Consider the following 56,863-nt stretch of genomic DNA (forward strand, 5'->3'; position numbering starts at 1 on the left):
AGAATTTGCTTGGGGAGTCGAAGCGTCTGGAGGCGTCGTTGCATACGCATCTGCAGCCGTTGGCCGAGCATCCGCGGGTGGCGGAGGTTCGTAGTGGGCTCGGTGCGGTCGCTGCGGTGCAGTTGGCTGATCCGGCGGAGGCGTTGCCGTTCGTGAAGACGTTGCGTGAGCACGGTATTTCGGGTCGCGCGGCGGGTCAGGGTGCGATGCAGATTTCGCCGACGTTCGTCATGACCGACGATCAGGTCGCGGAGATGGCAGCAGGGATCCTCGCAGCTCTCGGATGAGTTCAGTTGCGGCGCCGGAAGAGTTTCTCGATTCGGCGCCGCACAGCGTTGGGTGCAGGTTCGAGTTCCAGAACCTCTTGTTCCGACTGCTTGGCGTAGGCCTGGGTGTACCGCTCGTGCAGTACCGAGCGAATTTCGTCCGGAGAGTAGGCCCGACGCTGGCGTTCGCCGCGCGCAACGAGAACCCCGGTGGCGGCAACGCCCATTGCACCGGCGAGGCCGACCAGTTTCCAAACGTGCGAGGCGCGCAGAGGAGTAGGGAGTTTCATCCCTCTACGCTAGAGGCATGGACCGACGATTGCTTTCGCAGGTGAGTCTCGAGGAGGCCGCCGCGGCGACCCGCACGGGCGACATCTGGATCTTCCGCGGAGAGTCGACGGCGGACCGGGCCATCCAGACGCTGACCAACAGCCCGGTCAACCACGTCGGAATGTCGGTCGTGATCGACGACCTTCCGCCGCTGATGTGGCATGCGGAACTCGGTCACTCGCTGCAGGACATGTGGACCGGACGCTTCCAGCGTGGTGTCCAACTGCACGATCTGCGATCGGCGGTTCAGGTCTGGGGCGCCAAGTACGGGCAGCGTGGATGGTTGCGCCAGCTCGACCACGAAGTCACCCGGGAGCAGGAAGACGCTCTGCTCAAGACGATCGCACGGCTGGACGGTACGCCGTTCCCGTCGACGGCGAAGCTTGCCTCACGCTGGTTCGGAGGCCGAATCCCGAAGCTGCGCAAGAAGTCCGACGTGTCCGCAGTGGCCGTCGAGAGCGCCTATTGCGCCGAAGTGGTTGCCAAGACCTATGAGGCGATGGGTCTGCTTGTCGGTAACCGTCGTATCAACTGGTTCGATCCGGGCAAGTTCTGGAGTGGAGATCAGTTGCCCCTCGCGCCGGGAGTTGCGCTCGGTGACGAGATCTCGGTGTCACTCAGCGCACGTGACCTCGAGGCCGGACGCAATCCCGCCGGGTACTCACAAGGTTCGTGACGGCTCGGCGACGACGCGGCCGCCGACTTCGAGCCACCCTTCCGGAGAGAAGGTGGTGTGAAGCACCGATCCGCGTCCCTGGGTGATGAGCAGTGATTTCCTCAACCGGTCCGTGATGCGCAGCGCTGCAGATCCGGTCGCCTCGTCCTCGGCGATTCCCATCACCGGTGCGAACATGCGTGCGCGGATGGCAGCTTCGAGCTTGTCCTGCCATGCCCACAGATACGAATGATCCGCCTCGTAGTCGGACGGATCTGCGTCGATGACGTCGTCGACCGTGTCCATCGGATAGATCGCGAATTCCGGTGCCCATTCGGCACGCGCGCGTACCCACGTCAAAGCGCCGGATTGGCGGACGTCGACACTGCCGGCAGGAACGTCGAGGGCGCTCACGCGACGGCCCTGTTCGCCCAGCCACCACGTGGCACCGACGGTCGGGTGTCCGGCGAAGGGGAGTTCTGCTGCCGGAGTGAAGATCTGGACCCGCGCACGTGAGGCGCCGTCATCCGGAACGTCGATGAAGATGGTCTCGCTGTAGTCGAGTTCCTTCGCGACGGCTTGTCGATCCGATTCTGCAACCGTGGACGCGTCGACGATTCCCAACGGATTCCCGTGCTTGCCGTTCTCGTCCGTGAAGACCCGGACCACACTCACCTCGATACCCATCGGTCCACCCTAGCGCGCGAAAAGCCCTCCCCACCTTCACGGTGGGGAGGGCTCGTCGAACTGCACTCAGGTCCGAGTGATCAGACCTGTGCGGCAGAGAGGATCTCGTTGGCTTCGACAGCCTGTGCGACGCCCGCGACGATGGAACCGGCGCGGATCGCTTCGAAGATGACCTCGCGGTCGACACCTTCCTGGCGGAGGGTGTTCTCGTGAGCTTCGAGGCAGTGGTTGCAGCCGTTGATCGCGGACACTGCAAGCGACCACAATTCGAAGTCGGCCTTGTCGACGCCCGGGTTGCCGATGATGTTCATCCGCAGGCCGGCACGAAGGTCGTCGTACTTACCGTCGAGGTAGCCCTTGGTGCGGTAGAAGACGTTGTTCATGCCCATGATCGACGCTGCGCCGAGAGCGGCGTTGTATGCCTCTGCCGACAGGTTGTCGGCAGCCTCGGAAGCAATCTCCTTGAGCGTGGACGCAGACTTGGTGGCTGCGGCCGTTGCGAGGAGCGTTCCCCACAACTGCTGCTCGTTCAGGACCGTCGTGCGCGCAATGGAACTCAGGTTGAGCTTGAGGTCCTTCGCGTACTCGGGAAGCGAGTTCTTGAGGTTCTCGACGCTCATACTCAGACGCTCGCAGTCAGAAGCTCGCCGGCGTTGATGGTCGGGTCGCCCTTCTTCCAGTTGCATGCGCACAGCTCGTCGCTCTGGAGAGCGTCGAGGACGCGGAGAACCTCGTCGACGTTACGGCCGACGGAACCGGCTGTGACGGAGACGAACTGGATCTCGTTGTTGGGGTCGACGATGAACGTCGCGCGGTCTGCAACGCCGTCGGCGTTGAGGACGCCGGTGGCCTCGGCAAGCTCACGCTTGAGGTCCGAGAGCATCGGGAAGGGGAGGGTCTTGAGCTCTTCGTGCTGTGCACGCCACTGGAAGTGCACGAACTCGTTGTCGACGGAAGCGCCGAGAACCTGAGCGTCACGGTCTGCGAACTCTTCGTTGAGCTTGCCGAATGCAGCAATCTCGGTGGGGCACACGAAGGTGAAGTCCTTGGGCCAGAAGAAGACGATGCGCCACTTGCCTGCGTAGTCGTCACTGGTGACGGTGGTGAAGTAGTCATCGGGCTGCTGGGCATCGACCTTGGACAGGTCGCCGCCGATGACAGCCGTGAGGTTGTAAGCGGGGAACTGGTCGCCGATTGTGAGCAGAGCCATGTGTCTCATTCTCCTACGTGTCTCGTGAACAGGAATTTCTTGCGCACACGATCCGGCTGTTCGGACTGTGACGGCCGAACGTGCTGGATCGAGAGGGTTTGTCACCGTCAGCGGGTCGGACGGTTTCGACTGGAGTGTCGAGGTTGTGACCGGCGCTTTTTGGTATGAGTCCATTCTGCATCAAACCGTTCAAAAGGTAAAGGTGATGGGTGGCACTACACTGATAGGCATGTCTGATCAGACTTATCAACCTTCCTTGTCACAGCTGCGTGCCTTTGTGTCGGTGGCCGAGTACCGGCACTTCGGTACTGCCGCAGCACGTTCCGGTGTGAGCCAACCCACACTGTCGCAGGCGCTGGCGGCTCTCGAGGCGGGACTAGGGGTCAAGCTGATCGAACGTAGTACGCGCCGCGTGCTCGTGACCGCGGACGGACAGCGCTTGCTCGGTCAGGCGAAGCAAATCCTCGAGGCTGCCGACGGTTTCGTCGCGAGCGCGGCCGGCTCCGGCGACTCTCTGACCGGACCGCTACGCATCGGGTTGATCCCGACCGTTGCGCCGTACATTCTTCCGGGGTTGTTGCCGGAGCTGCGCGAGAAGCTGCCGTCGTTGGCGCCGCAAATAGTCGAGGATCAAACGGCGCGCTTGCTTGATGCCCTGCGATCGGGAGCGCTCGACGTCGCGGTGTTGGCGCTTCCTGCCGGAACACCTGGCCTGGTGGAAGTTCCTGTGTACGAAGAGGATTTTGTTATGGTCGTGCCGAACGATCATTCCTTGGCTGGACGTGTCGATCTCACAGCGGACGTGCTCGACGCACTGCCGTTGCTCTTGCTCGACGACGGCCACTGCCTGCGCGACCAGACGTTGGATCTGTGCCGTTCGGTAGACGCCCATCCGCTTGCCGGCGACACGCGGGCTACCTCTCTCGCGACAGTCGTGCAATGTGTGGCCGGGGGACTCGGGGTGACTTTGGTCCCGGAATCGGCTGTTGCCGTGGAGGTTCGACGCGGGGACTTGTCGACGGCGCATTTCGCCTCGCCGGCTCCAGGTCGCACGATCGGCGTCGTGTTCCGCTCGTCGAGTGGCCGAGCAGAAGGATTCCGTCAGCTGGCCGAGCTGGTCCGTTCGGTCAGCCCGACGGTTCCTCGATGACGTAACTCGTTCGACGTCGACGTGAAAGCTAGTCGAGAGAGGCTTCTTTCACGGCAATGACGGCTCCGGGATTGAGAATTCCCAGCGGGTCGAGCGCATCCTTGACCTTGCGATTGAGGGCCATGACGTCTTCGCCCAACTGTGACGGCAGCCAGTCGCGCTTGAGTCGACCGACCCCGTGTTCGCCGGTGATCGTGCCGCCGAGCGCGATGGCGAGATCCATCACCCGTCCGAATGCGATCTGTGCGCGTTCGGACATGTCCGGGTCTGCGGGGTCGAAGACGATGAGCGGGTGTGTGTTTCCGTCTCCGGCGTGCGCCACCGTGCAGATCAGGACGTCGAGGTCGTCGGCGATGGCTTCGACCCCGGTTACCAGCTGGGGGAGTGCGCGCATGGGAACGCCCACGTCTTCGAGAAGCAGACTTCCCATCGCGAGCACTGCCGGGAACACTGCCCGCCGTGCCGCCGCAAAAGCGTCACCTTCGGCCTGGTCATCGGTGGCGAATACTTCGGTGGCTCCGTTGTTTTCGCACGCCTGAACAATCGTCTCGATTTCCAGCACGCCGGCCGCGCCGGGTGCGTCGGACTGCGCGAGCAGCAGTGCGTGAGCCTTGCGGTTCAGACCCATGCGTACCGAATCCTCGACGGCATTGATGCTGGCATGATCCATGAACTCGAGCATCGCCGGACGCATGTTGCTGGTGATCGCCAAGACCGCGTCCGCAGCTTCTTGTACCGAGTCGAACGATGCGACGACGGTTGATGCGGGCGGCTGCGCGGGAATCAAACGCAACGTGATTTCCGTGATGATGCCGAGAGTTCCCTCACTGCCCACGAACAGTTTGGTGAGGGAGAGTCCGGCGACGTCCTTGAGAAGGGGACCTCCGAGGCTGACCGCTGTCCCGTCTGCCAGCACGACCCGGAGTCCGAGAACGTAGTCGGTGGTAACTCCGTACTTGACGCAGCAGAGTCCGCCGGCGTTGGTGGCTGCATTGCCGCCGATGGAACAGATCTCGAAGGACGACGGGTCAGGTGGGTACCAGAGTCCGTGCTCTGCGGCGGCTTTCTTGACCTCCGCATTCATCAAGCCGGGCTGAGTAACCGCCACACGGGCGACCGGGTCGATCGTGATCTGTCGCATTCGCTCGGTGCTGACCACTATGCAACCGTCGACGGCGCTGGATCCACCGGAAAGGCCCGAGCCGGCACCTCTGGGAACCACCGGTACGCGGTTGGCGGTTGCCCAGCGCATCACTGTTTGGATGTCTTCGGTGCACGTTGCGCGAACCACGGCAGCGGGATGGCCGGCGGTCGGGTCGGCGGCCCAGTCCTGGCGGTAGCCCGCGGTCACATCCGGATCCAGCAGGACGGCTCCCTCGGGGAGTGCCGCTACCAGTTCGTCCAAGGCGTGCGAATTTTCGACCGTCATCACTCCATCATGCGTCCGGCAGCGCCGCTGAGGTCCTGACTTGGTCAGATTTGGGCGCGGCACCGTTGCCCTGGCCCCTACCGGGCCGCATCTTCTGGCCAGCCGGGGTAGTTGGGGAGGACGAGGGGTGGGGCGAAGTCGGTGCTCATCCGGAGTCGATTCCCGTCGTGACGCGATTTGAACCAGTCAGAGCAAGTCTCCTGTTGCACACGGTCGCTGGTGGAGCTGGTGAATTTGTCGACGATCCAGCCGCCGAAGACGTCCCCTTCCGGTGCATTGCGGGGCCCTTCGAATCGAGGGTAGGGGGTAGCCGTAGAAGCGGTGTTGTGCATCCAGATCTCGTAACTACTGCTCGGGAGTCGCGACGAATCCGGTTTGCGGCCGTCGTAATCGGTATCGTAGGCGTCGGAGCAGGCGTAAGCGACGACGGTCGAATCGCCAGGGTATCCGGCGGGAATTGTTTGAATACTCAAGATCCGGTTGATGCTGGTACCTCGGTAGACGCGTGGTGGTGTGTCTGCGGGTTCTCCGTAGCGGCGATCGCTCGAGACCGTTCCACGAGTGTTCGCAGTGATTCTCGAGAACCCGTGGTAGGCGTCGCTGCGATCGCCACCACTGTCAACGATGTAGTCGGATTCTATGAATGCTCGGATTATGGTGGCCTCTTCGCTGAAGAGGTCGATGCCGGGGTCTGCGAGCCATTGGTTGTGATAGTCGGTCATGTAGCTCGGTAGTACATAGACGTTTGACGCGGCGGGCGTGGTTGTGGCGCTGACGTTTTCGGTTGAGTTGGGTGCCGCGCAACCCGCGATACATGATCCCATGCTGAATGCCAGTGCAAGAGCGGTTGCGGCGCGGTGGTTTCGCCTTGTAAACGCAGGAAATCTATCCGACATCGTCGAGTCCGTCTCTCATGTTGGTCATGAACGTATCGCGATTGAATCCCCGAAACGTCAAATAGTCCTGCAGCGTGCTGTCGAATTTGCCGTTTAGACCCAGGGTCTCCAGATCGACTGGTCTGAGGGATTCGCTCGGATCGCCATTGACTCGAAAACCGTTCAGTTGCTCGAAGTCTTTTCTTCCGTAGGCGTTGTCGAGTGCCTGAACCAATCGGTAATCGAGAAGGGTCGTCGAAGCCGAACTCTGGTCTGTGAAGTTGAGTTGTGCCGGAGGAACTTCGACCGGGGAGCCCAGGACGTGATCTTTGAGTTCGACTCCCAGCATGCTGACTGCAACGCTGGTCGGTGGTCCGAAGCCTGGGATCATGGCGGCACCGCCGGAAATCAGCCAACCGAGTTCGTCGTATGTTTTCCCACGTCTGCTGATGATGTCCTGTTGCGTCGCCGCAGCGTCACCGGTTCGGTTGAAGGCTTCTTCCTCCAGAGCGCCGTCCATCAGTGCTTGGACGCGTCCCGCATATATTGCATATTGCGAAGAACCCGCGGCGATGTCTCCGCTCATGCTGGTTTCGACGAAGGTCCCTTGGAGTTGGCCCGCGGCTCCGAGCATGTTCGCATTGAAACTTGCGGCTGCGTGGGGGTCGCTGTCGATGATCGCGATCACCGATTTTGCATTGGCGAATCTGTCGTCGTAGGCATCGAGATTTTCGAAACCGAGGGTACCGGTTTGATCGGGTTCCAATCCGACGAGATTCCCGATGTACGGGGTCACCGCGGAACCGATGGATTGCGTCAACGCGGGATTCACTTCTCCGACGGATCTGTTGTCCAGGCCTGCGATGTCGAGGTAGGCACCTTTGTTGCCGGCGAGATTGTGGGCGAGTGCAAGGGCAGAGGCGCCGGCCCGTTCGGCAACAGCTGGGTTGGAGTTGGTGGCGTCGGGTCCGATCCAATCGGTGAGGCCGCTGACGGCTCGTCCGTCATCGTTCCATTCGCGGGTGAACAGATTGACCACGTCGTCCTGATGAGCAGAGGTGGTGAGGAAGTCGGCGTTCGAAGGTATGTCCCGAGTGGCAATGTCGAGGGCTTTGGTGAGGCTGGAGTCGAGCTCATCGTTGCTGACGGGCTGGCCGTCGTCGTCGAAGACCAATCGAATCGGGGCGCTCGATGAAGTTTGCGATTGGAGAGGGGCGAGATCTGCGCTGCGATCGAGCAGTGCAGAACTCAAAGCGCTGCCGGATTGTGTCGCCGGGTCTGCATTTCGAAGTATGTCCGTGAGGGCATTCGAATCGTCGAAATGGTTGACGTTCACGGTGGTGGAGTACCCGCCGGGTTGGAGTTGCGAGCTGTACGCGGGGTCGCTGAAGATTTTGCGGACGTCTGGCGGAAGGTTGTCGAGGCTGCCCACGTTGCCGTTGCCGTTGCCGTCGGTGACGTTGGGATTGGAGACGGTGAACATGCCCGAGGCGAGGGCGCTGGGGATTCGCGCGTCGGCGGGGACATTCGCATCGGGGAAGTTGACCGTGCGGAATCCTTCGGCTCCTGCACCGATATTCTTCAGCTCGTCGAGGTTGGTATCGGCGTAGAACTCACGTAGGTAGGCGAGTTGTTCCGGGTCGACGACCACGGGCCCGCCGGCAGCAAGTTGCGCTTGTTGTTCCGGAGTGAAAGTCGTCGCGGCGATCAACCGTTGCTTGGCCGCCTCGCTCTCGGGTGTTGCGCCCGGGGACTGCGCGAGAATGTCGGAGTCGTGGGCTCCCTGACCATCGAACCGAACGTGATGTGAAGGGGTGGTCGACGCTGCATCGGGGATCCCGAAATCGGCCTTGCGGTCGATGAGCGAGGTGCCTGCGGCGGTGATCTCCGTGAGGATTCTGGCGGCGCTCGCGTCAGTCTCGTCGACGTCCGTGAGTGCCGTGCCGATGCGCCACGAGTGATATTCGAGGCGGGCTTCTACCTCGCGCGGATCTGTGCTCGCCAGAGTTGCGGGCGTCGCGGTGACGGAACCGTCGTCAGAGACGGTGAAACCGTCGGCGCTCGCGTAGTCGACGCGGCTGACCAGTGTTTCGCGGGCGTACCGGAGGTTTGCCGATTGCGCTGCGACACAGCGCCCGGCGTCTCCGACTATCGCGACGGCGTCTCGCCCGAAGGCATGCTGCTGCGTTGCCGAATCCCACGCTGCGGTCGCCGCGCTGCCGCTCCAATCGCTGGTTGCGGTGTCCATGATTCGGTGCGCGATGTCGACGTTGCTGTCGAATACGTCATGTCCGCGGCCCAGGGAGCCGGCATAGTTGTCGAGGGCGTCCAGATCCCAGGATCGGATCTGCGAGATCGACAGTGTCATCGCACGTCTCCCGAATCCTCGATCCGTGCGCCGTTGGCGATGTCGACCCGGGCGAACTCTCGTGCGGAGTTTTCCAGTTTCGTGCGGGTAGCAGTGATCCCCGCTCCGATTGCGCGGCCGAGTTCGTCGACGGTGACGACGTTGTCGGCTATGGCTGCAGCGAACGCCGACCCGGCGGCTCCGGCCGATGCGGCGGTAGCGGCTTCCGAAGCCGAGAATCCACCGAGTTCCTCGGCAGATGCCGTCAGCCCCTCCGCAGCACTTGCCAATTCGGCTGGATCAGCTGAAAAAGTATCCACACCCATGAACGAATCCCCCCGAATTCATCTGCGAGATCACAGTGAATCGAGGATAGAGCATGCCAGATGACCCGACCTCGAGGGCTGCGTCATCGTCCTCGCGGTCGAAGGGGTTGTGTGAAAGCCCTAGCGGCCCTTCTGCTTTCCGGAGAACCGGCCACCCGAACTCTTGGTCCCACCGGACTTGCCGCTGCCTGATTTGCCGCCCGCCTTGGCCTTACCGGAACCGGCGTTGCGTCCGGATATGTTCTTTGCGGTGCCGGCGCCCTTAGCTTTCTGCCCGTTCTTGGCAGCTTCTGCGCGACGCTCGCGGGCCGCGATCTTGGCCTTGACGGAGCCCTTGATCTTCTCCGCCGGCTCACCGTTTCGGCCGCGGGAACTCTGCGCCGTTCGGCCCCGCACGATGCCGATAAGTTCCTCGACCAGATCTGTGGTCTTGGACTCCATCCATGCCAAAGCCACAGGAGCCTCGGGCGCAGCGTCCACCGGACGGAAGGTCAGGTCCTTGCGATGGTGGAACCGCGCCAGCGAATGGGGAACCACGACAACTCCGACGCCGGCGGCCACCAACTCGATGGCGTCGGCGATGGTCGCGGGTCGCTCGGCGGCGGTCTTTCCGGGACGGGTCGGCCAGTCGAGTCTGTCGTCGAGAGGATCGAGCACTATCTCGTCGGCCAGATCGTCGACGGAAATCTGATCGACAGTAGTGAACACGTGATCTTTCGGTACCACCACCACCGGGGTTTCCGCATACAGCGAGATGGCGCTGATGCCGGTCCGGTCGATCGGCAGGCGAACCAACCCTGCATCTGCTTCACCTGCGCGAAGTGCAGCTTCGAGTTCGAGAACCGGGAACTGAACAAGTTCCAGACGCACCTCGGGGAGCCGCTCGTGCCACACCCGGACCCACTTGGTGGGCGTCACCCCCGGGGCGTACGCGAGTCGAAAAATTGCCTGACTATCCGCGTCTGTCACCAGGCAAGGCTACCGCCTTGGTAAAAGCACCCGTATCGGCTGGTTACTCTTGTTGCATGACGTCGAACAAAACTCCCCAGACGATGAAGCCGACGACGGCTGCCAAGAAGCTGGGTGTGTACCTGGAAGCAACACCTGCGCAGTTCCAGGAAGGCGACGTGACTCGTGACGAGCTGACTGCTCTGCAGACCGATCCGCCGGAGTGGCTGCTGGAGCTGCGACGCACCGGACCGCACCCTCGCCCGGTCATCGCCGCCAAGCTGGGTGTATCGATCGCCGGCCTGGCCCGCGGCGGCGTCGAAGAAGCACTCACCACGGATCAGATCGCCGCACTCCTCGAAGAGAAGCCCGATTGGCTCGAAAAGGAACGCGCTGTTCAGGCCGACGTGCGGGCCGAAAACGTTCGCATCAAGGAAAAGCGCGCTGCGCGTCGTAACCAGCCGCGGAAGGCTCGAAGGGGCTGACGCCCCCTGTGCGCCTTTCCGGTAGCGATGACTACCAGAAAGGCGCACAGGCGCTAGCCTTCTACGACGCTCAGTTCGTCGAACACGATTTCACCCGCGGCATCCGATTCCGGGATGTCGACGACGGCAAGCAGCGCCCATCCGTGATCGCCCTCCGGATCCTCGAGCACCTGCCGCACCCGCCAGAACTCTCCGTCCTCAGTGACCTGGAAGAGCGCCGGACCGCGCGCCGACGGCCCGGTTCCGATGGTTGCGTACTCCTCGAAGTACGGCAGCAGTTGCTCTTCCCACTCGGCGGCCTCGATACCGTCCTCGAGGTTTTCCAGCTCGTTCCACTGTCGACGCGACGCGAGATCGATGCGTCGGAACATCGCATTGCGCACCATGACGCGGAATGCGCGCGGGTTCGCCGAGATGGGACGGGGAATGTCGGCGCCGAACGCAACCTCTTCCGTGTCTGCCTCGGCTCCGGGGTCGGTGAGTGACTCCCACTCGTCGAGCAGGCTCGAGTCGACCTGACGGATCAGCTCGCCCAACCACTCGATGATGTCTTCGAGTTCCTCGGTGCGCGCTTCGGTCGGGACGGTTTGCCTCAGCGCGCGGTAGGCGTCGGCGAGGTAGCGCAGGACGAGGCCCTCGGACCGGGTAAGTCCGTAATGGCTGATCAATTCGGCAAACGTCATGGCGCGTTCGATCATGTCGCGCACCACGGACTTGGGGGAGAGGGCGAACTCGGTTATCCACGGGTGGCCACCCCGGTACATTTCGAAAGCCGGGAACAGCAAGTCCGACAACGGTTTCGGCCAGGTGACCTCTTCGAGAAGCTCCATGCGCTCCTCGTACTCGATGCCGTCCGCCTTCATCTGCGCCACCGCTTCGCCGCGTGCGAAGTGCTGCTGCGCCATCAGAACCTGACGCGGATCGTCGAGCGTCGACTCGATGATCGAGACGACATCGAGTGCGTAACTGTCGGATTCGACGTCGAGCAGTTCGAATGCCGCCAAGGCGAACGGTGAGAGTGGCTGGTTCAAGGCGAAGTCGCGTTGCAGGTCCATGGTCAACCGAGCCATGCGGCCGTACTCGTCGGGTTCGTCGAGGCGTTCCACGATGCCGGCGCTGAGCAATCCGCGATACAGCGAGATCGCTTTGAGGATGTGCTTGCGTTGCGCCGGACGCGATTCGTGGTTGTCCTCCAACAGATGCCGCATCGCGTCGAAGCAGTTGCCCGGGCGGGCAATGACATTGAGCAGCATCGAGTTGCTGACCGAGAATCGCGATACCAACGGTTCGGGCGATGCCGCGACCAAGCGGTCGAACGTCGCTTCGCTCCAGGACACAAACCCCTCGGGAGCCTTCTTGCGTTGAATCTTCTTGATCTTCTTCGGATCGTCGCCGGCCTTGGCGACTGCACGCAGATTCTCCACTTCGTGTTCCGGTGCCTGGACGACAACGGTGCCCATCGTGTCGTAGCCTGCACGACCCGCGCGGCCGGCGATCTGATGGAACTCGCGGGCCTTCAGATGCCGTGTGCGGACGCCGTCGTACTTGGCGAGACCGGTCAGCAGCACTGTGCGGATCGGGACGTTGATTCCGACGCCCAGAGTGTCGGTACCGCAGATCACCTTGAGAAGCCCGTCCTGCGCGAGAACTTCGATGAGCCGTCGGTACTTGGGCAACATGCCCGCATGGTGAACGCCGATGCCGTGCCGGACCAGGCGCGAGAGTGTCTTTCCGAACCCCGTGGTGAAGCGGAAACCGCCCAGCGCTTCGGCGATCGCTTCCTTCTCGGCCTTGGAACAGAAGTTGACGCTCGTCAGTGCCTGGGCGCGCTCGAGCGCGGCCGCCTGCGTGAAATGCACGATGTAGACGGGGGACTGGTTGGTGGTCACCAGATCTTCGATGGTTTCGCCGACCGGCGTGGTCGCGTAGGAGAACATCAAAGGCACAGGGCGTTCCGTGCCGGAGACGACGGTGGTGGGCTTCCCGGTGCGACGCGTCAGATCCTCGGAGAAGAAGTCGACCTCACCGAGAGTTGCCGACATCAAGAGGAACTGCGCGTGCGGCAACTCTATGAGCGGAACCTGCCACGCCCAACCTCGATCGGGTTCGGAGTAGAAATGGAACTCGTCCATCACGACTTGGCCGATATCGGAGTTCGGGCCCTCTCGCAGTGCGAGATTCGCGACGATCTCTGCCGTCGCACAAATGATCGGCGCCGACGAGTTCACGGCGGCGTCGCCGGTCATCATGCCGACGTTCTCGGCACCGAAGACCTCACACAGCGCAAAGAACTTCTCACTCACCAAGGCCTTGATCGGCGCTGTGTAATAGGTGCGCTTGCCGAGCGACATCGCATAGAAATGCGCGCCGATCGCTACCATCGATTTACCGGACCCGGTCGGCGTCGCAAGGATCACGTTTGCACCCGAGACCAACTCCATGACGGCCTCTTCCTGGGCAGGATAGAGCGTCAAACCTCGTTCGAGGGTCCACGAAGAGAAGGCGTCGAAAACGGAATCAGGATCCGCGTTGTCGGGGAGAAGTTCCGTCAGCAGCACTCGTACAGGCTAGCCGCAACCGCGGATCAGGTTGCGCTTCGCTCGTCCGAGCCCATGGCGTCGAGCACTGCCATGCGGGTGGACGACGTTCCGGTGATGGTGTTCTCGCCGACGCCGGAGATCAGCATGTGACGCCAGCGGGCCTCGTCGAAGACGAGTGGTGCGGTGCTGGAAAGAAAATCTTCGACGATCTGCAGGAAACGCATCGGATCGTCGCGGAACGGGAAGTGGCCCGAGCCGCGGAAGATTTCGAGACGTGAGTTCGGCATCGCTGCGTGCGCGAGGTGAGCGTGGGAGACGGGAATGACGGAGTCGTCGTCGCCCCAGATCAGTTGAACCGGCAGATTCTCGGTCAGATAACAGCGGTCGAGCATCGTGACGACCTGCCCGCGCCAGTCCACGACTGCCCGCAGCGTACGAAGGTAAGCCTCGTAGGCAGTGGGGTCGGGGAGATCAGCGAGCACTCGAATCAGGTCTGGCGTGTCGTGCAGCATGGTGCCGGGGCGCAGATTCGAACCGTGGACGACACCGGCAAGGTTTCCGGCCATCCGGACGAGCGGCATCGCGCCAGGTATCCGGAGCAGTTTGACGACCTCGTTGACCACCGGAACGGACATGAGCCGCAGCAGCGGGTGGACGTCCTTGGTGACGCCACCGGCTGAGACCAGCACGAGGCGATCGACCATGTGAGGGAACTGATACGAGAACTGCATCGCGACGCCGCCGCCGAGCGAATGCCCGATGACGGTGACGTGCTCGATGCCGAGCGTCGACAGAAGATCACGCATGCCGTTGGCATACGCGGCTACCGAGTAATCTGCGCGCGGCTTGTCGGAGCGGCCGTGACCCAACAGGTCAGGTGCGATGACGGTGTACTTCTTGGCGAGGTGGGGAATGATCTCGGTCCACGTCGACGAGTTGTCGCCGATTCCGTGCAGGAGCAGTACCGCCGGACCCTCGCCGGCTATCCGAAATGCGCGTCGGTAGCCGTGAATCGTCCGGAACATCATCCGCGGTTCCTCGTCGGGGACCGGTCGGAGCTGACGGTTCCGTGGTCTGCTCATGTCGCCTCCTGGCTCGGCGTGTGACCACGTTGACTGTCTGCTCCAGTTGTTGAGCCGTCAACGAAAATCACACAGAGTTTGAGGCTATCCGACGGATGTGTCCTGAACAACAGCCCAGGTAACGGAGGGGTTGCGGAATGCGCACAATGTCGAATTATGCGCCCCGCCCGTCACATTTTCGTCAGTTGTCGCCTCGATCGAGGTCTCCAGCTGAGCCGAAGTCGTCATTTCCTGCCTGTTCGGCCAGGAACTTTTCGAACTCTGCGCCGATCTCGTCACCGCTGGGAAGGTCGGCCTCGCCGGCCAGAAGGGACGACTGTTGTTCCTGAGCGGCGACAAAAGTGTCGTATTGACGCTCCAAAGCGTGGACTACAGTCTGAACTTCTTCGTTCCCGGCTATGTGCTCGTTAACCTGTTCCCGAACGCGCGCCGCGGCCTCACCCAGTGCAACCAAGGGCAATTCCAGATCCGAAACCTCGGAAACGTTTTCGAGCAAAGTCTCTGCGGCGCCCGGGTAGTCCGTTTGCGCGAGGTAGTGGGGGACATGCACCGAAAAGCCCATCGCCTCGTGCCCGTGCTGAGACATACGAAGCTCGAGGAGTGACGATGCGCTGCCGGGAACCTGCAGTTCACCTGACCAACGCTGATGGTCCTGGATCAGGTCCTTGTTGGTCGAATGTGCTGTCACACCCAGCGGTCGGGTGTGCGGGATTGCCATCGGAATCGCGTTGAGCCCGATGGTTCGACGCACTCCCAGCTGTTCGGACAACAGACGAACGGCTGTGGTGAACCGCTCCCACTTGAGGTCCGGTTCCATCCCTGCGAGCAGCAGGAACGGCGTGCCGGCCGTATCGCGCAGTGCGTACAGATTGAGCGCCGGAGCGTCGTAATCGGAGAAATGATCGGCCTTGAACGTCATCGTTGGTCGACGTGAGCGGTAGTCGATCAGCTCGTCGACAGCAAACGACGCGACAAGCTCGGTTTCCAGGCTTTCGCGCAGATGCGTCGTCGCCAACTTCACGGCGTGACCGGCGTCGGAGTAACCCTCGAGTCCGTGAATCAGGATCGGTCCCTGGCCGTCGGCAGCCGCCAACTGGGGCGCCGGAAATTCCAGCTCGTACATCCTCGACTGTTCGTCCATCGCAGTCCCCTTCGCTCTTCGGTCTTGATCTCAAGTGTCCACTATCGGCGCACGCTCGACAGCATCGGAGTCAGGTGCCCGACAGCACTGGATCAGACGTTCATCGGTAAGAACACCGAGTCGGTGACCGATCATTCCCGATCCGACGAGACGGACGTTCGCCGAGAGCGAAGCCGAGCGGTATCTTTCGACACTTGGCCTGGGCGTTCGCTAGATGTCGGGTGCGCGGCTTCGGACATGGCAGAGTGGAAGACAAGGTCGGCACGGCCGATTTGTCCGAAATGCATTGGTCGATTGTCGGGATCGGTCGAGGTCGAGTGCGGAGGCTTACATGCGGGTGTGTCCACGATCGTCCAGGCGAGTGGCCGCATGCTCCCTTGCTGCGGTGGCCGCCGTTGCACTACTCGCGGGCTGCTCCGGGTCGGTCCAAGGTGCACCCGTTCCGGACTCCGCGCCGGCGACTGCCGGTGCGACCGACAGCGGCTCGGCGGCACCGAGTACGACGGCTGCACCCAAATCCTCGACGCCGAAATCCACCTCTCCGAAAACGGCGGCACCGTTGTCCGAACTGCTGCTGACTCCCGAGGAATTTCCCGAGCCCTTCGGCGCCGTTGTGCTGCCCCCGCAGGCCGTTCCGATGGCAGCGCCGGATCTAGTCGGCGTCCCACGCGGTGCCACCGTCGATCCATCCGAATGTGAGCCACCGGAACAGGATTACGGTCCGAACGGGACCGTGATGGCGGTCGGGACCGACAATGCGACGAGGGCAACGATTTCGGTCGAACTCACGAAGGTCGACGCACCACTGGACGAGTTGGAAGCGCAAACTCGCCAGTGCCCGTCCATGACTGTCACTGCGAACGGCGTCACCACTACAGTGACGACGGAAATTCTTCCGCCGTCGCCGATCGATGCCGACAAGACGATGTCACTTCGCCGCACCGTCGTGTCCCCCAAAGCCGCAGCCGGCGATCAGACGATGCTGACATTGATCGCGCAGGTCGGCGACGTACGGGTAGCAACAACACTGATGACGTTCGGTTCTGCGACGCCCTCGACGGCACCTCTGGATCAAGCGTTCACCGCAGCCGTACAGAAGGTCAAAGCAGGCAAGTGATTTCGCAGCACACGGGTCCGACACAGAGCGGACCTTTTCGGTGCGGCGCGATAATTCGTCCCCAACTGACTCGATAATCCACAGACGAATTCGACGTCGCTGTTTTCCCTGGTCGAGCGGATGGCGGCATCGGGGCGATCGGCGAGGGTCTGTGCATGACCACATCACCTCTTCCAGGAGAATTCGAATTCTCCGACGACGACCTGGCCCTTTTCGGACGCGTTGAACGTGTTTCCGATCCAGGCGAATTGATCGCGGCAATACCCGCCCTCCTGGGATTCCATCCGTCCAACTCCGTCGTTGCGCTGTCTCTGATGGGCGCTTCCGCCTCGACGCTCGGCCCGGTAATGCGACACGACTACTTTCCAAGCGTCAAAGGAAAGCCTGCGAGGCAGATGAGCGCGGCGCTGCGCCAGTTCGCCGCCGTGTGTGACGGGGAAGGAGCGCGTGCGGTCGTTCTCGTGGTGATCGCCGATTGCTCGACAGCTGAAACTCTCATCGACGAAACCATCGAGCTGGCCGAGGTATTCGAAGACATGCTCGGCGGAACCTGCGTCGAGCTGGCTGACGTATTGTGCACGGCCGCAATAGAATCTGGCCAGCCGTGGACGAGCGTCACGCGTTCGATTCACTGCGGCACCCTGCCAGACCCGGCATCTTCGTCGGTCGCGGCGGCGCAGGTGTTGGGCGGGAGGGTCATTCGCCGTTCGCGTGAGGAACTGGTCCGGTGGGTACACGGTGCCGCTCGTAATCACGACGCGATTGCCCGACTGATCGCGAGCCGCCGAGAATCGGGTGAGTACAGCGGGGGATCAGGCCGTGATGCAGCAGTTCAGCGCCGGGTCGATCTGGTGTTGGAACATGTCCGCCGTGTGGAGGCGGGCACTTACTACCCTGACCTGCAGGAATGCGCCGATCTGGTGGTCGCTTTGACGGACGTTCACGTGCGCGACGTGGTGTTGGGTCTGGCGATCACGTCGGTTGCCGCACATGCCGAGCAATTGTGGCTCGTACTTACCCATGAAGTACCGTCTCCCGAACGAGCTTGGCCGGCAACACTTCTCGGGTTCTTTGCATACGTGCGCGGCGACGGGCCCCTGGCAGGTGTTGCGCTGTCGGCCGCACTGTCGGCCGATTCGGAACATACCTTGGCCGGATTGCTGGATTTATCGCTGCAATCCGGTGTGCACCCCGATGGGATCCGTGACCTTGCGGCCGTCGGATTGTCCATCGGGGAATCGCTCGGAATTGCCGGTTTGCCGCCGGCACTGCCGAGTGGAAGCTAGCGAGCAGCGTGTGAGCGGTCGCCCAGATCCTGGAGGAACTGCCATGCATCGGCGACTATGACGTCGAGATCGGTACGCGTGGGCGTCCAACCCAACTCGGCAATCGCCTTGTCGCTCGATGCGATCAGTACGGCCGGATCACCCAGCCGTCGTGACGCGTCTTCGACGTTGATCGGCAGGCCGGTGACCCGCGCACAGGCAGCGATCACCTCGCGCACGCTGAAGCCGGCACCACTTCCGAGGTTGTAGATACGGTGCTCGCCGGGAACCGAGGATTCGAGCGCCAGCAGATGCGCTTCGGCGAGGTCAAGCACGTGTATGTAGTCGCGTACCGCGGTGCCGTCCGGCGTGGGCCAGTCGGTTCCGAATACCGAGATCTTGTCTCGCTGCTCGAGTGCGACCTGAAGGACGAGCGGAATCAGGTGGGTTTCGATCACCCGGTTCTCGCCGGCGGACTTGTACGCACCCGCGACGTTGAAGTAGCGCAAGCTGGTAGCGCCGAGGCCGTGGGCGATCGAGTACGAGGTGATCGCATGATCGATCGCGAGCTTGGTCGCGCCGTACGGATTCGTAGGGCGGGTCGGAGCGGTTTCCACGATGGGGGACTGCTCCGGCTCGCCGTACGTTGCGGCGGTGGAAGAGAACACGAGCCGGGGAGTGCCGGAGACACGAATCGCCTCGAGCAGCTCGATGGTCGTGACGACGTTTCCGCGCCAGTACTTTTCGGGGTGCAGCACGGATTCGCCGACCAGCGACTGCGCAGCGAAGTGAAGTACGCCGTCGAAAACCGGAGAACCCGCATTGCCGAGGATGTCGGCGGCCAGCGCCCCCACATCCCCTTCGATGAACTCGGCACCGGCAGGCACCGCGTCGGCATTTCCGGTGGAGAGGTCGTCGATGACGACAACTTCGTGTCCACGCTCGAGCAACACAGTGCTGCACACACTGCCGACGTAACCGGCGCCGCCGGTGACCAGGAGTTTCATCTAGTTCCTCAGACCTGCTTGACCTGAACGGCGTGAGCCATTTCCTCGGACAGGTCGAACCCGCTGTGACCCGGCACGATGATGGTCACCGAGCCCGGACGGGTTTCGACCGTCACCCTGGCGTCGGGAACGACGCCGGCGTCACGCAGCTGCGCGATCACCTCGGGATCGGACTGCACGTGCTCGGCGAGTCGCCGAACGACCACAGCTGTCTGTGCGCCGTGCGGAATATCGGTCAGGCGCACCAACGTTTCGGTGGTGGCAACCGGGCCGTCGAGTCCCAACTGGTCCAAGCCCGGAATCGGGTTGCCGTATGGCGACGTCGTGGGGTTGTTCAGAACGACGACGAGCCGACGCTCGACCTCCTCGCTCATCACGTGCTCCCAACGGCATGCCTCGGCATGTACGTCTTCCCATTTGAGACCGATGACGTCCACCAGTAGGCGCTCTGCCAACCGGTGCTTACGCATGACAGAGATCGCGAGATCGCGACCCTTGTCGGTGAGTTCCAGATGTCGATCGCCGGCGACCATCAGCAAGCCGTCGCGCTCCATACGCGCAACTGTCTGGCTGACGGTGGGTCCGCTCTGTTCGAGCCGTTCGGCGATCCGCGCCCGGAGTGGGACTACGCCCTCTTCTTCCAAGTCGTAGATCGTCCGGAGATACATCTCCGTGGTGTCGACTAGATCCTTCACACTCAACCCCTTCGTCAGTTGATCATTCTACCGTTCAGTTCGTGGTTCCGGTGCCGCCTCCACTGCGGCGAGTCCAGCGCGTGTCCGAATTGGATTCGTGTCACTCGATCTCTGTCTCCGAAGCGGGCCGCGAGTGTGGTGTGCGGCACGAAACGAGAAGGAAGTAGCGTGATCCCATGACCGCGTCGATCAGATCTGACGGGGACCCCGCGGCGTCTCGAGCGAATCGAGTCGTGGTGTGGAGTCCGGAGTACCTGAGCTATCGGTGGAGCGCCGATCACCCGATGAATCCCACTCGCCTCGATCTCACGATGGCACTCTCGCGAAGCCTCGGACTTCTCGAGGGCATCGAATTTCTCGAACCGAGCGCCGCGTCCGATGCCGACCTCCTCAGAATCCACACACCGGCATATCTTGCAGCGGTCAAAGACGCGGGTAACTCTGCGAACAACGGTGTGAGCGGCCAGGATGTTCCCCACGGGCTCGGTACCGAGGACAACCCGGTCTTCCCGCACATGCACGAAGCCAGTGCGATCCTCGCCGGCGGCTCGCTGGCCGCAGCGCAGGAAATCGCTTCGGGACGTACGAGGCGCGCGGTCAGCATCGGCGGCGGCATGCACCATGCGATGGCGGATTGGGCCTCTGGATTCTGCGTCTACAACGATGCGGCGGTTGCGATTTCGTGGCTGCTCGACAACGGCTACGACCGCATCGCCTACATCGACGTCGACGCTCACCACGGCGACGGAGTGCAACATGCGTTCCTCGGGGATCCGCGGGTGCTCACGGTCTCGCTGCATCAGCACCCGGCAACCTTGTGGCCGAACACCGGATGGTCGAGCGAGGTCGGCGACGGGGCCGCCGAAGGTACGGCGGTGAACATCCCGGTGCTTCCCGGGACCGTCGACGCGTTGTGGCTGCGCGCATTTCACGCCGTCGTCCCGGGAGCCATTGCAGCCTTCCGCCCGCAGATCATCATCAGCCAGTGCGGAGTCGACTCGCACCGCGAGGACCCGCTCGCGGACCTCGCTCTGACCGTCGACGGCCAGCGAGCAGCGTTCCTGGCAATGCGCGATCTCGCCGACCGCTACTCCGAGGGCCGGTGGCTGGCAGTCGGCGGCGGCGGATACGGACTGGTTCGCGTCGTGCCGAGGGCATGGACTCACCTGATCGCTGCCGCGCTCGATCGCGAGGTCGACGTCGACACAGCTGTGCCTGACGAGTGGAAGGAATCGACGAAGCTGCGAGCGCCGAGCGTCGACCTCCCGCCGACCATGGGCGACGGCGGAGATGTCGCATACACCCCGTGGGACGGCCCGGGTGGTACACCGGAGACAGGTGTCGCCTCGGTAGATCGTGCACTCACCCGAATCGACTCGGCGATCATCGCCACACGCCGCGCTTCGTTCCCGCTACTCGGACTCGACCCGGAGGATCCCCGTGACTGAACAGTCCGATACCGATGCCGGCGGCGCGAGCGACCAGGCGCCGAACACCGACCCCGCTCACACCTATCCCCATTCGTGGGTAGTCGATGTTCTCGCCTCCGACGGCGGCGCGGTGGCGTTGCGACCCATCGTTCCCGAGGACGCGGACAAGCTCGTCGAATTCCACGGCAAACTCTCCGAGCGGACCCGGTACCTGCGCTACTTCGGCCCGTACCCCACGATGTCGGCGCGCGACGTGAAGAATTTCACGACGGTCGACCACCACAACCGCGTCGCCTTCGTGATGATGCTCGGCGACGAGATCATCGCGGTGGGTCGCTACGAACGACTCCTCGACGTCGGTGACGGAAAGTCTGCCGAGGTCGCCTTCGTCGTCGCCGACGCACACCAGGGGCGCGGCCTCGGCCCGATCCTGCTCGAATACCTGGCAGCAGCAGCGGCCGAGAACGGCCTGACGATGTTCGTCGCCGAGGTCCTGTCCGAGAACCGCAACATGGTGACGGTGTTCCGTGAGGCGGGGTATCAGGTGAGCCGCTCGTTCGACGGTGGCGTGCTGCGCCTCGAATTCGCGATCGACCCGACGGAAGCGCTTGTTTCAGTACGTAATTCGCGTGAGCGGGCAGCTGAGGCCCGCAGCATGGGAAACGTGCTGAGTCCACGATCGGTGGCAGTGATCGGCGCATCAGCGGACCCCGCCAAGGTGGGTAACGCGGTGTTGACCAACCTGCTGCGCGGCGGATTCACCGGACCGGTCTACCCCGTCAACGCGGAGCATCGTTCGGTTCACGGGGTGCGGGCGTACCCAACTGTTCGCGACATTCCTGACGACGTCGATCTCGCCGTCGTGGCTGTACCTGCAGAATCGATCAATTCGGTACTCGACGACTGCCTCGACAAGGGCGTCAAAGCGCTGGTGGTGGTCTCGTCGGGCTTCAGCGAGAGCGGTCCGGACGGACGCTCGTCCGAACGCAAACTGGTCCATGCAGCACGCGCTCACGGAATGCGCCTCATCGGTCCGAATGCGCTGGGTGTCGCGAACAACGACCCCGCGATCTCGTTGAATGCGACTCTCGCGCCGGTCTTGCCGGTGGCAGGCAACGTGGGTTTCTTCTGTCAGTCCGGCGCGCTCGGTATCGCCATTCTCGACGAAGCCGCGCGCAGCCGAATCGGGTTGTCCGCCTTCGTTTCTGCCGGCAACCGTGCGGACGTCTCGGGCAACGACCTTCTGCAGTACTGGGATTCCGACCAGTCCACCGAAGTGGTCCTTCTCTACCTGGAGAGCTTCGGCAACCCGCGAAAGTTCTCCCGGATCGCCCGCAGAGTTGCGCGGAAGAAGCCGATCGTCGCGGTCAAGAGCGGTCGGCACGCGGTTCCGCCGGTTCTCGCCGCCACCGGAGTCGAGATCGACGATTCGATCGTCCGCGCCCTCTTCGAACAGGCGGGCGTCATCCAGGTCGGCTCCATTTCACAATTGTTCGACTGTGCCTTGCTCTTCGGATATCAGCCGTTGCCGGCGGGTCCGCGGCTTGCTGTCATCGGCAACTCGACCGCGCTCGGTGTCCTTGCAGCGGACGCCGCCCGCAGTGAAGGTTTGCAGGTCAGCGACCCGGTCGACCTTGGCGCCCAGGCGAGTCCGGAACTGTTCGCCGCTGCCGTGCGCGACGCGTTGGCGTCGTTCGACGTCGATGCCGTCATCGCCGTCTTCGTTCCTCCGGTTGCCATTCCGGTCGAGCCGTTCGCGAAAGCACTCAAAGACGCCGTCGCCGGCTCGGACAAGCCGATTCTCACGACGTTCCTCGCAGCCGAGGGTGTGCCGGACGTCCTGGCGGTCCGCGACGAAGTCGGAAACCCGACCCGCGGTTCGGTGCCGTCCTACCCGGGGCCGGAGCGCGCCGCACTGGCGTTGGCGAGGGCCTGGCGTTACGCGGAGTGGCGCAGCAAGCCTGCGTCGAAGGTTGTTCGCCCCGCGGGAATCGACTCCGAACGAGCCCAGAAGATGGTGGCCGCCTGGCTTGAAAACTCGCCTGGCCGTTGGCTTTCGGACGTCGAAGCAGCAGCTCTTCTCGAGTGCTACGGGGTTGCAGTCGTCGAATTCCGTTCGGTCCTGAGCGAAGACGAAGCTGTAGAGGCAGCGGATGCTGTCGGCTACCCGGTCGCGGTCAAGGCAACCGGCGAAATGTGGCGCCACCGACCGGATCTGGGCGGCGTCAGGCTGGATCTGAGTGGGCCGGAATCGGTGCGCCTCGCTTACCGAGATCTTGCGGCCGCGTCGGGTGAACCGCTGCTGCACGTGCAGAAAATGGCAACCAAGGGCATCGGGTGTGTGGTTGGTGTCCAAGACGACCCGTCGTTCGGTTCGCTGATCTCGTTCGGTCTCGCCGGTGTGATCTCCGATCTCCTCGGGGACCGTGCCTATCGCGTACTGCCGCTCACGGAAGACGCTGCTACGGAGTTGATCGACGCACCCAAGGCAGCGCCGCTGCTCTCCGGATATCGAAATGCCGTTCCGGTCAACAAGGGTGCCTTGGTCGATCTGGTCCAGCGGATCTCGGCGCTGGCCGACGACATTCCGGAAGTCCGCGAACTGGCCTGTGAGCCGGTACTTGCTTCGGCTACCGGCGCGGAGATCACCGATTCGCGAGTACGCATCGGGCCAGAGCCGAGCGCAATCGACCTGGGGCCCAGGCGTCTGCGGTAGGTACAACGAACAACACCGGCCACCGCACATTCCCGAGGGGGAGGGAATAAGCGGTGGCCGGTGCTTTGTGCGGTGCGTCAGCGCGAGTGGTGTGGCGCGCTGACGCACGTGCTGTGTTGTTTGATCAGCTCGCGTAGGAACGCAGTTTCTCGGCGCGATCGCCGACGCGGAGCTTGCCCATGACCTCACGCTCGATCTGACGAACCCGCTCACGCGAGAGGCCGAAGAGCTTGCCGATCTGATCGAGGGTGCGAGGCTGGCCGTCGTCGAGACCGTAGCGAAGTCGGATGACCTGCTGCTCGCGCTCGTCGAGCGTCCCGAGCACGCTGCGCACATCGCTGTGCAGCAGACCGGCGATGACGGCGTTCTCCGCCGAAGTCGCCTCGGAATCTTCGATGAAGTCGCCCAAGGGAGCTTCTTCGTCGTTGCCGACTGGCATGTCCAGGCTTACCGGGTCGCGGCTGTGGTCGAGCAGGTCCGCGATCTTGTGGGCGGGAATGCCCGACTCTTCGGCCAACTCGTCGTCCGTCGCTTCGCGCCCGAGCTGCTGGTGCAGTTCACGCTTGATGCGGGCGAGCTTGTTGACCTGCTCCACGAGGTGGACTGGGAGCCGGATGGTGCGGCTCTGATCAGCCATTCCGCGGGTGATCGCCTGACGGATCCACCAGGTGGCGTACGTCGAGAACTTGAAGCCCTTGGCGTAGTCGAACTTCTCCATGGCACGGATGAGTCCGAGGTTGCCTTCTTGAATGAGATCGAGGAGCGGCATTCCACGGCCGGTGTAGCGCTTGGCCAGCGACACGACGAGTCGCAGGTTCGCTTCCAGGAGGTGGCTACGCGCCGACTGTCCCTCGCGAACGATCGTTGCGAGATCCCTCTTCTTAGCGACTGTCAGGCGCTTTCCCGTGGCAAGGACGTGGCTGGCGTACAGCCCCGCTTCGATTCGCTTCGCCAGTTCGACCTCGTCTGCTGCTGTCAGCAGTGCAGTACGACCGATCCCGTTCAGGTAGACGCGGACCAGGTCTGCGGCCGGGCTCTGGGCGTCCAGATCTGCGGCGCTCGGACGAATGCGAGTAGTGGTGCTGGGGCTTGTCATGACTTGCCTCCCTATCGGCGGTCTCTCACACAGTTCAACGTGTGAGAGTTCCGGGAAAGTTCCCGCGCCGATTTCCGCTAAAACGCCGTGACCTGCAGTTATTTCCCAGTCGTCCTGAGAAGTTGCTGAGAACACAAAAATCTGCAACTCACCGGGAACTCAGTTCGTGACGGGAAGCACCAACCCGTGCCGGACAAGCGAGACCAGCAATGTGACGACGGCCTCACGTAGCTGGTCCGGGTCTTCGCCGTTCGCCGCGGCGAGAAGTTCGACCAGTTCGTCGACCACCAGTCCGTCCGCTCGGAGCCCGGCCAGCAGCGCAGCACCGAGCTCGTCGATCTCGTGCTGCCAGTGCGGTCCGTTGCCGCGGTGCACACGCGTGACCACTTGCTGCCATCCCTCGTCGCCGGGGAGGTAGACGCGTTCGAGAGCCGTGTCCGGATCGAGGACGAATCGCTCCTCGAGGACGTCGTGTTCACGCAACCAGGCAAGACGGTCGAAGTAAGCGAGCGCCTCGGCCCCGAGCGGGTCCGAGAAGCCGTGCATGAGGTCCTCGGCCATCAGGTCGGTGGGGGAGTCGGTGCGGCGAAGGAACACGAAACCGAAGCCGACGCCCTCGACATCGGCTTCTTCGAGGTGATCCAGCCAGGCGTTTGCTCTCGATGCCGATTCCGGATCTCGCGGATCCTGCCCGCCGTCCTTGAGCCACGTGCCGACGTACAGAGCTGGGTCCGCCACGTCGCGCTGCACCACCCAGGCGTCGACGCCGTGCGCCGGCAGCCACGACGCGATCCGCGAACGCCAGTCCTGTCCTTCGATGTGCACCCACGAGGCCAACAGTGCTGCCGTGCCGCCGGGGTTCAGATAGTCGATCGAGCGCGAGATCATCAATTCGCTCGCACCGTCGAGATCGAGGCCGGAATCGCGGTACGTGTGATGGACGCGTGCCTCGCCGACGACAAACGGGGGATTGGCGACCACCTGGTCGAAGGTTCGACCCTCGACGGGTTCGAACCAGGACCCTTGAAGCAGTTCGACGTCCAGTCCGTTGAGCGCCATGGTTGCGGCCGTGAGGTCGACGGCGCGTTGATTGATGTCGGTTGCGGTGACCGAATCGGCGTATGTGTTCGCGTGCAGGGCTTGGATGCCGCATCCCGTACCGAGGTCGAGCACGCTGCCGACCTTCGCGGTGGGCGTGGCCTGCAGCAAGGACAGTGACGCATGTCCGACTCCCAGCACGTGATCGGCCGTGGCCTTCTTGGGACGGATTCCGCCGTCGAGATCCGAGATCACCCAACGGTCGCCGTCGCCGACGTCGATGGGGCGAAGATCGACCGCGGCCCGCACGAGCGGATTCTCGCTGTCGAAGTTTTCACCTTCGAGCAGGCCGGCGTCGACGCACTGCGCAATTGTCAGCGGAGTCAACGCCGCGGCGACGTCGCCTGCCGGGCAATCATCGGCGAGAAGGAACAGTCTGATGAGAACGCCCAGGTCCCCGAGTTCTCGGGTGGCGCGGCGCACGGGTACCGGCTCACTTCGGCCGAGAGCGGCGTGAACTTCGGGACCCAATGCCTCGAGCATGGTTCCCGTGTCGAATCGATTGCGAAGCAGGGCCTCACGCAGCGCAGGGGTGATGGACAGGAGCGTTTCGCTTCTCACCCCGTCATTCTCGCAGGCGGAACTTGTCAGCCTTCGATGGTGTGGTGCGTCGCGGATTCGATCTCGCCTGCGGGCTTCTTTCGTCCGTCGTATCGGCTCGGTTCGTCCTTGGTGCGCGGTGGTCGGTCGTTGGCGATCAGGACGGCGATCCAGGGAAGCGGAATGGATGCACCGATGATGAGCATCGAGATCCAGGCGTTGGCCCAGATGCCGTACGCGATCGCCGCGAGGATCAACGCCGGGAACCGGAAGGACATGATGATCATGTACTTGCGCACTCGGGCTTTGTGCTGTTCTTCGACGGACTTCTGCGCTTCGGTGATCAGTACGGGATTATCGGGAGTCCCGGCCTCGTCGGACCTGCCGAACGCGCCATTTCGTGCCATGACTCCACTGTTCCACTCTCGGCCGACAATTGCACACGACCCGTGGGTCGCACCGCTGTGACGGAGACGGCATTATTGGAGGGGTGAGCACTCAAACCAAGGAACGTCCCGACGTCTCCACCGACGAAACGACCGACGACGACACCCCGAAGTTCTTCCACTACGTGAAGAAGAACAAGATCGCCGAGAGCGCCGTCATGGGAACCCATGTCGTCGCGCTGTGCGGCGAGGTGTTTCCCGTGACGAAGTCCGCCAAGCCGGGATCACCGGTGTGCCCGGACTGCAAGAAGATTTACGAAGGGCTCCGCAAGGGCGACTGACCTCGGGTCACGCGCGCGGGAGTACTTCCGGAGCTCGGCGGATCGACAGCCTCGACGCAGTCGGCCGCCGGGCTCTTCGCGTCTGCCTGCGGTTCATCGCAGGGATCTTGGTCGGCGCACGAGTTCTGGCGCGACTCTGTTTGTCTGCTGCGGGGCCGCCCGTACGAGGGGACCGTGGCCGGATCCGCTTTGTCGCCCGAGATGCGGATCGGGCTGGTGGCCAGGTGCCAGGTCAGGTTGGTGACCGGACCGGTCTCGTCGTCGGTGTTCTGAGCCGCAAGCCACTCTCGCATCTGCTCCATCCGAGTGGCACGAGCCGGCCAGAACTCCTGAACCGTCGCGTTGAACTCGGCGCCGAGGACGACGGCGAAACCGAGGAAGAACGTGAAGAGCAGAAATGCGATCGGCGTTGCCAGTGCGCCGTACGTGTAGCCGGTGCTGGTGACAAATCCCAGGTACCAGCGCAATCCGGTACTGGCGGCCATGAAGAACACACCGGCGACCAGCGCGCCCGCGAGCAGCCGATGCCACGGCAGCGACTTCGGTAGAGCGACTTTGTAGAGCGTCGTGAGGCCGATGATCACCAGTAGACCGACAGCGGGGTAGTAGAACGTGTCGACCAGATTCGATCCGACCACGTACCAGGAGGCCGGCAGTGCTCGCCCGACGAGCGTCGGCCCGAGAGCTACCAGCGGCAGGATGAACACAGCCATCACCAGGAACATCACGTAGAGCAGCAGGGCGAAGATGCGCTGCCAGATGGGATTGCGTGCATCCTGCTGACCGTGTGCTTCCACGATCGAGTCGACGAACGTACTGATCGCCGATGATCCCGCCCACAGGGAAAGCAGGAAGCCCACCGAGATGATCTCCGGTCGTCCGCGCTGAAGGACGTCCGTCACCGTCGGGCGGATGATCTGGTCGACGACGCTTTCGCTGAAGATCGTTCCGCTGAACGTGACGATCTTGGATTCGATGATCTCGACGGTGTTGGGTCCGAACCACCCACCGATGTAGCCGATCATTCCGAGAAGGCCCAGCAGCAGGGGAGCCAGTGACAGCGTTTGCCAGAACGCGGCCGTAGCCGCCTTTCCGAAGATGGAATCGTCCCAGGCCTTGCTCAGTGTGCGACCGATCAACTGCCCGGTGCGGCGTAGCGGATGCCATCTGCGGTGGTGCAGATCACTTCCGCTCGACTTCTCGCCTCGCGCTTCACTCATGATGTCTCCAGCATCCCTGACGACACACCCGGTTGCCCAACCATGGCGCCGACGTGTCGCACATTTCTGAGACAATTCGCGTGCAGGTCGGCAGGATGCGAGAACAGCGAAACCTCGCCGGCCGGAGTGAGAACGGCCATGAGTACGCGCTTCGAGTGCGGCTTTCGTCGGTGGCGGCGGCTAGGCTCGTCGCCGGACATTGATGAAAATTCGAGGAGCGCGAGACAACAGTGCGATTCCAGTGGAGGCGCGGCCTATGACGTCTGAGACCGTGGCAGCCGAGTTCGGCAATTCGCCCGAACCCGCCGGAGCTCAATCCGCGGGAACCCAACCTGGCGCCCCTACCGGTTCCCTTCGTGCATGGCAGCGCCGTGCACTGACCAAGTACCTTTCCAGCAGTCCGCGTGACTTTCTGGCGGTCGCAACGCCTGGAGCAGGTAAGACCACCTTCGCTCTGCGGGTAGCTTCGGAATTGCTCCGTGACCGGACGGTCGACCAGATAACCGTCGTGGCGCCGACCGAGCACCTCAAGCACCAGTGGGCGGAGTCCGCTCAGCGATCCGGCCTGGCATTGGACTCGCGGTTCTCCAACTCGACCGGCCAGACCTCGAGTGACTATCACGGCGTCGTGCTGACCTACGCCCAGGTTGCCTCGCACCCGTCGAAGCACCGTGTGCGCACAGAGGGCCGCAAGACGCTGGTCATCCTCGACGAGATCCACCACGGCGGCGACGCCAAGAGCTGGGGCGACGCCATTCGTGAGGCGTTCGGCGACGCGACCAGGCGTCTCGCACTGACCGGAACTCCGTTCCGCAGTGACGACAGTGCCATTCCTTTTGTCGAGTACGAGCCGGACAAGGAAGGTCTGCTCCGCTCGAAAGCCGATCACTCCTACGGATATTCGGATGCCCTCAAGGACGGCGTGGTTCGCCCCGTCGTGTTTCTCGCCTACTCGGGCGAGGCGCGGTGGCGAAACAACGCCGGCGAGGAATTCACCGCTCGGCTCGGCGAGCCGCTGAGCGCCGAGCAGACGACTCGGGCATGGCGTACGGCCTTGGACCCTGCCGGCGACTGGATTCCTGCCGTGCTGCAAGCAGCAGACACCCGTTTGGCGCAGCTGCGCAGTACGGGTATGCCCGATGCGGGCGGACTTGTCATCGCGACGGATCAGACAGTGGCCCGCGAGTACGCGAAGGCGTTGACAGCGATCACCGGCGAACAGCCGGCCGTCGTGCTGTCCGACGACCCCACCGCGTCCAAGCGAATCGCCGAATTCGGTGCGAGCGACCAGAAATGGATGGTCGCGGTGCGCATGGTGTCCGAGGGCGTCGACGTTCCCCGTCTGGCGGTCGGTGTGTACGCGACCAGCGCGTCGACCCCGCTGTACTTCGCTCAGGCGATCGGGCGCTTCGTGCGTTCGCGTCGTAAGGGCGAAACTGCCAGCGTCTTCCTGCCGTCGGTGCCGGTGCTTCTCGACCTTGCTGCACAGCTCGAGGCTCAGCGTGACCACGTACTCGGCAAGCCGCATCGTGAGAAGGACGGCCTCGAAGACGACCTGCTCGCCGATGCGAACAAGCAGAAGGACGAGCTGGGCGAGGAGGAGAAGGCGTTCACGTCCCTGGGCGCCGATGCCGAACTCGACCAGGTGATCTACGACGGATCGTCCTTCGGTACCGCGACATTCGCCGGAAGTGACGAGGAAGCCGACTACCTCGGTCTGCCAGGCCTACTCGACGCCGATCAGATGCGGGCATTGCTGCGTCAACGCCAGCAGACACAGGTCGAGGCCAACTCGGCCAAGGCCGCCGCACCGCAACCCACGGCGGCAGTGGTATCCGATCGAGCGGCCACGGCAGATCAGCTCGGAGCGCTCCGCAAGGAGCTGAACGGGTTGGTGGCGATGAACGTTCACCGCACCGGCAAACCACACGGCATCATTCACGCGGAACTTCGCCGAGTGTGCGGAGGCCCGCCGACGGCCATCGCGACTGTCGATCAGCTGACCGAGCGCATCGCGATCCTACGCAGCTGGTAGCAGCCGATACCGGTCCCGCACGCTTCGCGTGCTTGCGGCCCCGGAACGGCAGAACGGGCGATCACAGTGAATGTGATCGCCCGTTCTGGCGTTCATGGCGCGCCTCGTGAAGAGGCCACCCCCGGCTGACAGGTCAGATTGCGGGTTCGCTTTCGGAGACGACGGCATTCATCTCGCGAAGTCGATCCGCGTGTTCGGTTGCGTGGTGTCCGCAGAAGAGAAGCTCGCCGCCGGTGGGAAGCACGGCGCGTACGCGTGCTCCGGCACCGCACCGGTCGCACCGGTCGGCAGCGGTCAACTGTGGGCTGGTCAGTGTTCCGGGCATGACTCCTCCGTACTGGCTTTGCGGCATTCGGGCCGCGTGCCTGGGGCCTGGTCCGCCGCGTCGGAATGGCGCGGTAGATCCACTCTTACAGACGTTTGGGGTTTACGGGTTGTTCCCGAAGGCGTTTCTTAGTGTTGTGTCTCACTGGAAATGCGCTGGGCAGGCATTCTCGGGTGAAGATTGTTCGCTGACAGCTGATTCGAATCGCCGACCTCAGCCCGATATTCTGGGCGGATGAACCCGGGACGCGAACCCCTTGTCGACGAGAGCGTCGAGTTGCTCCACATGTGCACGCGCGAGGAATGGGCGCGGGCACAACAGCACGGCGAACGTATCCCCGACGGATTCGAGGCGGAGGGATTTGTTCACATGTCGACTCCGGCGCAAGTTCATCTCCCGGCGAATCGGATCTTCGCCGGCCGCGACGACATAGTCCTTCTCGCCATCGATCCGGCCCTGCTCGGTGGTCAGGTCAAGTACGAACCGGGCGTCCCTTCTGACCCGGAATCGATGCGATTCCCGCATCTGTACGCCCCGATTCCGGTCGCAGCCGTCACCGCTGTCGTCGAGTATCTTCCGGACGAGAACGGCGTGTTTTCGCCGGTTCGGTAGGTCGCCGGTTCGCTCGCCGCGAAGTGCTCCCGGCGGATTGTGGCCCTCACGCGATGCAGGTCGCCGATCGGCGCTACCGTTGGTATATGAACGTAGAAGTCACCCCACTACCGGGGATCGGGACGCGCAAGGATTTTGTTCTGTCTTCCGGTCGTCGCGTGGGTGTCGTCACCCATCGGGACGGTCATACCGACCTCATCGTGTCCAAGGCAGACGACCCTGACGCGTGTGCTGCCTCGCTGCCTCTGACCACCGAGGAAGCGGCAGCGCTCAGCAATCTCCTGGGTGCCCCACAGCTCGTTGCGCAGCTCGAAGAAGAGCACCGTGACCTTCCGGGCATTCGAACCAAACAGCTCTACATCAAGGACGGTTCGCGCTACGACGGGCAGACCCTCGGGGACACCGGCATGCGCACGCGTACCGGAGTCTCCATCGTCGCCGTCATGCGTGCCGGACAGGTCAGCCCGTCCCCGAACCCCGACTTCACCTTCACCGGGGGAGATCTTCTCGTAGCAGTCGGAACGCCGGACGGTTTGGCCGCAGCGGCAAAAATCTTGGCCAACGGCTGACTGGCGCGTGGACACAACCACCCTCGCACTGATCGAACTCGGCGCGGTCTTCTTCGCGCTCGGACTGCTCGGACGACTCGCTGCTCGCGTGGGGATGTCGCCGATCCCGTTCTACCTGATCGGCGGCCTGTGCTTCGGACAGGGCGGTTTCATCCAACTCGGAGACATCGGCGAGTTCTCCCATCTGGCAAGTGAGATCGGGATCGTCCTGCTCTTGTTGCTGTTGGGGCTCGAATACACCGCGGCCGAGCTCGTGACCGGTCTCAAACGCTCACGCGTAGCGGGCATCGTCGACATCGTCCTCAACGCGACTCCCGGCGCGGTGGTCGGCTTGATTCTCGGCTGGGGCGTCGTGGGGGCGACGGTCATGGCCGGCGTCACCTACATCTCGTCTTCGGGAATCATCGCCAAGGTGCTCAGCGACCTGGGGCGCCTCGGTAACCGCGAAACACCGGTCGTGCTGTCGATTCTGGTGTTCGAAGACCTGGCGATGGCGCTGTATCTGCCGATTCTGACCGCGATGCTTGCGGGCGTCAGCTTCATGGGCGGGCTCGAAGCGGTCGGGATCTCGTTGTTGGTCATCACCGTGGTTCTTGTTGTGGCCCTGCGATACGGGCGGTACGTCTCCGCGCTCCTGGACAGTCCCGACAGCGAGACGCTCCTGCTCAAGCTGCTCGGTGCCGCACTGTTGGTTGCCGGCATCAGTTCGGCGATGCAGGTGTCGGCGGCTGTGGGCGCGTTCCTCCTCGGGATCGCGATCTCGGGGTCGACGGCGCACAATGCCAGTCGCGTGCTCGAGCCCCTTCGAGATCTGTTCGCTGCAATGTTCTTCGTGGTCTTCGGTCTCAACACCGATCCCAGTTCCATTCCGCCCGTCCTCGGGTGGGCTGCGATCCTGGCCGTCGTCACCGCGATCACGAAGCTGATCACCGGCGCCTGGGCGGCCAGACGTCAGGGTGTCGCGCGAATGGGTCAAGCGCGCGCCGGTGCCGCCCTGATCGCCCGCGGTGAGTTCTCCATCATCATCGCCGGGCTGGCGGTGTCCGCGGGTGCGGTCGACGCCGAACTGGCGGCATTGGCAACGGCTTACGTGCTCCTGATGGCGGTCATCGGTCCAGTGGCGGCAAGAGTTATCGAACCGGTTGCCTCGTTGTACATCAAGGTTCGTACGAAGTCCTGATTGCGGCCCTATTCTGTCCGGATGTCGAACAGAATCGCCCGTCCCGCCGCGACAGTCCTGTGCGCGGTGATCCTCTCGTGCGGTCCGGTGCCGGCGCTCGCCGGGGGAATACCCGCGCTCGAACAAGCCGGACCTGCAGCTGCGCAGGTTGCCGCAGACCGATCGCTGCATCTCGAGGGTGCGTCGAACGCGCGTGACATCGGCGGTTACGTCACCGAGGAGGGGCGGACCGTTCGGTGGGGGAAGGTGTTTCGCTCGAATGCCCTCGACAAGCTGACGCCGTCGGATCTCGCGTCGTTGAGCGAACGCGGAGTGGAATCGGTGGACGACTTCCGCACGGTCGTCGAACGGACGCTCTCGCAGGATCGCGTTCCGAACGGGGCACGAATCAACTGGTTCGACGTCATCGGAACCAACCCCGCCAACCTCCCGGCTCTGGTGGACATGCCCACGATGTACGCGTTGATGGCGACCGATCCGGGGGCGAGCCGCGCATTCCACGATGCTCTGGTGAACGTCGCGAACACCGAGGGTGCAGTCCTCTACCACTGCTCGGCGGGCAAGGACCGTACCGGCTGGGTGACTGCGGTTCTTCTGACCCTCCTCGGCGTGAGCCGCGCCGACGTGAACGCCGACTACATGCTCAGCAACCAGTACCTCACCGGACCTCGCACCGGGAGTGCGTTCATCGACGGCGTCGAACAGTCGTGGCTGGACACGTCTTTCGCCACGGTGGATCGGGTGTACGGCAACTTCGACAACTACGTCCGGGACGGCCTGCAGTTGAGCGACGGGGACATCGCACAACTCCGGGACACACTCTTGGCCTGAGGCGGCAAACGAAGAAGAGCCGCTCTCCGGAAATCCGGAGGCGGCTCTTCTTCGTATAGATGGTGTGACTAGTCGAGGTAGTCGCGCAGAACCTGCGAACGCGACGGGTGGCGCAGCTTCGACATCGTCTTCGATTCGATCTGACGGATACGCTCACGCGTGACGCCGTAGACCTGTCCGATTTCGTCTAAAGTCCTCGGCTGGCCGTCGGTGAGGCCGAAGCGGAGGCGAACCACGCCGGCTTCGCGCTCGGACAGCGTCTCGAGTACCGACTGCAGCTGATCCTGCAGCAAGGTGAACGAGACGGCGTCGACTGCGACAACAGCTTCGGAGTCCTCGATGAAGTCACCGAGTTGGCTGTCGCCCTCGTCGCCGATGGTCTGGTCGAGAGAGATCGGCTCACGCGCGTACTGCTGGATTTCCAGCACCTTCTCCGGCGTGATGTCCATTTCCTTGGCAAGCTCTTCCGGCGTGGGCTCACGGCCCAGGTCCTGGAGCAGCTCACGCTGGATACGGCCGAGCTTGTTGATGACCTCGACCATGTGCACCGGGATGCGGATGGTGCGAGCCTGGTCGGCCATTGCACGGGTGATGGCCTGACGGATCCACCACGTGGCGTAGGTCGAGAACTTGTAACCCTTGGTGTAGTCGAACTTCTCGACTGCACGGATCAGACCGAGGTTGCCTTCCTGGATGAGGTCCAGGAACGCCATGCCGCGGCCCGTGTAGCGCTTGGCCAGCGAGACGACCAGGCGAAGGTTGGCCTCGAGGAGGTGGTTCTTGGCGCGGTTGCCGTCGCGGCAGATCCAGCTCATGTCGCGTCGCTGAGCTGCAGGCAACTTCTCGCCCTTGTCAGCAAGATCCTGCATGATCTGCACAGCGTAGAGGCCGGCCTCGATGCGCTTGGCCAGTTCGACTTCCTCTTCGGCGTTGAGGAGTGCGACCTTGCCGATCTGCTTGAGGTAAGCGCGAACCGAGTCGGCGGACGCCGTCAGTTCGGCGTCCTTGCGTGCCTGGCGGAGAGCCTCGGACTCTTCCTCGTCCCAGACGAAGTCGCCGGAAGCCTTGTCCTTTTCGGACGGCTCTGCAGCGGTCTCTTCGTCTTCGCCGACTGCTACGACCTCGACGACATCGGACTCGACCTCGGCAAGGTCGCCGTCCGTGATGTCGATGTCTTCCAACTCGACATCGCCGTCTTCGGCATCAGGATCGCCGGCCTTCTTGGGGCTGGCCTTCTTAGCTGCTGCCTTCTTGGCCGGAGCTTTCTTGGCCGGAGCCTTCTTTGCTGCTGCCTTCTTGGCGGGAGCCTTTTTCGCCGGAGCCTTCTTGGCTGCCGGAGCGGTGACGGTGGCCGCCTCCACGGCTGGAGATTGTGGCTCTGACTCTGATGGAGAATCAGCAGTCTGACGTGTATCGGTGGCTGCCACGTACGCCCTTTCGTGACGGTGTCGTGCGGCGTCACGCCAGAGTGGTGATCCGGCGGAGAGGTCAATGGTTGTTGGCCGGCGCGCAGCCGGACTTCACCATTGTAACGACTCTCAGGAAACTCTTACGTCACGGCGGGCCGTAACAGGTAGATTTTCCGCTTTTCACGTGCAGGTTTTCTCATCCGGCGACGGGGGCCGGCCTGGTCAGTCCGACCGACGCGAGCGCAGCTCCGGCGATTCCCGCGGTGTTGAGGAGGGTGGCGGGGACGACCTTCGTGCGGTTGGTCAGGTGCGGAATCCACTTCTCGTGCTTGCGGCTGATTCCGCCTCCGGCGATGAAGAGATCAGGCCACAGCAGGTTCTCGAAGGTGGTCAGAACTCGGGAGACCTCGACCGCCCACTCCTTGTAGCTCCAGTCCTTTTTTTCCTTCACCGACGACGCCGCTCGATGCTCGGCTTCCTTGCCGTCGACCTCGAGGTGGCCGAACTCGGTGTTGGGCAACAGAACTCCGTTGTGCAACACGGCAGATCCGATTCCGGTGCCGAAGGTCAAGAGGATCACGACGCCGGAGGTGTCCTTGCCCGCTCCGAACGAGTCCTCGGCAATTCCGGCGGCGTCGGCGTCGTTGAGGACGGTGACTTCGCGCCCGCCCAGGGCCTTGCCGAAGAGCGCGGCCGCGTCGGTGTCGATCCAGGACTTGTCGATGTTCGCGGCGCTGCGCGCGACGCCGCCGGTCACGACAGCGGGCAACGTGATGCCGACCGGCCCGGTCCACTTTGCCTGCTCGACGATCTCGGCCACAGTGCCCGCGATCGCATCGGGAGTGGACGGCTGCGGGGTCAGGATCTTGATGCGGTCACCGATCATTTCCCCGGTGCTCAGGTCGATCGTGCCGCCCTTGACGCCGCTGCCGCCGACGTCGATCCCGAAACCTGTGGTTGTCATCGTCCTGCGCTCCTGAGTGTCGAATTCGAGGTCACGATCTACCGTTGCAAACACTAACCCGAACAAGGACTCGGGCGCGTGCGACTCCAGGCGTTCGAGTGGTGCCCCTCGGTAGAGATGTGTTGCGATGGTCCGGTGCGCCCTTCAGAAAGAACGTTGCCCGACTTTTCCGCCGATTCTCTGGACCCCGCACAATTGCGGGCAGTTGCCGTAGCCGTCGCCGAACGCGCAGCCGAACACGTCCGCGTGCGTCGGCCCGAGGTATTCGGCCTGGTGGGTTCCGGTGCCTCCGAGGGTGGTTCGGTTGCTGCAAAGAGCACGCCGACCGATCCCGTCACGGTGGTCGATACCGAAACCGAACAGGTGATTCGCGACCTTCTGGCGCAATTGCGCCCTGCAGATTCGATCTTGGGTGAGGAAGGTGGCGGAGACACCGACGATTCCGCGGGAGTTCGATGGGTTGTCGATCCCATCGACGGCACGGTGAATTTTCTCTACGGAATCCCCGCGTTCGCCATTTCGGTGGCCGTACAGATCGACGGGATCTCAGTGGCCGGGGCTGTCGTCGACGTGTCGCTGGAATCAACGTATTCCGCGCACCGGGGCGGCGGCGCAACCATGGCCACGGCCGACGGCGTCGTCAGCGAACTGCACGCCAATGAGGTGACCGAACTGTCAATGGCTCTGTTGGCCACCGGTTTCGGCTACGGAGCGGATCGCCGAAAGGTGCAGGGCACCTTGATCGGGCAGATCCTGCCGCAGGTTCGCGACATCCGACGCATAGGTTCGGCTGCTTTGGATCTGTGCATGGTTGCCACCGGCCGGGTCGACGCTCACTTCGAGCACGGGCTGAGTCCGTGGGACTGGGCCGCGGGCTCCCTGATCGCTTCCGAAGCGGGCGCCGTGATCAACGTCCCGGCGCCCAATTCCACTTCGGCCGACGGAGATGTCGTCTATGCGGTGGCTCCGGCGATCGCCGAGCAGTTCGCGCACATGCTCAGTTCGATCGGCGCAGATCAGCCGATTCCGAGCTGAGGCCGAACCGGGTTTGTCAGCAGCGCGCCGTGCGCGCTGCTTTGAGCAGTGCGATGTCCATCGGAGCGACTTCGGCGTTTGCGGGCTGCTCGGCCAGAGCATGCAGGATCGCAGTGGCGTCGGTGTTGGGGGTCAGGGCGCCCTTGTTGTAGGTGCCGAGAGCGAGGTCGACGGTGTCGTCGCCGCGGCCGTCCTGGACCAGTTCGGCGCAGGGGGCGACCAGCCAGACGGAACTGGCGGCGGCGAGGCCGTTCGCTCCGAAGCGGATCTGGCCCTGGCACTCCATGTTCTGGTCGACGTAGACGGGGTCGTTTCCGACCTGGACGTCCGGCGCGCTGGAGAAGCCGAACTCGCTCAGTTGCGCTGCCACCTGGGCGGCCTGACCGTGTTCGCCGTTGGCGTTGAACACACGAACCTTGGTGGCCGCCAGGGGAGCGGGATCCACGTCGAGCAGCTTCGAACGGTCGACGACGGTTCCCAGCGGTAGTGGCGCCGCTGCCGAGGGATCGGAGGAAGGCTGCGGGAGGTTGCAGGCGACGGTGTCACTGACTTCTGCCTCGGCGCTCAGGATGCGGACCCACAAGACACTGCCGATCAATGCGAGTACCGCGAACACGGCGATCACCGGCCACGCGCGCCGACGGCGGAACGGACGTCCCTGGTCATCGGTAGAGCTGCCTTCGGTGATCAGAGAAACCACGGTATCCCTCGACTTTCTTGACGAAACTTCTACTTCGCCATCGGGCCGAGCGGCGCCGGCATGACGTTCGGTGCCTACCTTAGAGGGCTTGTGTGACGACACAGCCGAAGCGCGGCTCGACGCGTCGACACGTTGTCGATCGCCCAACGGTAGTTGGGCAACTAGCGGGCAGTTTCTACCCGGATCCGGTCTGAAAATGTCGCCGAAAGGTCACAGCTTGCTCTTGCCTTGGTGACAATTCGCAGTCATTTTTCGGAAATTTCCGATTCGGTTACTACTTTCGTGCTCACGTCGGCTACTGTCTGGCGGCCCAGGTCGTTCAACTGGGCATCGGCCGGACGCCGAAATGACAACCAAATGAGGCGCAGATCACGTTCTCGGAAGGAACTTCCGGGCACTAATTCCAGTCCTGCAGCGTTATGCAGCGACAGGGAATGATCTGGATGCCACGGCGGTTTCCATGCGCATCAAGGATCTACCGGATTCTCGGCGCACACGGGACCGGGATACACGAAGAGGATGGGGTAGACGAGATGGCAACTGACTACGACGCACCGAGGCGTACAGAGTCCGACGAGGTTTCGGAGGACTCTCTCGAGGAGCTGAAGGCGCGACGCAACGAAGCGCAGTCAGCCGTCGTCGACATCGACGAGACGGACACCGCGGAGTCCTTCGAGCTGCCGGGTGCCGACCTTTCCGGCGAGGAACTCTCGGTTCGAGTTGTTCCGAAGCAGGCAGACGAGTTCACGTGTTCGAGCTGCTTCCTGGTTCATCACCGCAGCCGCCTGGCCAGTGATGCCAACGGACAGCTCGTATGCATGGACTGCGCTGCCTGATCTCCCTTCCCGGTGGTCGACCCGTCAGCTCGCGGGTCGACCAAGGGTCGGGAAGTACTGCTTTGCTGTGACCGCGCTGGTCAGCGATCCAGCGCAGCCAGCAGATCAGCGGGACGACGTGTGCTCACCAGCCAGTACGGCGTGGGATCCTCCGGGTCGTCGAGCACGATCAACACCATTGTCTTGACCCATGGGCGATGTTGGACGAACGCCGACGGATCGAGTTGGCGCCCCATCGCCGCACTCTTTGCGGAAGCCGGCACTGCTGCCGCCCGCGAAATCAGTTCGACCGGCAGGTGGGCTCGACCCACGTGCAGTTCTTTCACCCCTGCTGTCTCCACCACCTCGACGCGCATCCGGCTGAGCCAGAATGCCGCCCAGATCGGGATGGGGAGCAGCACGACGTACGCCAGGTACGAGAGAAGCCCCGGGCGGCCCATGTGGACCTCGGCCGCGAGGAGTCCGGCTACGGCCAGCCCGGCGATCCACCACCAGATCGGCACCCACAGGCGCTCGGAGAACAGCGTCGTGGACGGGGGCGTTGTGGTGGCGACGTCAGGTCGAGATGTTTCGGGCACCTGTCAAGGATAGTCCGTCGCTACGAGTAGTCTTGGCCCACGTGAGCGACCATCTCTCCATCGCCTTGAAGCGACTGGATCCAGACCTGCCCGTTCCACAGCGTGCGCATCCCGGAGATGCGGGTGTGGATCTGTGCTCCACCAGCGACGTCACCATCGAACCCGGCCACCGAACACTGGTCGGAACGGGGATCGCGATCGCTTTGCCGGTGGGCACCGTCGGGTTGATCCATCCGCGTTCCGGACTTGCCGCAAAATCGGGACTGTCGATCGTGAACGCGCCCGGAACCGTGGACGCGGGATACCGGGGCGAACTCAAGGTCTGCTTGATCAATCTCGATCCGGCCACAGCCATCGACATCCGCCGCGGTGACCGAATCGCTCAGCTCGTGGTTCAACGAGTCGAACTTCCGGTTTTCGAGGAAGTCGAGTCGCTGGACGACACGACCAGAGGAACCGGAGGCTACGGTTCCAGCGGCGGTCACGCGATACTCGATACCGATGCGCCTGGCGCGGTCGTCGGAGAGGGAGTCTGAATCATGTTCGGACGCAAGAAGAAGACAGACGTCGACGAGGAACCCACCAGCTTCTTCGGTGACGAGAACGACGAGTCGGTGGAGATCGACGAGGTCGAAGACGATCTCGACGTCGCCGGCGACGAGTTCGGTGACGAATCGGAAGGCCCCTACGACATCACGGAGATCGATTCCGACGATCCGACGGCAGGCCGTGACGGTCAGCGCCTGGATCTCGGTTCCGTTCTGGTGCCGATGCCGACCGGCGGACAGTTGCAGGTCGAGATGGCACCCAACGGTTCGCCGCAGGCCGTGCACCTGGTCACCGAACATGGCCGCATCACGGTTGCTGCATACGCCGCCCCGAAATCACCCGGTCAGTGGCGTGAGGTCGTTGCCGAGCTCGCGCAGTCGCTTCGCGACGACAATTCTGCGGTGAGCGTCGAGAACGGCCCTTGGGGCCGGGAACTGGCTGCCGTGACGGCCAACATGGACCTGCGGTTCATCGGCGTCGACGGTCCGCGGTGGATGGTGCGCTGCGTGGTAGCGGGTCCGAGCGGATCCACCGCCGCGAACACCCCTTTGGTGGCAATCGCACGCGACATCCTGCGCGACACCGTCGTCAACCGAGGATCAGAGCCGCATCCGGTGCGGACACCGCTGCCCGTCGTGCTCCCGCAGGTACTCGCCGAGCAGCTGGCGGCCGCACACGAGCAGCAGTTGGCAACAGCGCAGCAGCAACAAGTCGCCGCCCAGCAGCAACAGCAGTCAGCTCCGCCCGCTCCGCCGTCACCTCCAGCGCGACCGACCCCGCCGCCGCGTAGCGGCGAATCCGGTTCTGCCATGCAGCAATTGGGTCAGTAGCAGGTTTTCTTTCAGGCGCTCGCGGTGGTATCGGATTCGATCGCCGCGAGCGCTTTGATGCAGGTGGACCCGAGAACCGCGGGGTCGCGCCCGATCATGTCGAGCGTCGTCGTGGCGACTGCGCCGCGGGGGAGTGCATTCGCCCAGGCCTGCGCCACTGCCGCGGGATGAACCGGATCGTCCACCGCCGAAGCGATGCCGACCGGAATGCCCACCGCCTGTAACGCGCTCTCGCTGAGCGAGTGGTACGACGCCGCCTCGTCGAGCGCGGCCGGGAGATCGGGCCATTGAGAGCGCCAGGAGCGCTCGAGTTCGGCTCCGAGCCACGCCGGACTCGACGCGAGCATCGCTGCGATCACCGCCTCCAATCCTTCGGAGCGCAGTTGTGCTGCGGTGAACCTCGCGCTCGCTGCAGCGGGTGCGTCGTCCGCCGACCCGATCCAGGCCGGAAGCGCTGCCAACACACTCACGGTTCTATCGGGGTTCTCGGCGGCCCACTGGAGCGCCACGGCGGCCCCGATCGAGACGCCCCCGACGATGATTCGGCCGTGCGTGTCCGCGGCTCGGTCCATCGCGTCCAGATAGCCGTCCACGACACGCCGAGGGTCCGGTTCAATTGCGACGATGCGCACACCCAGAGCCGCTAGCGGCGCCCGGAATGCGCGGTCTGCGAAGTGGGCGTCAGAGCCTGTACCTGGGAGAACGACGGCAACGGTCGCCGATTCTGAGTTCTGCATCTTTTGATCTTGCCCGGTGCCCCCGAGACGCGGACTGACCGGTGTGGTTACACGCTCGTAATGGGTCTACAGTGGCGATCACACAGCCCTTCACGTGACGCGAAACCCTTGCGTCACACATGTTCGCAGGAGCGCGCAATGGCACCCGCCGCCGCAGGATATTTTCGTCGACTGACCCAGCGTCTGACCGAGGACGTCGACCAGTTGGACGCCCAGGAGATGGCCGAGTCCAACAAGGCTTCCGGAGGTCAGAAGGCCTGCGATTGTCGTCGCGGTGAAGAAGTCACGATGGTGGGCCGACTCCGCAGCGTCGACGCGTGTCCCAAGTCGGGAAATGCCAGCATCGAGGCCGAGTTCTTCGACGGCACCGAGGTGATCAATCTCGTCTGGATCGGGCGTCGCCGGATCCCGGGAATCGAGACCGGTAAGACCCTGCTGATCCGCGGTCGTGTGGGCGAGCGTGACGGTCGCAAGGCGATCTTCAACCCTTACTACGAACTGCGCGGCGAATAGGCGCGTTTCCCGCATTTACCGTGCAACTCGGTGACTGTGGCACCCTCGACAGGTGACTGAAACACAACAGCGATCGGTAATCGACCAACTCGGCGGGCTGAGTGGTCTGATCTATTCGTCTTTGCCGATTCTGATTTTTGTCCCGGTCAACAGCATCTGGAACCTCACCGCGGCAATCTGGGCCGCATTGGGCGTCGCTGTCGCTATCGCGGCCTGGCGCCTTTTCCGCAAGGATTCCCTCCAACCCGCAATTTCCGGGTTTCTCGGAGTCGGAGTTTCCGCGTTCATCGCCTATCGCACCGGCGATGCCAAAGGATATTTCCTCTTCGGTATCTACACGAGCCTCGCCTACGGTGCGGTCTTCCTGATTTCCATCCTCGTGCGCTGGCCCCTCGTCGGAATCATCTGGGGTTATCTCAACGGGCACGGCAATCTGTGGCGCAAGCACAGCTCCGCCGTCCGGCTCTACGACATCGCGACGGCGGCGTGGGCGCTGGTCTTCGGTGCACGGTATCTCGTTCAGTCACAGCTCTACGACACCGACCACACCGGATGGCTCGCAGTCGCGCGTATCGGCATGGGTTGGCCATTGACCGGTTTGGTGCTGCTCGTGACGGTCTGGGCTGTGCGGAAGGCCGATCGCATCGTCGAGCCGGAACCGGTTGTGGAGCCCGAAAGCAGCGAGCCCACCGCAACGGACGCAGGGTCCGAAGAGGTGGGCTCGGTGAATCTGACGAAGCCGCGCGAAGACCGCGATCTCAGCTGATCAGGTCCTGGTACTCGGGGTGCTTGTCGAGAAACTTCACGACGTACGGGCAGACCGGGTGAACCTTGAGGCCACGGGCGCGTAGGTCGTCCAGAGCCTGGCGGACCAGAATCGCGGCCAGCCCGAATCCTTCGAAGGCCGGGTAGATCTCGGTGTGGTTGAACGAGACGACGTCACCGGACGTGGTGTAGTCCTCGATGCCGGCGAGGTCGCCGTCTGCATGGATCTCGTACCGGCTCTGGGCTGGATTGTCGGTGACTACGGTGTTTTCGGGTGCTTGTGCCATGTGATTCCCTTTCGTCGTCAGTGTGTTCGTCGGTCAATTCTCCAGGCGGAGTGCAACGCGCAACTGATCCTCGGCGTCGACGGCCGCGACGAACAGGAGTTCGTCTCCACCTTCGATGGGATCGTCCATCTGCGGGACGATCACACGCCCGCCCCGCAGAATGGTGACCAGTGCGCAGTCCCGCGGAAGTTCGAGCTTCTTGACGGCTTTTCCGGCAAGAGGTGTGTTGTCGGGCAACGTGATCTCGACGAGATTGGCCTGCCCCTGCCGCAGTGTCATCAGTTTGACCAGGTCACCGACGGAGACGGCTTCTTCGACGAGCGAAGCGAGCATCCGCGGTGTCGAGACGGCGACGTCGACGCCCCACGACTCGTCGAAGAGCCATTCGTTGCGGGGATCATTGACGCGGGCGACAACTCGGCGAACGCCGAACTCGGTTTTCGCGAGCAGACTGAGGACCAGGTTGGCCTTGTCGTCTCCGGTTGCGGCGATCACGACCTCGTAGGACTCCATCGACGCGTCCTCGAGGCGGCTGAGTTCGCACGCGTCCGCGTGTACCCACTTCGCCTCGGGCACCGACTCCGGTTCGATGTGATCGAGTTTGCGCTCGATCAGCATGACGTCGTGCGAGCTTCGAATCAGCTCTCGCGCAATGGAGCGGCCTACGGCGCCGGCTCCGGCGATGGCGACCTTCATCGAGAACTTCCAATCACGTTGTAGTGCAACACAGTCGCAGGCTTGTTGTGAGGGGCGGCGTTCGGATCAGTCATCTGCGGCCTCCGTCAGTCGTCACTCGGCGGCGGGTTGCCGGCCAGTGCGATCGCTTCGGCGACGGTTCCCGATACCGCGGCGATGTAGACCTGGTCGTCGGCCTGGATGACGGTCTTGCGATCGGGGAGCACGCCGGTTCCGAATCGGATGATGAAGGCGACTCTCGAACTGGTCGCGCTCTCGAGTAGTGCGATCGGCTTGCCGGCCCAATCCTCGTGCAGGGCAAGTTCGGTAATCGCAACAGTGCCCGAAGGATCGCGCCACTTCGCGGTCTGACTTTCCTTGGTCAGCGTGTGCAGGAAGCGATCCGTCGACCACGGCACGGTCGCGACGGTGGGGATGCCGAGGCGCTCGTAAACAGCGGCACGCTTGGCGTCGTAAATACGCGCGACGACGCGTTCGACGCCGAAAGTCTCGCGTGCGACTCGCGCCGCGATGATGTTGGAGTTGTCTCCCGAGGAGACCGCAGCGAACGCGTCGGCCCGCTCGATGCCCGCCCGGACCAGCACGTCACGGTCGAACCCCATTCCCAGAACCTTGGTTCCCGGGAAGTCGAGATCGAGACGCAGAAACGCACTCTGATCGCGGTCGATGACGGCGACCTCGTGTCCGATCCTGGTCAGAGACGCGGCGAGGGAAGAACCCACTCGACCGCACCCCATGATGACGACATACACGCCCTACTCCGTTCATGGACCCTCATGGCGCGATTGCACGCCGAATCGAACGGTACAGCCCCTCACGGGAAGAGCAAGTACAACGGTCGCCTGCGTGCCGGGTGTCACGACAAAAGGTGAAGTTGGGGCTCTGATGACTCCGAATCGGGCGAGACGGCTTACGCTTTGCACGTGTCTAAGCTCTCGACCGCTACCAAGCGGCTCCTGCTCGGTCGGCCGTTCCGAAGCGACAAACTCGGGCACACGCTGCTACCCAAGCGAATTGCACTACCGGTCTTCGCGTCCGACGCGATGTCGTCCGTCGCGTATGCCCCCGAAGAAATCTTCCTGGTTCTCTCCGTCGCGGGTATTTCCGCGTATGCGTACACACCCTGGATCGGATTGTCCGTCGCCATCGTCATGGCTGTGGTGGTGGCGAGTTACCGCCAGAACGTCCATGCATACCCGTCCGGTGGCGGCGACTACGAGGTTGCGACGGTCAACCTCGGCCCGACCGCCGGTCTGACCGTCGGTAGTGCGCTGATGGTCGACTACGTGCTGACGGTCGCCGTGTCGATCTCGTCGGCGGCGTCGAACATCGGCTCGGCTCTGCCGTTCGTCGCGCAGCACAAGGTGTTGTTCGCGGTTGCGGCGATCGTGTTGCTGACCGCGGTCAACCTTCGCGGTATCCGTGAATCCGGTACCGCGTTCGCAATTCCGACCTACGCATTCATCGTCGGCATGTTCCTGATGCTCGGGTGGGGATTCTTCCGGATCTACGTTCTTGGTGAAGACGTGCACGCGGAATCGTCGTCGTTCACACTCAACGCCGAGGATTCGCATCTGTACGGAATTGCCTTCGCGTTCCTGATCGCGCGTGCCTTCTCCTCGGGCTGTGCTGCATTGACCGGCGTCGAGGCCATCAGTAACGGCGTACCGGCGTTCCAGAAGCCGAAATCGCGCAACGCGGCCACGACCTTGCTGCTGCTCGGGTCGATCGCCATCGTCCTGTTGATGGGCATCATCATCCTGGCTCAGAAGATCGGCATCGTCTACGCACACAATCCGCAGGAACAGCTGGTCGGTGCGCCGGAGGGTTACCACCAGAAGACCTTGATCGCGCAGATCGCCGAAGCCGTGTTCAGTGGTTTCCCGATCGGATTCTTCTTCATGGCGATCGTCACGGCACTGATCTTGGTTCTGGCCGCGAACACCGCGTTCAACGGATTCCCGGTACTCGGATCGATCCTGGCGCAGGACCGGTACCTACCGCGTCAGCTGCACACGCGCGGCGACCGACTGGCATTCAGCAACGGAATCCTCTTCCTCTCCGGTGCTGCGATCGCATTCGTCGTGGTGTTCGGCGCCGAGGTCACCAAGCTCATCCAGCTGTACATCGTCGGCGTCTTCGTCTCGTTCGTGCTCAGCCAGACGGGCATGATCAAGCACTGGACTCGGCATCTGAAGTCCGAGACCGACAAGGCACAGCGGGCCCGGATGCAGCGCTCGCGAGTGATCAATTCGATCGGTCTCGCAATGACCGCCACCGTCCTGATCATCGTTCTGATCACCAAGTTCGCTGCCGGCGCCTGGATCGCCATCGTCGCGATGGTCGCGATCTTCATCGTGATGAAGATGATCCGCAAGCACTACGACAGCGTCGCAGCCGAGCTCGAGGAGCAGGAGTGGGACGGCGTACTTCCCAGCCGCACGCACTCGATCGTGCTCGTCTCGAAGTTGCACATGCCGACGATGCGAGCTCTCGCCTACGCGCGAGCCACGCGACCTGACACCCTCGAAGCCATCACGGTCAACGTCGACGAGCCCGACACCCGTGCACTCGTGCGTGAGTGGGAGAAGAGCGACGTGACGGTTCCGCTCAAGGTGATCGAGTCGCCGTACCGCGAAATCACCAAGCCGGTTCTCGATTACGTCAAGCGTGTACGACGCGATGCTCCGCGTGATGTCGTCACCGTCTTCATTCCCGAGTACGTCGTCGGACACTGGTGGGAGCAGATCCTGCACAATCAGAGCGCGCTTCGTCTGAAGAGTCGTCTGCTCTTCCAGCCCGGCGTGATGGTGACCAGCGTTCCGTGGCAGCTGAGTTCGTCGGCAAAGGCAAAGCCGCTGGACATCGAGAAGACCGCAGGCGCCACGCGTCGCGGTTACGACACCGGCGAGAAATGATCACCGGCGAAAAATGATCGGCAACATCGAAATGGCAGGCGTAGTTCGTTGAGTGAGAATTGGACCGGGCAGACCTTCGAGGTCGATCTGGGCAACCCCGGTCACGGCGGGTTCGTCGTCGCCCGGCACGAGGGACGGGTCGTGTTCGTCCGTCACGGTTTGCCGGGGGAGCGGGCGCTGGTCCGGGTGACGGAGGACAAGGGCGGATCGTTCTGCCGCGCCGACGCGATCACAGTTCTCGACGCATCTGCGCATCGCATCGATCCGACATGCCCGATCTCCGGCCCGGGCGGGGCGGGCTGCTGCGACTACTCGCATGCGGATCTGAGTGTCCAACGTGAGATGAAGACCTCGGTCGTGCGTGAGCAGCTTCTGCGACTCGCTCGTGTCGAATCGGACGTCGCGGTAGAGGAACTACCTGGAACCGGAGACGGAACGGGTTGGCGCACGCGAGTCCGGTTGGCGGTGGACGGGCACGGGGTCGCGGGATACCACGCGTACCGGAGCAACCGGATCGTCACGGACCTGCGCTGCACCCAGATCGATCAGAGCGCGTACGACGGTCTCGGCGGTGCGCAATGGGTGCCAGGGAGCGAGCTGCAGGTCGTTCTCGACGCTGCCGGTCAGCGGCACGTCGTGGAAATTGCCGCACCCGCGGTGTCCAAGACGGGACGGCGGACGCCGGGGCGTCGCGGCGCGATGGCACGCCGAGCGGCGAGCGGCGGCCCGCGAAAGACCCGAGTGGCTATCGGATCGGACACAGTGATCGAGCGCGTCGGCAATCGAGAATGGGCGCTGGCCGCGACCGGTTTCTGGCAGGCCCATCGCGGCGCTGCGAACGCGTACTCACAGGTGGTCGGGGAGTGGGCCGGAGCCGCTACCGCGGACACGGCGTGGGATCTCTACGGCGGAGTCGGGGTTTTCGCATCCGTGCTCGCCGACCTTGTCGGGCCGTCCGGCGTGGTGGAGTCAGTCGAATCTTCGGCGCGCGCAGTCGCGGACGGGCGGGCAGCTCTGTCCGATCTCGGTCAGGTGCGCTTCCACAGCGCCCGCGTCGAGAACGTCATCGCGGATCTGGAGCGTTCGCCTGCCGTCGTCGTGCTCGACCCGCCACGTGCGGGAGCCGGCCGTCCGGTCGTGGAAGCTCTCGCCGCAACGGGCGCCGAACGGATCGTGCACATCGGGTGCGACCCGGCGTCGTTCGGCCGCGATATCGGTCTCTACCTGGAGCAGGGCTTCAGAATCGGCGGCCTCCGGGCGTTCGACGCCTTCCCTCAGACACACCACATGGAGTGCATCGCGCTCCTCGAACGCTGACGCGTCCCGAAATCTTTCCCTGAAACGGTGTGACGCTTCTCGCGTTCAGAACAGTTGCTTGCATTACGCAACTAATCGTATAGTTTCGTTCTGCAAGTAGTTTTCCGTTTTCAAGTCACGGCTCGTTCGGGCCACTCGAATTCAGGGGTAGGCAATGTCGGTACAGCCGGAGACGGCCCAGGCGCTCGTCGACACGATCTTCATGTTCGGCAGATCGCTGCGAGCCGCGGTCACCACCGGTGCAGACAGCCTGCTGCCGCCTGCGCTGGTCAGTGTGTTGTTCATGCTGGCAGCGCGTGGGGAGTGCCGACAGAACGAATTGGCCGTCGATCTGTGTGTCAGTCAGTCGTCGCTCAGCCGACAAATGTCGGATCTGGTCGACGCGGGGTATGTCGAGAGAAATCCCGATCCGGCTGACAAGCGGGCGTTCCGCATCCGAGTATCGGAAGAGGGACACGACGTTTTACGGAGAACCACGCAGCGGCGTGCGGCGCGTTTGCGCAACATGCTCGAAGACTGGAGCCAGGAAGAGGCCATGGCCGCAGTGACATCGCTGCAACGTCTCAACGAGACGTTCGGCGCATCGAATCGGCAGGCCTCACCGGCAGTTCCGCACACAGGCGTAGAAAGTATTGGGAGATAAGGCACATGGCAGCAACAGTAGGAGAAACCCGGGCAAGTACCGGAGGTGACGGATCGGCTCGCGAAGCGGGCGCGATGACTCACCGCGAAATTCTCGAAGCACTCACCGGACTGATCGCAGCGCTGTTCACCGCGCTGCTCAGCAGCACCATCGTTTCGACAGCGCTTCCCACGATCATCGGTGAACTGCACGGAACTCAGACGCAGTACGCCTGGATCATCACCACGGCACTGCTCGCCACTGCGGCATCGACGCCGATCTGGGGCAAACTGGCCGACCTTTACAACAAGAAGGTCCTGGTCCAGACCGCGATCGTCATCTTCGTGATCGGCTCGGTCATCGCCGGCGCGGCGCACAATGTTCCGTTGCTGCTCGGTGCACGTGTCATCCAGGGCATCGGCATGGGCGGCCTGACCGCTCTCGTCGTAGCCATCATCGGCACGATCATCCCGCCGCGAGATCGCGGTCGCTACTCCGGATACATGGGTGCGGCAATGGCCGTCTCGATGTCCGGTGGACCGATCCTCGGCGGCGTCCTCGTGGACACTGCCGGCTGGCGCTGGTGCTTCTACGTGTGTGTTCCGTTGGCAGTCATCGCACTGTTCCTGCTTCAGCGCACACTGCACGTCGAGACCGTGAAGAAGGACAACGTCTCCATCGACTGGATGGGCGCCACCTTGCTCACCGCCGGTGTCAGCGTCCTGCTGATCTGGGTTTCGTTTGCCGGTCAGGACGACTACTACGCCTGGTTCTCGAAGGAGTCGGCCTTCTTCGTCATCGGTGGTCTGGCCCTGCTCGGCCTGACGATGTTCGTCGAATCCAAGGTCAAGGATCCGATCCTGCCGATCAAGATCATCACCGAGCGCACAACTGCTCTCGCGATCATCGCCTCGATCGCAGTCGGTGTCGGCCTCTTCGGTGCGACGACCTTCCTGACGCAGTACTTCCAGACCGCACGCGGATTCGATCCCACCGAAGCCGGATTGCTCACCATTCCGATGGTCGCAGGCATGCTCGTCGCCTCCGTCGGCTCGGGACAGCTGATCACCAAGTTCGGTCAGTGGAAGCCCTTCATCGTCGCCGGCGCGGTACTGCTGCTGGTCGGTTTCGGGCTGCTGTCGACGATCGACCACGCCACCAGCCTCTGGACCATCGGAATCTTCATCGCCATCGTCGGTCTGGGTACCGGCATGTTGATGCAGAACATCGTGCTCGCGGTGCAGAACACGGTCAGCGTCGAGAACATCGGTGCGGCCAGCAGTATCGTGGCGTTCTTCCGCACGTTCGGCGGCGCGATCGGCGTGTCGGTGCTCGGTTCGATTCTTGCGACTCGCGTCAAGACACTGACAGTCGATTCGGTCTCCACCTTGCCGCCCGAGCAGCAGGCAGTAGCTGGAAAGAGCCTCCAGGACGGCCTCGACCTGAGCAATATGCCTGACTTCGTCTCGCAGATCGTTCGGTTCGCCTACGGCGACGCAACAGGACGGATCTTCCTGGTCGCAGCCGTCGTCGCTGTGGTCACGCTCGTGTCGGTCATCTTCATCCCGAACCGTCCGCTGCGCACCACGATCGACATCGCGACTCCTGACGCCGAGCAGAAGTACGAAGAAGAGCGCGAAGAGAAGAACGAAGAGAAGAACCTCACTCGCTGATCCGCATGCCCGGCTGGTCTACCGCCGGCCGCGTCTTCTGAACAGTTCTGTCACGCCATAGCCCATCGAACGCGGACAGAGATCGATTCTTCGATCTCTCCGCGTTCGACGGCTATCGGGGCCGAATCCGCTTTCATCGCCGCGACACGTCCGCGCATCGGCACGATCTGGTCGAAGTCCTCGAGCACCTCGAGAACTTCGACCAGATCTTTATCTGCCAGGTCTGCGAACTGTCTGGCTTTCGATTCGGCTGCCGTCCATGCCAATTCGCGTGCTTTTGTCGCCAGATCGCTGCGGTCGTCGAGGTCGAACTCGAGCCCGTCGAGCCGAATCGCGTCGCCGCCCACCGATACACACGCCGCGATGACGGCGGCGGGGGAGTTGGCCGCTTCCGGCTCCAGTTCTCGCAGTACGACTCGGAAAGTTGTCGATGCGGTGAATCCTGTTGTCTCCTGGCGGCCTCCGTCACTCCAGTGAGTCTGCGGATGGACGCTCAGCCCGGCGGTGGTGAGGTCCGCTCCGCGCACACCGCGCGCGTGCAGGGTCTCGGTCAGCGCAGTGGACAGACGCGCGACGGCGTCGAATGCGTCGGAAACGGCCGTCTGTGTCACCGATACTCCGATCGTCAGCCGCACGATGTCGGGAACAGCTGTTGCAGTGGCGGTTCCGGTCACAGTGACAGTGGACGGCTCCGAGGTGAGGGCGGTGGTCGGCATGTGTACTTCCTATCCGATTCGTCCGGCGGATATGACACTCCGCAACATCAGGTCCAATTGCTCGTAGGCTCCCGCAGCCAGTCGTTCGAGCAGCGCAAGTTTCAACTCGGGTGCCTGCGCGGTCAGTTCTGCATATCGCTCCGGAGTCAGCACGGCCACGGTGACCGTGGAATCGGCGCGGATGTCGTTGAGGAACGGAGTGTCGAGGAACATCGTCATCTCGCCGAACGTCATTCCGGCGGAGAGCGTCGTGATGCGGTGCTCGACCCCGTGCGCGTCGGTGAACATGGTGCTGACCTGGCCACTGAGAATCAGGTAGAAGCCAGACGCCGATTCACCTCGGCGGGCGATCTTCTCGCCGCGGGCATAGGTACGGGTCTCCAACTCTGCCGAGAATCCCTCGATCTGTGCCGCGGACAGAGCATCGAGAACTGGGTGGTCCTCGATCGAGATCGTCGACGCCTGCCGTTCGGCCTCACAATGCACCGCAAGCAACGTGTCTTCGCACCACTGCATGGCGGAATCGAGATCCGCAAAAACCCGACCACTTCTTCTGGCGGGGTCGATGCTCGAACTTCGTTGTCCCAGCAGTCCTTGCGGATCGACGACGGCCACCGCACAAGCCTGCTCGGCCAGTTGAACCTGCAGCGCGGTGATCATGCGTACTGCGACGTCGCTTGCGTCGTCGACACGGCGGACGTCGATGACTACAACTTCGAGGCCCTCGTCCACCGAGCCGATTTCGCGGACCGCCGATTCGGCACCGGTGAAGAGGAGATCGCCGTGCAGTTCGTAGACCCGGCTGCGCTTGCCGACGTCGTCGAGCACAGCTTGTTCGGTCGGGGTGCGTCGTACTCGCGACGGTGCTTCGATGACGCTGTATCTGGCCCGGATCGACGAGCGTGACGCCCGCGTCACGTGGAGGAAGTGCAGTTCGAGTTCCTTCGACAGTGCCCGGGCAGACGCAACTCCGCGAACGCTGTTTCCGTGAACGTCGAGCCTGGGGGAGTACACCGCGATGCCGATCTGGCCAGGCAGAACCGCCAGGACTCCGCCGCCGACGCCGCTCTTGGCCGGCAATCCGACCTCCACCAGCCACTTTCCGGCGCCGTCGTACATGCCGCAGGTCGCCATGACGCTGAGGACCTGCTCGACGCCCGCGGGAGCCAGCGCACGCTCGTGGGTGAGCGGATTGACACCGTTGTTCGCCATCGTCGCAGCCATCAGACTCAGGTCGCGGCAGGTCACGTCGATCGAGCATTGACGGAAATACAGGTCGACGGCCTCGTCGGGATTGCCGGTGATGACGTCGAAGGATCGCAGCATGTGTCCGATCGCGCGGTTGCGGTGACCGGTGCGCGCCTCGGAGGTGTAGACCGACTCGTTGAATGCCAGTTCGCGGCCCGCGTACCTCGAGTACGCCGAGCGGATGCGCTCGAAGCGGGCCTCGGGGTTCGGGCCGGCAACCAGTGATGCAGCGGTGATCGCCCCGGCATTGATCATGGGGTTTCGTGGCCGTTCGGTGAGCGGGTCGAGGCTGATTTCGTTGAACGGCTCGCCGGATGGTTCGACGTCGATTTTCGCGGCAACCGCCTCGCTTCCCCGATCGGCGAGAGCCAAGGCGTAGGTGAAGGGTTTCGAGATCGACTGAATGGTGAACGGGATTCGCGAGTCGCCGATCTCGTAGACGTAACCGTCGACGGTGGCGATGCAGATTCCGAACGAATCGGGGGCGACCGCCGCGAGTTCGGGGATGTAGTCGGCCAACTCGCCCTCGTCGAGTGATCGGACTTCGTCGAACACTCGCGTTATCAGGTCTTCGACCACAGTTCCCATATGTCGACCTTAAGCCGACATAGCGGTCGTTTTGTGGAACAAGAGTTGTCGAGTCGATTGCGACGGATCCCATTTGTCTGTGATTGCGATCACGAGCGATCCGTGGGATTTCGCTGTTACGCGAAGTCACACCGGATTCGGGCCGAGTCCGCGTGTCGGTTCGCCGGAACGCTCCGTAGACTGGCAGCACTGTCGCGAAGACAGCCGCGGCGCGCACCGGTGCAGCTGTGAAGCACGGAGGGAGCGATCTCGTTGGGTGTTCTTGCCCGCATTCAGGGTCCTGACGATCTACGTCAGTTGAGCCACGCCGAGATGACGGAGTTGGCCGACGAGATTCGTGAGTTCCTCGTGCTGAAGGTCGCTGCGACCGGTGGTCACCTCGGGCCCAACTTGGGTGTCGTGGAGTTGACCCTCGCACTGCACCGAATTTTCGACTCGCCGCAGGACGCGATCATCTTCGACACGGGCCATCAGGCCTACGTGCACAAGATCCTCACCGGTCGTCAGGATCAGTTCGACACTCTGCGTAAGCAGGGCGGACTGTCCGGGTATCCGTGCCGCGCCGAGAGCGAACACGACTGGGTCGAGTCTTCTCACGCTTCCGCCGCGTTGTCCTATGCCGACGGCCTCGCGAAGGCCTTCGCGCTCACGGGCCAGAATCGCCACGTTGTCGCCGTCGTCGGTGACGGCGCCCTGACCGGCGGAATGTGTTGGGAAGCCCTCAACAACATCGCAGCCGGAAAAGACCGTTCGGTGGTGATCGTCGTCAACGACAACGGTCGCTCGTACGCGCCGACCATCGGCGGCCTCGCCGACCATCTTTCGGCACTGCGCACCGCACCGAGTTACGAGCGCGCCCTCGACAGTGGCCGACGCATGGTCAAGAGACTGCCCTGGGTGGGGCGCACCGCGTACTCCGTCCTGCACGGAATGAAGGCGGGTCTCAAGGACGCGGTCAGCCCTCAGGTCATGTTCACCGATCTGGGTATCAAGTACCTCGGACCGGTCGACGGACACGACGAAGCCGCCATGGAATCGGCGTTGCGCCGGGCGAAGGCCTACGGCGGACCGGTCATCGTGCATGCCGTCACTCGTAAGGGCAACGGTTACGCACACGCCGAGAACGACGTGGCCGACCAGATGCATGCCACCGGCGTCATCGATCCCGTCACCGGTCGCGGCACCAAGTCGTCCGCGCCGGACTGGACGTCGGTCTTCTCGGCCGCATTGATCGAGCAGGCTTCACGTCGTGAGGACATCGTCGCCATCACCGCGGCGATGGCCGGGCCCACCGGCCTCGCGGCCTTCGGTGAGAAGTTCCCCGATCGGATTTTCGACGTCGGTATCGCCGAGCAGCATGCGATGACCTCGGCCGCCGGTCTTGCACTTGGCGGACTTCACCCCGTCGTTGCTATCTACTCGACCTTCCTCAATCGGGCTTTCGACCAGTTGTTGATGGACGTCGCACTGCTCAAACAACCGGTGACAGTCGTGCTCGACCGCGCCGGGGTCACCGGAGTCGACGGCGCCAGCCACAACGGCGTCTGGGATCTTTCGCTGCTCGGAATCATCCCGGGGATTCGCGTCGCGGCACCGCGTGATGCAGACACACTGCGGGAAGAACTGGACGAGGCGCTTCTCGTCGACGACGGCCCAACGGTCGTACGGTTCCCGAAGGGTGCTGTACCCGAAGCGATTCCGGCAGTGAAGCGACTCGACGGAATGGTCGACGTCCTCAAGGCCAGCGAGGGTGAGCGAGGCGACGTGCTCCTCGTCGCGGTGGGCCCGTTTGCATCCTTGGCGCTCGAGATTGCCGAGCGGCTCGACAGGCAGGGCATCTCGGTTGCCGTCGTTGATCCGCGATGGGTTCTGCCGGTCGCGGATTCGCTGGTGAAGATGGCGGACAAGTACGCCCTCGTGGTCACCATCGAAGACGGCGGTCTGCACGGCGGCATCGGTTCGACGGTCTCGGCCGCGATGCGTGCCGCCGGAGTGCACACGTCGTGCCGCGACATGGGCGTTCCTCAGCAGTTCCTCGATCACGCCAGCCGCGAAGCCATCCACAAGGAACTCGGACTCACGGCTCAGGACCTCTCCCGCAAGATCACCGGCTGGGTGGCGGGGATGGGCAGCGTCGGCGTCCACGTCCAGGAAGACGCGTCGTCGGCTTCGGCTCAGGGCGAAGTCGCGCAAGGCTGACGGCTCGTCTCACGATAATCTCGAAAAGCGGTGGCCCTCGGATCAATCCGAGGGCCACCGCTTTTCGGTGTGAAACCGTGAGATCTCGCTACTGGACGGATTCGAGTGTGCTGCCTCGCGTTTCCTTCACGAATCGCAGGACGACGAACAGTGACAACGCTGCCATGACGGCGTAGCCGGCGTAGGTGTACGACAGATTCCAATCGGCAAGTGCCGGGAACGTCCAGGAGACCAGGAAGTTCGCGACCCAGTTGGTGGCGGTCGCAATTCCTACTGCTGCAGCACGCACGCGATTGGGGAACATTTCGGAGATCAACACCCAGACCACCGGGCCCCAGGACAGAGCGAAGAAGAACACGAATGCGTTCGCACCGATAAGTGCGATAGTCGCGTTGGCTCCGGTCAGCGTGGCCACAGATTCGCCGATCTCGTTCTTGGTCACTGTTGCCGAATGGAAACAGAATGCCGCGGTGCCCAGTGAGATGGCCATACCGGCGGAACCGACCAACAACAGCGGTTTTCGACCGACCCGGTCGATGACGGCGATGGCGACAAACGTACCGACGATGTTGACCAAGGCGCTCACGACGCTGATCAGAAGGGAGCGGTCGGCGCCGAATCCCACTGCCTGCCACAGGGTGCTGGAGTAGTAGAAGATCACATTGATACCGACCAGCTGCTGCAGTGCGGCCAACGCGATACCGACCCACACGAGGTGGGAGACGCCGAGCCGCTTCGAGAAGAGTTGGCGGACCGTGGTTTTGGCTTGCTTCTCGCTGAGCGAGTCGCGGATCTCGTTCATCCGCTCGGTGACGGCGTCGTGATCGCCGCCTTCCAGGTCGGAGATGATCTTGCGAGCGCGATCGTCCTTGCCCTGCGCTACGAGGAATCGCGGCGACTCGGGAATCGTGGTCGTCATGATCAGATACAGAACTGCGGGAACGGCTTCGAGCACCAACATCCACTGCCAGGCCTCGAGGCCCGCGATCTGATTGCGATCGCCACCGGCCGCGGCCTGGAGTGCGTAGTTGACCAACTGCGACACGGCGATTCCGAGAACGATCGCCAATTGGTACATCGAACCGAGACGGCCGCGAATCGCAGCGGGAGAGATCTCCGCGATGTACGCCGGAGCGATGACCGATGCGAAACCGACGGCCAGGCCGCCGACCACGCGCCAGAACGTGAGGTCGTAGACGCTGAACGGAACTGCGGAACCGACGGCGCCGATTATGAACAACACCGCGGCTATTTGCATGACGCGGATGCGGCCGAGGCGATCTGCGAGTGTGCCTGCGATCCAGGCGCCGAGTGCTGCGCCGAGCAGAGTCAGTGAGACCGTGAGCCCGGTGCCCGAGGCGCCGATGTCGTACTTGTCTCGGATCGCACCGACTGCCCCGTTGATGACAGCGGTGTCGTATCCGAACAGAAAACCGCCGAGCGCGGCGGCGCCGGCGAAGAGCACTGCATGTCCGACGTCGGCGCGAGTAGCGCCGGATCCACCGCCGGAGGCGGTTCCGCTGAATGCCATTCCTGCCCCCTCAAAGGCCCTACGGTCGACACCCCGATGCGTCGATCCATCCGCGAGCACTCTGCACGCTACGCCCACCGGACGAGATTTGGCGGGGACTCACGCGCCGTTATCCAGCTGAGTCCATTCCCAGGTCGAAACAACCGGACGCAGAGGCAAGGTATTGATTGCAGTCATTATGCAAACAATAATGTCGGTGCAGGTGAGGGCGGTTTACT

At 63.2% G+C, this 56,863-nt stretch carries 55 protein-coding genes; 25 read left to right on the forward strand and 30 right to left on the reverse strand.

Translation table 11 applies throughout. The annotated features are described in order from the left end of the window. Window positions 1–287: aminotransferase class III-fold pyridoxal phosphate-dependent enzyme (locus H7C86_RS16855; RefSeq protein ID WP_182261895.1), on the forward strand; the 287-nt coding region annotated here is incomplete at its 5' end. A gap of 2 nt (window positions 288–289) precedes the next feature. Here the strand turns inward: H7C86_RS16855 and H7C86_RS16860 are convergent. Further along, window positions 290–556 (reverse strand): hypothetical protein, encoded by a 267-nt coding sequence (locus H7C86_RS16860; protein ID WP_007732799.1) that lies wholly within the window; start codon window positions 554–556, stop codon window positions 290–292. 17 nt (window positions 557–573) lie between these two features. Between H7C86_RS16860 and H7C86_RS16865 the strand changes: the two genes are divergently transcribed. Further along, window positions 574–1,272, forward strand: coding sequence for a hypothetical protein (locus H7C86_RS16865; protein WP_019748222.1), 699 nt, complete (start codon window positions 574–576; stop codon window positions 1,270–1,272). On the opposite strand, the gene H7C86_RS16870 is transcribed toward H7C86_RS16865, so the two are convergent. From H7C86_RS16870 to H7C86_RS16880, 3 genes are all read right to left on the reverse strand, one after another. Beyond that, complete coding sequence (locus H7C86_RS16870; RefSeq protein ID WP_003942237.1) at window positions 1,258–1,938, reverse strand: PhzF family phenazine biosynthesis protein; 681 nt, start codon at window positions 1,936–1,938, stop codon at window positions 1,258–1,260. The two genes, H7C86_RS16865 and H7C86_RS16870, sit on opposite strands and share 15 nt — an antisense overlap. An 80-nt stretch (window positions 1,939–2,018) precedes the next feature. Further along, window positions 2,019–2,558 carry a carboxymuconolactone decarboxylase family protein gene (locus tag H7C86_RS16875; protein WP_003942122.1) on the reverse strand — a complete coding sequence of 180 codons (540 nt, stop codon included), beginning with the start codon at window positions 2,556–2,558 and terminating at the stop codon, window positions 2,019–2,021. Between the two features lie 2 nt (window positions 2,559–2,560). Beyond that, window positions 2,561–3,148: a peroxiredoxin gene (locus H7C86_RS16880; RefSeq protein ID WP_003942119.1), complete on the reverse strand. Its 588-nt coding sequence runs from the start codon at window positions 3,146–3,148 to the stop codon at window positions 2,561–2,563. Between the two features lie 229 nt (window positions 3,149–3,377). Between H7C86_RS16880 and H7C86_RS16885 the strand changes: the two genes are divergently transcribed. Then, complete coding sequence (locus tag H7C86_RS16885; protein ID WP_020907545.1) at window positions 3,378–4,298, forward strand: hydrogen peroxide-inducible genes activator; 921 nt, start codon at window positions 3,378–3,380, stop codon at window positions 4,296–4,298. A 28-nt stretch (window positions 4,299–4,326) separates the two neighbouring features. On the opposite strand, the gene H7C86_RS16890 is transcribed toward H7C86_RS16885, so the two are convergent. The 5 genes from H7C86_RS16890 to H7C86_RS16910 all read right to left on the reverse strand — a co-directional run bounded on the left by H7C86_RS16890 (window position 4,327) and on the right by H7C86_RS16910 (window position 10,244). Next, the gene (locus tag H7C86_RS16890; RefSeq protein WP_060938488.1) at window positions 4,327–5,727 is read right to left on the reverse strand and encodes an FAD-binding oxidoreductase; all 1,401 of its coding nucleotides are present in this window, start codon (window positions 5,725–5,727) and stop codon (window positions 4,327–4,329) included. Window positions 5,728–5,804: 77 nt separating this feature from the next. Then, window positions 5,805–6,449 (reverse strand): hypothetical protein, encoded by a 645-nt coding sequence (locus H7C86_RS16895; RefSeq protein WP_029255252.1) that lies wholly within the window; start codon window positions 6,447–6,449, stop codon window positions 5,805–5,807. Between the two features lie 163 nt (window positions 6,450–6,612). Then, on the reverse strand, window positions 6,613–8,970 hold the full coding sequence (locus tag H7C86_RS16900) for a hypothetical protein (RefSeq protein WP_182261896.1): 2,358 nt from the start codon (window positions 8,968–8,970) through the stop codon (window positions 6,613–6,615). After that, the gene (locus tag H7C86_RS16905) at window positions 8,967–9,275 is read right to left on the reverse strand and encodes a type VII secretion target (protein WP_182261897.1); all 309 of its coding nucleotides are present in this window, start codon (window positions 9,273–9,275) and stop codon (window positions 8,967–8,969) included. Before H7C86_RS16905 ends, H7C86_RS16900 begins: the two co-directional genes overlap by 4 nt. A gap of 120 nt (window positions 9,276–9,395) precedes the next feature. Then, window positions 9,396–10,244 (reverse strand): LysR substrate-binding domain-containing protein, encoded by an 849-nt coding sequence (locus tag H7C86_RS16910; RefSeq protein WP_133727994.1) that lies wholly within the window; start codon window positions 10,242–10,244, stop codon window positions 9,396–9,398. A gap of 56 nt (window positions 10,245–10,300) precedes the next feature. Between H7C86_RS16910 and H7C86_RS16915 the strand changes: the two genes are divergently transcribed. After that, complete coding sequence (locus H7C86_RS16915; RefSeq protein ID WP_019748228.1) at window positions 10,301–10,708, forward strand: DUF5997 family protein; 408 nt, start codon at window positions 10,301–10,303, stop codon at window positions 10,706–10,708. 53 nt (window positions 10,709–10,761) lie between these two features. Here H7C86_RS16915 and H7C86_RS16920 read toward each other — a convergent pair whose 3' ends face one another. From H7C86_RS16920 to H7C86_RS16930, 3 genes are all read right to left on the reverse strand, one after another. Next, complete coding sequence (locus tag H7C86_RS16920; protein WP_020907550.1) at window positions 10,762–13,266, reverse strand: RNA helicase; 2,505 nt, start codon at window positions 13,264–13,266, stop codon at window positions 10,762–10,764. 26 nt (window positions 13,267–13,292) lie between these two features. Then, window positions 13,293–14,330 (reverse strand): alpha/beta fold hydrolase, encoded by a 1,038-nt coding sequence (locus H7C86_RS16925; RefSeq protein ID WP_019748230.1) that lies wholly within the window; start codon window positions 14,328–14,330, stop codon window positions 13,293–13,295. A gap of 181 nt (window positions 14,331–14,511) precedes the next feature. After that, window positions 14,512–15,471, reverse strand: coding sequence for a proteasome assembly chaperone family protein (locus H7C86_RS16930; RefSeq protein ID WP_003942198.1), 960 nt, complete (start codon window positions 15,469–15,471; stop codon window positions 14,512–14,514). 361 nt (window positions 15,472–15,832) lie between these two features. Here H7C86_RS16930 and H7C86_RS16935 point away from each other — a divergent pair, with 361 nt between their 5' ends. Together H7C86_RS16935 and H7C86_RS16940 are read left to right on the forward strand one after the other, a co-directional pair. Next, entirely contained in the window at window positions 15,833–16,588 is a 756-nt protein-coding gene (locus H7C86_RS16935) for a sensor domain-containing protein (protein WP_041814972.1), read from the forward strand. Between the two features lie 155 nt (window positions 16,589–16,743). After that, window positions 16,744–17,874 carry a DUF4192 domain-containing protein gene (locus H7C86_RS16940; protein ID WP_092765574.1) on the forward strand — a complete coding sequence of 377 codons (1,131 nt, stop codon included), beginning with the start codon at window positions 16,744–16,746 and terminating at the stop codon, window positions 17,872–17,874. Here H7C86_RS16940 and galE read toward each other — a convergent pair. Then, window positions 17,871–18,860, reverse strand: a complete 990-nt coding sequence (galE, locus tag H7C86_RS16945) for a UDP-glucose 4-epimerase GalE (protein ID WP_019748233.1) — start codon at window positions 18,858–18,860, stop codon at window positions 17,871–17,873. The genes H7C86_RS16940 and galE overlap by 4 nt on opposite strands. A gap of 8 nt (window positions 18,861–18,868) precedes the next feature. Then, complete coding sequence (locus H7C86_RS16950) at window positions 18,869–19,555, reverse strand: metal-dependent transcriptional regulator (protein ID WP_003942150.1); 687 nt, start codon at window positions 19,553–19,555, stop codon at window positions 18,869–18,871. 176 nt (window positions 19,556–19,731) lie between these two features. Here H7C86_RS16950 and H7C86_RS16955 point away from each other — a divergent pair, with 176 nt between their 5' ends. Together H7C86_RS16955 and H7C86_RS16960 are read left to right on the forward strand one after the other, a co-directional pair. Next, complete coding sequence (locus H7C86_RS16955; RefSeq protein WP_019748234.1) at window positions 19,732–21,003, forward strand: acetoin utilization protein AcuC; 1,272 nt, start codon at window positions 19,732–19,734, stop codon at window positions 21,001–21,003. Further along, the gene (locus tag H7C86_RS16960) at window positions 20,996–23,701 is read left to right on the forward strand and encodes a bifunctional GNAT family N-acetyltransferase/acetate--CoA ligase family protein (protein WP_060938493.1); all 2,706 of its coding nucleotides are present in this window, start codon (window positions 20,996–20,998) and stop codon (window positions 23,699–23,701) included. Before H7C86_RS16955 ends, H7C86_RS16960 begins: the two co-directional genes overlap by 8 nt. Before the next feature lie 124 nt (window positions 23,702–23,825). Here H7C86_RS16960 and H7C86_RS16965 read toward each other — a convergent pair whose 3' ends face one another. The 3 genes from H7C86_RS16965 to H7C86_RS16975 all read right to left on the reverse strand — a co-directional run bounded on the left by H7C86_RS16965 (window position 23,826) and on the right by H7C86_RS16975 (window position 26,842). After that, on the reverse strand, window positions 23,826–24,797 hold the full coding sequence (locus H7C86_RS16965; RefSeq protein WP_003942639.1) for a sigma-70 family RNA polymerase sigma factor: 972 nt from the start codon (window positions 24,795–24,797) through the stop codon (window positions 23,826–23,828). 159 nt (window positions 24,798–24,956) lie between these two features. Beyond that, on the reverse strand, window positions 24,957–26,456 hold the full coding sequence (locus tag H7C86_RS16970) for a methyltransferase (RefSeq protein WP_019748236.1): 1,500 nt from the start codon (window positions 26,454–26,456) through the stop codon (window positions 24,957–24,959). A 26-nt stretch (window positions 26,457–26,482) separates the two neighbouring features. Then, window positions 26,483–26,842, reverse strand: coding sequence for a DUF3099 domain-containing protein (locus H7C86_RS16975; RefSeq protein ID WP_182261898.1), 360 nt, complete (start codon window positions 26,840–26,842; stop codon window positions 26,483–26,485). A gap of 83 nt (window positions 26,843–26,925) precedes the next feature. Here H7C86_RS16975 and H7C86_RS16980 point away from each other — a divergent pair, with 83 nt between their 5' ends. Then, window positions 26,926–27,162, forward strand: coding sequence for a DUF3039 domain-containing protein (locus H7C86_RS16980; RefSeq protein ID WP_003942602.1), 237 nt, complete (start codon window positions 26,926–26,928; stop codon window positions 27,160–27,162). Here the strand turns inward: H7C86_RS16980 and H7C86_RS16985 are convergent. Next, complete coding sequence (locus H7C86_RS16985; RefSeq protein WP_020907556.1) at window positions 27,135–28,382, reverse strand: YihY/virulence factor BrkB family protein; 1,248 nt, start codon at window positions 28,380–28,382, stop codon at window positions 27,135–27,137. The two genes, H7C86_RS16980 and H7C86_RS16985, sit on opposite strands and share 28 nt — an antisense overlap. Window positions 28,383–28,638: 256 nt before the next feature. On the opposite strand from H7C86_RS16985, the gene H7C86_RS16990 reads away from it, so the two are divergent. Further along, window positions 28,639–30,417 (forward strand): DEAD/DEAH box helicase, encoded by a 1,779-nt coding sequence (locus H7C86_RS16990; protein WP_020907558.1) that lies wholly within the window; start codon window positions 28,639–28,641, stop codon window positions 30,415–30,417. A 133-nt stretch (window positions 30,418–30,550) separates the two neighbouring features. On the opposite strand, the gene H7C86_RS16995 is transcribed toward H7C86_RS16990, so the two are convergent. Then, window positions 30,551–30,742, reverse strand: a complete 192-nt coding sequence (locus H7C86_RS16995) for a hypothetical protein (RefSeq protein WP_003942643.1) — start codon at window positions 30,740–30,742, stop codon at window positions 30,551–30,553. A 234-nt stretch (window positions 30,743–30,976) separates the two neighbouring features. Here H7C86_RS16995 and H7C86_RS17000 point away from each other — a divergent pair, with 234 nt between their 5' ends. The 4 genes from H7C86_RS17000 to H7C86_RS17015 all read left to right on the forward strand — a co-directional run bounded on the left by H7C86_RS17000 (window position 30,977) and on the right by H7C86_RS17015 (window position 33,934). Beyond that, window positions 30,977–31,354: a DUF952 domain-containing protein gene (locus tag H7C86_RS17000; RefSeq protein ID WP_020969495.1), complete on the forward strand. Its 378-nt coding sequence runs from the start codon at window positions 30,977–30,979 to the stop codon at window positions 31,352–31,354. 86 nt (window positions 31,355–31,440) lie between these two features. Further along, window positions 31,441–31,923: a cation:proton antiporter regulatory subunit gene (locus H7C86_RS17005; RefSeq protein WP_021344116.1), complete on the forward strand. Its 483-nt coding sequence runs from the start codon at window positions 31,441–31,443 to the stop codon at window positions 31,921–31,923. Window positions 31,924–31,930: 7 nt separating this feature from the next. Next, window positions 31,931–33,103 carry a cation:proton antiporter gene (locus tag H7C86_RS17010; RefSeq protein WP_003943778.1) on the forward strand — a complete coding sequence of 391 codons (1,173 nt, stop codon included), beginning with the start codon at window positions 31,931–31,933 and terminating at the stop codon, window positions 33,101–33,103. Between the two features lie 21 nt (window positions 33,104–33,124). Next, complete coding sequence (locus H7C86_RS17015) at window positions 33,125–33,934, forward strand: tyrosine-protein phosphatase (RefSeq protein WP_182261899.1); 810 nt, start codon at window positions 33,125–33,127, stop codon at window positions 33,932–33,934. A gap of 68 nt (window positions 33,935–34,002) precedes the next feature. Here the strand turns inward: H7C86_RS17015 and H7C86_RS17020 are convergent, their stop codons facing one another. Next, on the reverse strand, window positions 34,003–35,427 hold the full coding sequence (locus H7C86_RS17020) for an RNA polymerase sigma factor (protein ID WP_370333980.1): 1,425 nt from the start codon (window positions 35,425–35,427) through the stop codon (window positions 34,003–34,005). A gap of 112 nt (window positions 35,428–35,539) precedes the next feature. Beyond that, entirely contained in the window at window positions 35,540–36,307 is a 768-nt protein-coding gene (gene ppgK, locus H7C86_RS17025) for a polyphosphate--glucose phosphotransferase (RefSeq protein ID WP_007732834.1), read from the reverse strand. A 156-nt stretch (window positions 36,308–36,463) separates the two neighbouring features. Here ppgK and H7C86_RS17030 point away from each other — a divergent pair, with 156 nt between their 5' ends. Next, window positions 36,464–37,342 (forward strand): inositol monophosphatase family protein, encoded by an 879-nt coding sequence (locus H7C86_RS17030; RefSeq protein WP_182261900.1) that lies wholly within the window; start codon window positions 36,464–36,466, stop codon window positions 37,340–37,342. Window positions 37,343–37,358: 16 nt separating this feature from the next. Here H7C86_RS17030 and cei read toward each other — a convergent pair whose 3' ends face one another. Next, on the reverse strand, window positions 37,359–38,042 hold the full coding sequence (gene cei / locus H7C86_RS17035) for an envelope integrity protein Cei (RefSeq protein ID WP_003942618.1): 684 nt from the start codon (window positions 38,040–38,042) through the stop codon (window positions 37,359–37,361). A gap of 533 nt (window positions 38,043–38,575) precedes the next feature. On the opposite strand from cei, the gene H7C86_RS17040 reads away from it, so the two are divergent. Next, the gene (locus H7C86_RS17040; protein ID WP_003942593.1) at window positions 38,576–38,878 is read left to right on the forward strand and encodes a DUF4193 domain-containing protein; all 303 of its coding nucleotides are present in this window, start codon (window positions 38,576–38,578) and stop codon (window positions 38,876–38,878) included. A gap of 80 nt (window positions 38,879–38,958) precedes the next feature. Here H7C86_RS17040 and H7C86_RS17045 read toward each other — a convergent pair whose 3' ends face one another. After that, complete coding sequence (locus H7C86_RS17045; RefSeq protein WP_019748248.1) at window positions 38,959–39,456, reverse strand: DUF3093 domain-containing protein; 498 nt, start codon at window positions 39,454–39,456, stop codon at window positions 38,959–38,961. A 41-nt stretch (window positions 39,457–39,497) separates the two neighbouring features. On the opposite strand from H7C86_RS17045, the gene dut reads away from it, so the two are divergent. Both dut and H7C86_RS17055 read left to right on the forward strand, forming a co-directional pair. Continuing rightward, window positions 39,498–39,992 (forward strand): dUTP diphosphatase, encoded by a 495-nt coding sequence (dut, locus tag H7C86_RS17050; RefSeq protein WP_003942635.1) that lies wholly within the window; start codon window positions 39,498–39,500, stop codon window positions 39,990–39,992. A 3-nt stretch (window positions 39,993–39,995) separates the two neighbouring features. Then, window positions 39,996–40,835 (forward strand): DUF3710 domain-containing protein, encoded by an 840-nt coding sequence (locus H7C86_RS17055; protein ID WP_080910837.1) that lies wholly within the window; start codon window positions 39,996–39,998, stop codon window positions 40,833–40,835. Window positions 40,836–40,846: 11 nt separating this feature from the next. Here the strand turns inward: H7C86_RS17055 and H7C86_RS17060 are convergent, their stop codons facing one another. Further along, on the reverse strand, window positions 40,847–41,572 hold the full coding sequence (locus H7C86_RS17060; protein ID WP_042951781.1) for an alpha/beta fold hydrolase: 726 nt from the start codon (window positions 41,570–41,572) through the stop codon (window positions 40,847–40,849). Between the two features lie 138 nt (window positions 41,573–41,710). Here H7C86_RS17060 and H7C86_RS17065 point away from each other — a divergent pair, with 138 nt between their 5' ends. Both H7C86_RS17065 and H7C86_RS17070 read left to right on the forward strand, forming a co-directional pair. After that, entirely contained in the window at window positions 41,711–42,085 is a 375-nt protein-coding gene (locus tag H7C86_RS17065) for an OB-fold nucleic acid binding domain-containing protein (RefSeq protein WP_003942613.1), read from the forward strand. 52 nt (window positions 42,086–42,137) lie between these two features. Next, window positions 42,138–42,851, forward strand: coding sequence for a DUF3159 domain-containing protein (locus H7C86_RS17070; RefSeq protein WP_019748252.1), 714 nt, complete (start codon window positions 42,138–42,140; stop codon window positions 42,849–42,851). On the opposite strand, the gene H7C86_RS17075 is transcribed toward H7C86_RS17070, so the two are convergent. The 3 genes from H7C86_RS17075 to H7C86_RS17085 form a co-directional block, all read right to left on the reverse strand. After that, window positions 42,844–43,137 carry a GNAT family N-acetyltransferase gene (locus tag H7C86_RS17075; RefSeq protein ID WP_019748253.1) on the reverse strand — a complete coding sequence of 98 codons (294 nt, stop codon included), beginning with the start codon at window positions 43,135–43,137 and terminating at the stop codon, window positions 42,844–42,846. The two genes, H7C86_RS17070 and H7C86_RS17075, sit on opposite strands and share 8 nt — an antisense overlap. Before the next feature lie 33 nt (window positions 43,138–43,170). After that, window positions 43,171–43,833, reverse strand: coding sequence for a TrkA family potassium uptake protein (locus H7C86_RS17080; protein ID WP_003942632.1), 663 nt, complete (start codon window positions 43,831–43,833; stop codon window positions 43,171–43,173). A gap of 86 nt (window positions 43,834–43,919) precedes the next feature. After that, window positions 43,920–44,585, reverse strand: a complete 666-nt coding sequence (locus H7C86_RS17085; protein WP_019748254.1) for a TrkA family potassium uptake protein — start codon at window positions 44,583–44,585, stop codon at window positions 43,920–43,922. 171 nt (window positions 44,586–44,756) lie between these two features. Here H7C86_RS17085 and H7C86_RS17090 point away from each other — a divergent pair, with 171 nt between their 5' ends. The 4 genes from H7C86_RS17090 (at window position 44,757) to H7C86_RS17105 (ending at window position 50,363) form a co-directional block, all read left to right on the forward strand. After that, the gene (locus H7C86_RS17090) at window positions 44,757–46,751 is read left to right on the forward strand and encodes an APC family permease (protein ID WP_007732857.1); all 1,995 of its coding nucleotides are present in this window, start codon (window positions 44,757–44,759) and stop codon (window positions 46,749–46,751) included. A gap of 48 nt (window positions 46,752–46,799) precedes the next feature. Next, on the forward strand, window positions 46,800–48,068 hold the full coding sequence (locus H7C86_RS17095; RefSeq protein WP_182261901.1) for a class I SAM-dependent RNA methyltransferase: 1,269 nt from the start codon (window positions 46,800–46,802) through the stop codon (window positions 48,066–48,068). A gap of 154 nt (window positions 48,069–48,222) precedes the next feature. Continuing rightward, a complete protein-coding gene (locus H7C86_RS17100) occupies window positions 48,223–48,711 on the forward strand; it encodes a MarR family winged helix-turn-helix transcriptional regulator (protein ID WP_003942624.1) in 489 nt (162 codons plus the stop codon). Between the two features lie 5 nt (window positions 48,712–48,716). Continuing rightward, window positions 48,717–50,363: an MDR family MFS transporter gene (locus tag H7C86_RS17105; protein ID WP_019748256.1), complete on the forward strand. Its 1,647-nt coding sequence runs from the start codon at window positions 48,717–48,719 to the stop codon at window positions 50,361–50,363. A gap of 50 nt (window positions 50,364–50,413) precedes the next feature. Here the strand turns inward: H7C86_RS17105 and H7C86_RS17110 are convergent, their stop codons facing one another. Both H7C86_RS17110 and glsA read right to left on the reverse strand, forming a co-directional pair. Beyond that, window positions 50,414–51,079 carry an SIMPL domain-containing protein gene (locus tag H7C86_RS17110; RefSeq protein ID WP_019748257.1) on the reverse strand — a complete coding sequence of 222 codons (666 nt, stop codon included), beginning with the start codon at window positions 51,077–51,079 and terminating at the stop codon, window positions 50,414–50,416. A 9-nt stretch (window positions 51,080–51,088) separates the two neighbouring features. Next, window positions 51,089–52,915: a glutaminase A gene (gene glsA / locus H7C86_RS17115; protein ID WP_019748258.1), complete on the reverse strand. Its 1,827-nt coding sequence runs from the start codon at window positions 52,913–52,915 to the stop codon at window positions 51,089–51,091. 252 nt (window positions 52,916–53,167) lie between these two features. Between glsA and dxs the strand changes: the two genes are divergently transcribed. Further along, window positions 53,168–55,114 (forward strand): 1-deoxy-D-xylulose-5-phosphate synthase, encoded by a 1,947-nt coding sequence (gene dxs, locus H7C86_RS17120; protein ID WP_182261902.1) that lies wholly within the window; start codon window positions 53,168–53,170, stop codon window positions 55,112–55,114. Window positions 55,115–55,202: 88 nt separating this feature from the next. Here the strand turns inward: dxs and H7C86_RS17125 are convergent, their stop codons facing one another. Beyond that, window positions 55,203–56,645 (reverse strand): sugar porter family MFS transporter, encoded by a 1,443-nt coding sequence (locus H7C86_RS17125; protein WP_182261903.1) that lies wholly within the window; start codon window positions 56,643–56,645, stop codon window positions 55,203–55,205. Window positions 56,646–56,863: the final 218 nt, after the last annotated feature.

The organism is Rhodococcus sp. UFZ-B548 (assembly GCF_903819475.1).
In the GTDB taxonomy this organism is placed as follows: domain Bacteria; phylum Actinomycetota; class Actinomycetes; order Mycobacteriales; family Mycobacteriaceae; genus Rhodococcus_F; species Rhodococcus_F erythropolis.

Bases quoted from the DNA above. Each gene is read 5' to 3' on its own strand.
- H7C86_RS16860 (WP_007732799.1), bottom strand. From the start codon at position 556: ATGAAACTCCCTACTCCTCTGCGCGCCTCGCACGTTTGGAAACTGGTC.
- H7C86_RS16865 (WP_019748222.1), top strand. From the start codon at position 574: ATGGACCGACGATTGCTTTCGCAGGTGAGTCTCGAGGAGGCCGCCGCG.
- H7C86_RS16870 (WP_003942237.1), bottom strand. From the start codon at position 1,938: ATGGGTATCGAGGTGAGTGTGGTCCGGGTCTTCACGGACGAGAACGGC.
- H7C86_RS16875 (WP_003942122.1), bottom strand. From the start codon at position 2,558: ATGAGCGTCGAGAACCTCAAGAACTCGCTTCCCGAGTACGCGAAGGAC.
- H7C86_RS16880 (WP_003942119.1), bottom strand. From the start codon at position 3,148: ATGGCTCTGCTCACAATCGGCGACCAGTTCCCCGCTTACAACCTCACG.
- H7C86_RS16885 (WP_020907545.1), top strand. From the start codon at position 3,378: ATGTCTGATCAGACTTATCAACCTTCCTTGTCACAGCTGCGTGCCTTT.
- H7C86_RS16890 (WP_060938488.1), bottom strand. From the start codon at position 5,727: ATGACGGTCGAAAATTCGCACGCCTTGGACGAACTGGTAGCGGCACTC.
- H7C86_RS16895 (WP_029255252.1), bottom strand. From the start codon at position 6,449: ATGACCGACTATCACAACCAATGGCTCGCAGACCCCGGCATCGACCTC.
- H7C86_RS16900 (WP_182261896.1), bottom strand. From the start codon at position 8,970: ATGACACTGTCGATCTCGCAGATCCGATCCTGGGATCTGGACGCCCTC.
- H7C86_RS16905 (WP_182261897.1), bottom strand. From the start codon at position 9,275: ATGGGTGTGGATACTTTTTCAGCTGATCCAGCCGAATTGGCAAGTGCT.
- H7C86_RS16915 (WP_019748228.1), top strand. From the start codon at position 10,301: ATGACGTCGAACAAAACTCCCCAGACGATGAAGCCGACGACGGCTGCC.
- H7C86_RS16925 (WP_019748230.1), bottom strand. From the start codon at position 14,330: ATGAGCAGACCACGGAACCGTCAGCTCCGACCGGTCCCCGACGAGGAA.
- H7C86_RS16930 (WP_003942198.1), bottom strand. From the start codon at position 15,471: ATGGACGAACAGTCGAGGATGTACGAGCTGGAATTTCCGGCGCCCCAG.
- H7C86_RS16940 (WP_092765574.1), top strand. From the start codon at position 16,744: ATGACCACATCACCTCTTCCAGGAGAATTCGAATTCTCCGACGACGAC.
- galE (WP_019748233.1), bottom strand. From the start codon at position 18,860: ATGAAACTCCTGGTCACCGGCGGCGCCGGTTACGTCGGCAGTGTGTGC.
- H7C86_RS16955 (WP_019748234.1), top strand. From the start codon at position 19,732: ATGACCGCGTCGATCAGATCTGACGGGGACCCCGCGGCGTCTCGAGCG.
- H7C86_RS16965 (WP_003942639.1), bottom strand. From the start codon at position 24,797: ATGACAAGCCCCAGCACCACTACTCGCATTCGTCCGAGCGCCGCAGAT.
- H7C86_RS16975 (WP_182261898.1), bottom strand. From the start codon at position 26,842: ATGGCACGAAATGGCGCGTTCGGCAGGTCCGACGAGGCCGGGACTCCC.
- H7C86_RS16985 (WP_020907556.1), bottom strand. From the start codon at position 28,382: ATGAGTGAAGCGCGAGGCGAGAAGTCGAGCGGAAGTGATCTGCACCAC.
- H7C86_RS16990 (WP_020907558.1), top strand. From the start codon at position 28,639: ATGACGTCTGAGACCGTGGCAGCCGAGTTCGGCAATTCGCCCGAACCC.
- H7C86_RS16995 (WP_003942643.1), bottom strand. From the start codon at position 30,742: ATGCCCGGAACACTGACCAGCCCACAGTTGACCGCTGCCGACCGGTGC.
- H7C86_RS17000 (WP_020969495.1), top strand. From the start codon at position 30,977: ATGAACCCGGGACGCGAACCCCTTGTCGACGAGAGCGTCGAGTTGCTC.
- H7C86_RS17005 (WP_021344116.1), top strand. From the start codon at position 31,441: ATGAACGTAGAAGTCACCCCACTACCGGGGATCGGGACGCGCAAGGAT.
- H7C86_RS17015 (WP_182261899.1), top strand. From the start codon at position 33,125: ATGTCGAACAGAATCGCCCGTCCCGCCGCGACAGTCCTGTGCGCGGTG.
- ppgK (WP_007732834.1), bottom strand. From the start codon at position 36,307: ATGACAACCACAGGTTTCGGGATCGACGTCGGCGGCAGCGGCGTCAAG.
- H7C86_RS17040 (WP_003942593.1), top strand. From the start codon at position 38,576: ATGGCAACTGACTACGACGCACCGAGGCGTACAGAGTCCGACGAGGTT.
- H7C86_RS17055 (WP_080910837.1), top strand. From the start codon at position 39,996: ATGTTCGGACGCAAGAAGAAGACAGACGTCGACGAGGAACCCACCAGC.
- H7C86_RS17060 (WP_042951781.1), bottom strand. From the start codon at position 41,572: ATGCAGAACTCAGAATCGGCGACCGTTGCCGTCGTTCTCCCAGGTACA.
- H7C86_RS17065 (WP_003942613.1), top strand. From the start codon at position 41,711: ATGGCACCCGCCGCCGCAGGATATTTTCGTCGACTGACCCAGCGTCTG.
- H7C86_RS17075 (WP_019748253.1), bottom strand. From the start codon at position 43,137: ATGGCACAAGCACCCGAAAACACCGTAGTCACCGACAATCCAGCCCAG.
- H7C86_RS17080 (WP_003942632.1), bottom strand. From the start codon at position 43,833: ATGAAGGTCGCCATCGCCGGAGCCGGCGCCGTAGGCCGCTCCATTGCG.
- H7C86_RS17100 (WP_003942624.1), top strand. From the start codon at position 48,223: ATGTCGGTACAGCCGGAGACGGCCCAGGCGCTCGTCGACACGATCTTC.
- H7C86_RS17105 (WP_019748256.1), top strand. From the start codon at position 48,717: ATGGCAGCAACAGTAGGAGAAACCCGGGCAAGTACCGGAGGTGACGGA.
- H7C86_RS17110 (WP_019748257.1), bottom strand. From the start codon at position 51,079: ATGCCGACCACCGCCCTCACCTCGGAGCCGTCCACTGTCACTGTGACC.
- glsA (WP_019748258.1), bottom strand. From the start codon at position 52,915: ATGGGAACTGTGGTCGAAGACCTGATAACGCGAGTGTTCGACGAAGTC.
- H7C86_RS17125 (WP_182261903.1), bottom strand. From the start codon at position 56,645: ATGGCATTCAGCGGAACCGCCTCCGGCGGTGGATCCGGCGCTACTCGC.